This is a genomic window from Amycolatopsis sp. NPDC005003 (genome assembly GCF_053600695.1).
Genome location: NZ_JBSGAI010000064.1, coordinates 1 through 42,593, shown reverse-complemented (window position 1 = coordinate 42,593; position 42,593 = coordinate 1). Strand labels below are relative to the sequence as shown.

At 73.1% G+C, this 42,593-nt stretch carries 37 protein-coding genes and 2 tRNA genes; 15 read left to right on the top strand and 24 right to left on the bottom strand.

Annotated features, from left to right (window positions below; translation table 11 throughout):
* Positions 1–142 precede the first annotated feature (142 nt).
* Complete coding sequence (gene htpG / locus ACWED2_RS43730) at positions 143–2,038, bottom strand: molecular chaperone HtpG (RefSeq protein ID WP_449696409.1); 1,896 nt, start codon at positions 2,036–2,038, stop codon at positions 143–145.
* 155 nt (positions 2,039–2,193) lie between these two features.
* Here htpG and ACWED2_RS43725 point away from each other — a divergent pair, with 155 nt between their 5' ends.
* The 4 genes from ACWED2_RS43725 (at position 2,194) to ACWED2_RS43710 (ending at position 5,489) form a co-directional block, all read left to right on the top strand.
* Positions 2,194–3,120 (top strand): alpha/beta hydrolase family esterase, encoded by a 927-nt coding sequence (locus tag ACWED2_RS43725; protein ID WP_449696408.1) that lies wholly within the window; start codon positions 2,194–2,196, stop codon positions 3,118–3,120.
* A 93-nt stretch (positions 3,121–3,213) separates the two neighbouring features.
* On the top strand, positions 3,214–3,675 hold the full coding sequence (locus tag ACWED2_RS43720) for an HNH endonuclease (protein ID WP_013226091.1): 462 nt from the start codon (positions 3,214–3,216) through the stop codon (positions 3,673–3,675).
* Between the two features lie 96 nt (positions 3,676–3,771).
* Positions 3,772–5,136, top strand: a complete 1,365-nt coding sequence (locus tag ACWED2_RS43715; protein ID WP_449696407.1) for a protein kinase domain-containing protein — start codon at positions 3,772–3,774, stop codon at positions 5,134–5,136.
* 14 nt (positions 5,137–5,150) lie between these two features.
* On the top strand, positions 5,151–5,489 hold the full coding sequence (locus ACWED2_RS43710) for a hypothetical protein (RefSeq protein ID WP_449696406.1): 339 nt from the start codon (positions 5,151–5,153) through the stop codon (positions 5,487–5,489).
* Here ACWED2_RS43710 and ACWED2_RS43705 read toward each other — a convergent pair.
* Positions 5,443–6,372, bottom strand: coding sequence for a LysR family transcriptional regulator (locus ACWED2_RS43705; protein WP_449696405.1), 930 nt, complete (start codon positions 6,370–6,372; stop codon positions 5,443–5,445). The genes ACWED2_RS43710 and ACWED2_RS43705 overlap by 47 nt on opposite strands.
* 71 nt (positions 6,373–6,443) lie before the next feature.
* Between ACWED2_RS43705 and ACWED2_RS43700 the strand changes: the two genes are divergently transcribed.
* From ACWED2_RS43700 to ACWED2_RS43690, 3 genes are read left to right on the top strand one after another with little or no spacing between them, the layout of a single operon-like run.
* Entirely contained in the window at positions 6,444–7,367 is a 924-nt protein-coding gene (locus tag ACWED2_RS43700; RefSeq protein ID WP_449696404.1) for a DMT family transporter, read from the top strand.
* A 29-nt stretch (positions 7,368–7,396) separates the two neighbouring features.
* On the top strand, positions 7,397–9,529 hold the full coding sequence (locus ACWED2_RS43695) for a hypothetical protein (protein ID WP_449696403.1): 2,133 nt from the start codon (positions 7,397–7,399) through the stop codon (positions 9,527–9,529).
* Positions 9,530–9,543: 14 nt separating this feature from the next.
* Complete coding sequence (locus tag ACWED2_RS43690) at positions 9,544–10,686, top strand: S53 family peptidase (protein WP_449696402.1); 1,143 nt, start codon at positions 9,544–9,546, stop codon at positions 10,684–10,686.
* 52 nt (positions 10,687–10,738) lie between these two features.
* Here the strand turns inward: ACWED2_RS43690 and ACWED2_RS43685 are convergent, their stop codons facing one another.
* The 3 genes from ACWED2_RS43685 to ACWED2_RS43675 are packed head-to-tail and all read right to left on the bottom strand — an operon-like array spanning position 10,739 to position 13,020.
* On the bottom strand, positions 10,739–11,386 hold the full coding sequence (locus ACWED2_RS43685; RefSeq protein WP_449696401.1) for a LuxR C-terminal-related transcriptional regulator: 648 nt from the start codon (positions 11,384–11,386) through the stop codon (positions 10,739–10,741).
* Positions 11,387–11,390: 4 nt separating this feature from the next.
* Positions 11,391–11,780: a hypothetical protein gene (locus ACWED2_RS43680; RefSeq protein WP_449666334.1), complete on the bottom strand. Its 390-nt coding sequence runs from the start codon at positions 11,778–11,780 to the stop codon at positions 11,391–11,393.
* A gap of 31 nt (positions 11,781–11,811) precedes the next feature.
* Positions 11,812–13,020: a cytochrome P450 gene (locus ACWED2_RS43675; protein ID WP_449696400.1), complete on the bottom strand. Its 1,209-nt coding sequence runs from the start codon at positions 13,018–13,020 to the stop codon at positions 11,812–11,814.
* A gap of 216 nt (positions 13,021–13,236) precedes the next feature.
* Here ACWED2_RS43675 and ACWED2_RS43670 point away from each other — a divergent pair, with 216 nt between their 5' ends.
* A complete protein-coding gene (locus tag ACWED2_RS43670; RefSeq protein WP_449696399.1) occupies positions 13,237–13,689 on the top strand; it encodes a hypothetical protein in 453 nt (150 codons plus the stop codon).
* 207 nt (positions 13,690–13,896) lie between these two features.
* Entirely contained in the window at positions 13,897–15,540 is a 1,644-nt protein-coding gene (locus ACWED2_RS43665; RefSeq protein WP_449696398.1) for a beta-1,3-glucanase family protein, read from the top strand.
* A gap of 98 nt (positions 15,541–15,638) precedes the next feature.
* Here the strand turns inward: ACWED2_RS43665 and ACWED2_RS43660 are convergent, their stop codons facing one another.
* Positions 15,639–16,151: a lytic polysaccharide monooxygenase auxiliary activity family 9 protein gene (locus tag ACWED2_RS43660; protein ID WP_449696397.1), complete on the bottom strand. Its 513-nt coding sequence runs from the start codon at positions 16,149–16,151 to the stop codon at positions 15,639–15,641.
* Positions 16,152–16,426: 275 nt separating this feature from the next.
* On the opposite strand from ACWED2_RS43660, the gene lexA reads away from it, so the two are divergent.
* Positions 16,427–17,080, top strand: a complete 654-nt coding sequence (gene lexA / locus ACWED2_RS43655) for a transcriptional repressor LexA (protein WP_449696396.1) — start codon at positions 16,427–16,429, stop codon at positions 17,078–17,080.
* Between the two features lies 1 nt (position 17,081).
* On the opposite strand, the gene ACWED2_RS43650 is transcribed toward lexA, so the two are convergent.
* The gene (locus ACWED2_RS43650; RefSeq protein ID WP_449696395.1) at positions 17,082–18,284 is read right to left on the bottom strand and encodes a cytochrome P450; all 1,203 of its coding nucleotides are present in this window, start codon (positions 18,282–18,284) and stop codon (positions 17,082–17,084) included.
* Between the two features lie 106 nt (positions 18,285–18,390).
* Between ACWED2_RS43650 and ACWED2_RS43645 the strand changes: the two genes are divergently transcribed.
* On the top strand, positions 18,391–19,836 hold the full coding sequence (locus ACWED2_RS43645; RefSeq protein ID WP_449696394.1) for an MFS transporter: 1,446 nt from the start codon (positions 18,391–18,393) through the stop codon (positions 19,834–19,836).
* 116 nt (positions 19,837–19,952) lie between these two features.
* Here ACWED2_RS43645 and ACWED2_RS43640 read toward each other — a convergent pair whose 3' ends face one another.
* Entirely contained in the window at positions 19,953–20,705 is a 753-nt protein-coding gene (locus tag ACWED2_RS43640; RefSeq protein ID WP_449696410.1) for a class I SAM-dependent methyltransferase, read from the bottom strand.
* Between the two features lie 93 nt (positions 20,706–20,798).
* Between ACWED2_RS43640 and ACWED2_RS43635 the strand changes: the two genes are divergently transcribed.
* Positions 20,799–21,395 carry a TetR/AcrR family transcriptional regulator gene (locus ACWED2_RS43635; protein WP_449696393.1) on the top strand — a complete coding sequence of 199 codons (597 nt, stop codon included), beginning with the start codon at positions 20,799–20,801 and terminating at the stop codon, positions 21,393–21,395.
* Positions 21,396–21,468: 73 nt separating this feature from the next.
* Here ACWED2_RS43635 and ACWED2_RS43630 read toward each other — a convergent pair.
* Together ACWED2_RS43630 and ACWED2_RS43625 are read right to left on the bottom strand one after the other, a co-directional pair.
* Positions 21,469–21,540: transfer RNA gene (locus ACWED2_RS43630), tRNA-Val, on the bottom strand.
* A 37-nt stretch (positions 21,541–21,577) separates the two neighbouring features.
* Positions 21,578–21,652 (bottom strand) — tRNA-Val (locus ACWED2_RS43625).
* A 167-nt stretch (positions 21,653–21,819) separates the two neighbouring features.
* Here ACWED2_RS43625 and ACWED2_RS43620 point away from each other — a divergent pair.
* Positions 21,820–23,262: a DHA2 family efflux MFS transporter permease subunit gene (locus ACWED2_RS43620; RefSeq protein ID WP_449696392.1), complete on the top strand. Its 1,443-nt coding sequence runs from the start codon at positions 21,820–21,822 to the stop codon at positions 23,260–23,262.
* Positions 23,263–23,310: 48 nt separating this feature from the next.
* Here the strand turns inward: ACWED2_RS43620 and ACWED2_RS43615 are convergent, their stop codons facing one another.
* The 14 genes from ACWED2_RS43615 to ACWED2_RS43550 form a co-directional block, all read right to left on the bottom strand.
* On the bottom strand, positions 23,311–26,619 hold the full coding sequence (locus ACWED2_RS43615; protein WP_449696391.1) for a serine hydrolase: 3,309 nt from the start codon (positions 26,617–26,619) through the stop codon (positions 23,311–23,313).
* A complete protein-coding gene (locus ACWED2_RS43610) occupies positions 26,616–27,578 on the bottom strand; it encodes an ABC transporter ATP-binding protein (protein WP_449696390.1) in 963 nt (320 codons plus the stop codon). Before ACWED2_RS43610 ends, ACWED2_RS43615 begins: the two co-directional genes overlap by 4 nt.
* A complete protein-coding gene (locus ACWED2_RS43605) occupies positions 27,575–29,455 on the bottom strand; it encodes a dipeptide/oligopeptide/nickel ABC transporter permease/ATP-binding protein (protein ID WP_449696389.1) in 1,881 nt (626 codons plus the stop codon). The genes ACWED2_RS43610 and ACWED2_RS43605 overlap by 4 nt, the downstream gene beginning before the upstream one ends.
* 1 nt (position 29,456) lies before the next feature.
* Entirely contained in the window at positions 29,457–30,437 is a 981-nt protein-coding gene (locus tag ACWED2_RS43600; protein ID WP_449696388.1) for an ABC transporter permease, read from the bottom strand.
* Entirely contained in the window at positions 30,434–32,005 is a 1,572-nt protein-coding gene (locus tag ACWED2_RS43595) for an ABC transporter substrate-binding protein (RefSeq protein WP_449696387.1), read from the bottom strand. The genes ACWED2_RS43600 and ACWED2_RS43595 overlap by 4 nt, the downstream gene beginning before the upstream one ends.
* A 77-nt stretch (positions 32,006–32,082) precedes the next feature.
* Positions 32,083–32,973, bottom strand: a complete 891-nt coding sequence (locus ACWED2_RS43590; RefSeq protein WP_449696386.1) for a serine hydrolase — start codon at positions 32,971–32,973, stop codon at positions 32,083–32,085.
* Positions 32,970–34,355, bottom strand: coding sequence for a serine hydrolase domain-containing protein (locus tag ACWED2_RS43585; protein WP_449696385.1), 1,386 nt, complete (start codon positions 34,353–34,355; stop codon positions 32,970–32,972). Before ACWED2_RS43585 ends, ACWED2_RS43590 begins: the two co-directional genes overlap by 4 nt.
* A gap of 17 nt (positions 34,356–34,372) precedes the next feature.
* Positions 34,373–35,476 (bottom strand): o-succinylbenzoate synthase, encoded by a 1,104-nt coding sequence (gene menC / locus ACWED2_RS43580; protein ID WP_449696384.1) that lies wholly within the window; start codon positions 35,474–35,476, stop codon positions 34,373–34,375.
* Positions 35,473–36,366 (bottom strand): GNAT family N-acetyltransferase, encoded by an 894-nt coding sequence (locus tag ACWED2_RS43575; protein ID WP_449696383.1) that lies wholly within the window; start codon positions 36,364–36,366, stop codon positions 35,473–35,475. The genes menC and ACWED2_RS43575 overlap by 4 nt, the downstream gene beginning before the upstream one ends.
* 23 nt (positions 36,367–36,389) lie before the next feature.
* A complete protein-coding gene (locus ACWED2_RS43570; protein ID WP_449696382.1) occupies positions 36,390–37,520 on the bottom strand; it encodes a M20 family metallopeptidase in 1,131 nt (376 codons plus the stop codon).
* A complete protein-coding gene (locus tag ACWED2_RS43565; protein WP_449696381.1) occupies positions 37,517–38,986 on the bottom strand; it encodes an amidohydrolase family protein in 1,470 nt (489 codons plus the stop codon). The genes ACWED2_RS43570 and ACWED2_RS43565 overlap by 4 nt, the downstream gene beginning before the upstream one ends.
* A gap of 165 nt (positions 38,987–39,151) precedes the next feature.
* The gene (locus tag ACWED2_RS43560) at positions 39,152–39,793 is read right to left on the bottom strand and encodes a TetR/AcrR family transcriptional regulator (protein WP_449696380.1); all 642 of its coding nucleotides are present in this window, start codon (positions 39,791–39,793) and stop codon (positions 39,152–39,154) included.
* Positions 39,794–39,845: 52 nt separating this feature from the next.
* Positions 39,846–40,736 (bottom strand): alpha/beta hydrolase, encoded by an 891-nt coding sequence (locus ACWED2_RS43555; RefSeq protein ID WP_449696379.1) that lies wholly within the window; start codon positions 40,734–40,736, stop codon positions 39,846–39,848.
* On the bottom strand, positions 40,733–41,749 hold the full coding sequence (locus tag ACWED2_RS43550; RefSeq protein ID WP_449696378.1) for an SDR family NAD(P)-dependent oxidoreductase: 1,017 nt from the start codon (positions 41,747–41,749) through the stop codon (positions 40,733–40,735). The genes ACWED2_RS43555 and ACWED2_RS43550 overlap by 4 nt, the downstream gene beginning before the upstream one ends.
* 118 nt (positions 41,750–41,867) lie before the next feature.
* On the opposite strand from ACWED2_RS43550, the gene ACWED2_RS43545 reads away from it, so the two are divergent.
* On the top strand, positions 41,868–42,281 hold the full coding sequence (locus tag ACWED2_RS43545; RefSeq protein ID WP_449696377.1) for a DUF6010 family protein: 414 nt from the start codon (positions 41,868–41,870) through the stop codon (positions 42,279–42,281).
* A gap of 1 nt (position 42,282) precedes the next feature.
* Positions 42,283–42,483, top strand: coding sequence for a hypothetical protein (locus tag ACWED2_RS43540; protein ID WP_449696376.1), 201 nt, complete (start codon positions 42,283–42,285; stop codon positions 42,481–42,483).
* Positions 42,484–42,593 lie beyond the last annotated feature (110 nt).

Here is a 42,593-nt window from a genome sequence, read left to right as displayed (position 1 = left end):
CACCCTTATCCCCACCCCCCCCCCCTCCCTATCTCACCCCCGCCCCCTGCCCCTTATCACCGCCCCCCCCTTCCCTTTTGTTTTTTTTTATTTGGGTTTAGAACCCGAATTACCACTCACGACAAGCTGCGGCAGACCACCTTCAGAGGGTTTTCTCCAGGCGGCCGGCCAGGAGCTTGATGAACCGGGACGGGTCGGTGAGTTCGCCACCCTCCGCCAGCAGGGCCATGCCGTAGAGGAGCTCGGCCGTCTCGGCCAGGCCCTCGTCTTCCGGGCGCGCCGCATGTGCCTCGCGCAGCCCCGTGACCAGCGCGTGCTCCGGGTTGAGCTCGAGGATGCGCTTGATCGGCGGCAGCTCCTGCCCCATCGCGCGGTACATCTTCTCCAGCGTCGGGGTCAGGTCGTGGGTGTCGCCGACGATGCAGGCCGGCGACGTCGTCAGCCGCGACGACAGGCGGACCTCCTTGACCGTCTCGCCCAGCGCCGTGCCCATCCAGCTCAGCAGGCTCTCGAAGTCCTTCTTCTGCTGCTCGCGCGCGACCTCGGTGGCCTTCTTGTCCTCGTCCGACTCCAGGTCGACCTGGCCCTTGGCGATCGACTGGAACTGCAGCTCGCGAAAGCCCGGCACCGCGTCGACCCACATCTCGTCGATCGGGTCGGTCAGCACCAGCACCTCGTAGCCCTTGGCGCGGAACGCCTCCATGTGCGGCGAGTTCTCGATCGCGGACCGCGACTCGCCGGTCATGAAGTAGATGTGCTCCTGGCCCTCCTTCATCCGCGAGACGTAGTCGCGCAGCGAAGTCGGCTTCTCCGCGTCGTGCGTCGAGGCGAACGAGGAGATCTCGAGGATGGCTTCGCGGTTCTCGAAGTCGTCGAGCAGGCCCTCCTTGACCGCCCGGCCGAACTCGCGCCAGAACGTCGCGTACTTCTCGGCGTCGGCGGTCATCATCGTCTTGACCGTCGAGAGGACCTTCTTCACCAGCCGGCGGCGGATCAGCTGGATCTGCCGGTCCTGCTGCAGGATCTCCCGCGACACGTTGAGCGAAAGGTCCTGCGCGTCGACGACGCCCTTGACGAACCGCAGGTACTCGGGGACGAGCGATTCGCAGTCGTCCATGATGAAGACGCGCTTGACGTACAGCTGCACGCCGCGCTTGCGCTCGCGCAGGAACAGGTCCATCGGCGCGTGCGAGGGCAGGAACAGCAGCGCCTGGTACTCGAAGGTTCCCTCGGCCTGCAGCCGGATCGTCTCGAGGGGGTCCTGCCAGTCGTGGCTGACGTGCTTGTAGAACTCGTGGTACTCGTCCTCGGTGACCTCGCTCGACGAGCGCGCCCACAGCGCCTTCATCGAGTTGACGGTCTCGACCTCGGCGTCCTCGCCGTCACCCTTCATCCGGATGGGCCAGGTGATGAAGTCGGAGTACTTCTTCACGATCTCGCGGATCTTCGCCGCGGACGTGTAGTCGTAGAGGTGGTCCTCGGTGTCCTCGGGCTTGAGGTGCAGGGTGACCGCGGTGCCCTGGGGCGCGTCTTCGACCGGCTGGATCGTGTACGTGCCTTCGCCGGTCGACTCCCAGCGGACGCCCTCGGCGCTGCCCGCGCGGCGCGTCACGAGGGTGACCTTGTCCGCGACCATGAAGCTCGCGTAGAACCCGACGCCGAACTGCCCGATCAGGTCCTGCGAGGCCGCCGCGTCCTTCGCCTCCTTCAGCTTGGTCAGGAAGTCGGCGGTGCCGGACTTGGCGATCGTCCCGATCAGGGCGACGACCTCGTCGCGGGTCATACCGATGCCGTTGTCGCGCACCGTCAGGGTCCGCGCCTCCGGATCGGTATCGATCGCGATGTGCAGGTCGGCCGTGTCCGCCTCGAGGTCCTTGTCGCGGTACGACTCCAGCCGCAGCTTGTCGAGGGCGTCGGAGGCGTTGGACACGAGTTCCCGCAGGAACGTGTCCTTGTTCGAATAGATCGAATGGATCATCAGCTGGAGCAGCTGACGCGCTTCCGACTGGAACTCCAGCGTCTCGATCGGGGCAGTCACTTCCATTCCTTTCCGCATGTCCGGCGGCCGTTGTTGGGTCGATCCTACCGAGCGGGCCCGACAGTTCCGACCGCGCACTTTATGAACGCAATCTCGGTACCACCGGCTCCCGGTGTGATGCTGGCCACGCCCCGCTGTCGATCAAGGAGGATCGAGTGCCCGGACGCTTGCCCCGCTGGGCGGCCTCGTTCGCCGCCGCCGGTGCCCTGACCACCGCCTTCGCCGCGCCCGCCGCCGCGGCCGGCGTCGCCGACCACCCTGTCCCGACCACCGGCTGCGGGCGCGCGCCCGGGTTCCCGGCCGGGGTGACGACCACCCGGCACGTCACCTCCGGCGGCCTCGACCGCGAATACACCGTCCACCTGCCCGCGCACTACAACCCGCACCGGCCGTACCCGCTGGTGCTGTCCTTCCACGGGCACAAGCGCACGTCGCAGTACCAGGAAGAATTGTCCGGTTTCTCGGCGCTGGACGCGATCGCGGTCTACCCGCAGGGCCTGATCGGCACCGACGGCGAATCCGCCTGGACCGGGGCGCCCTATTCGGCCGCCGCGGACGACGTCCGGTTCACCGGCGACCTGCTGAACCAGCTGCAGCGCACGCTGTGCGTCGACAACCGGCGGATCTACGCGGCGGGCAAGTCCAACGGCGGCGGCTTCGTCGGCGTGCTGGCCTGCCGCCTGCCCGGCCGGATCGCGGCGTTCGCCCCGGTGTCCGGCGCGTTCTACCCGCAGGGCGGCGCCTGCCACCCGAGCCGGCCGGCGCCGGTCCTCGACTTCCACGGCAGTGCCGACACGACCATCCCCTACGACGGCAACCCGGCGAAGGGCCTCCCCGCGATCCCGGACTGGCTGGCCGCCTGGTCCACAAGGGACGGTTGCCGGCCCGATCCGGTGTCGTGGACGCCGGTGGCCGGCGTCGTCGCGCAGAAGTGGCTCGGCTGCGCCCTCGAGCACTACCGCGTCGAAGGCGCCGGGCACGTCTGGCCCAGCACCCGGCCCAACAACGACTCCGCGACGCCGACGGTGATCGACGCGACCCCGGTCATCTGGCGGTTCTTCCGCGCGCATCCGCTGCGGTGAAACACGATTGACGCAGGTCAGGCCACTCGGCGACGATGATTTCCCACAGGCGGGGACGCATCCCGCGTCCCCATCGTCGCATTGGAGTGCGCTGTGAAGGTACTCGTCCTGAACGCCGGCTACGAGCCGCTGCAGACCGTGTCGGTCCCGCACGCGATCCGCATGCTGGTGCGCCACGTCGCCGAGATCCACGAGGCCGAGGAGGGCCTCGCGTACGGGCTGTTCCCGCGCCCGAAGATCGTGCGGTTGCTGCGGTACGTCGTCATGAAGTGGCGATATACGCAGCCGCCGCGCTGGTCCCGGCGCGGCGTGCTGGTCCGTGACGGGCACCGCTGCGCCTACTGCGGGCAGCGCGCCACCACGATCGACCACGTGACGCCGCTGAGCCGCGGTGGCGCCCGGACCGACTGGCTCAACACGGTCGCCGCGTGCGGGGGCACCGCCCGCAGCTGCAACGCCCGCAAGGCGGACAAGCTGCCGGGCGAGGCCGGGATGAAGCTGCGGTTCACGCCGTACGTCCCGGCGTGGGACCAGCTGCACCGGCCCGGCGCCTGAGCCCGGCCTGTCCGTCGCACCTCGGCGGGCAGGCCGTTAGGCTCGAACCGATCGCCACCCGCATCCGTGTGCTCTGGGGAAAGCCGGGGAGGTCGCGTGACCGACGCAGGAGAGCTGATCGCCGGGCGCTACCGGCTGGCCGAACGGATCGGCCAGGGCTCGATGGGTGTGATCTGGCGCGCCCGCGACGAGCGGCTCGACCGGGTCGTCGCGGTCAAGCAGCTGGACTACGACGCCGCCCTCGGGCCGGCCGCGAGCGCCCAGGCGAGCGCGCGTGCCCTGCGCGAGGCGCGGCTGACCGCCCGCCTGCGCCACCCGCACGCGATCACGGTGCACGACGTCGTCGAGGCGCCCGGCGGCCCCTATCTGGTGATGGAGTACCTGCCCTCGCGCAGCCTGGCGGAGGTCCTGGCCGACCGCGAGACCCTCCCCGCCGAGGAGGTGGCGCGCATCGGCGCGCCGATCGCGTCCGCGCTGGCGGCTGCGCACGCCGAGGGGGTCGTGCACCGCGACGTCACCCCCGGCAACGTCCTGCTCGGCGAGTCCGGCGTCGCGAAGATCGCCGACTTCGGCATCTCCCGGGCCACCGGCGAAGGCACCGTGACGGGCGGCGGCTTCATCGCGGGCACCCCGGCCTACCTGGCCCCGGAAGTCGCCGGAGGCGGCGAAGCCGGCTTCCCGGCCGATGTCTTTTCCCTCGGGGCGACGCTCTACCGCGCGCTGGAGGGCACTCCCCCGTTCGGCAACGACGACAACGCGATCACGCTGTTGCTGCGCATCGCCAAGGAGGAGACCATCCCGCCGCGGCACCGCGGGCCGCTCGCCGAAGTGCTCACCCGCATGCTGCAGCGGGACCCCGAAGCGCGCCCGACCATGGCGGAGGTCCAGGAGCTGTTCGAAGCGGTCACCGGCGGCCGTCCCCTGCCGCCGCCGCGCCCGCGGCCCCGAGCCGGCACCCGGCTCCTGCGCGTCCGCCGCCGTCCGCGACGCCGGCTCGTCCTGGCGGGCGCCGCCGGGGCGGTCCTGCTGGCGCTCGGCGTGGTGATCGGCACGGTGATCGTGCCGGACGGCACGCCGGTGGCCGCCCCGGCCGGCCCCTCCGGTCCCGCGGCACCGGCGAGCTCGAGCCCGGCGCCGACGACACCGGCCGACCTGGGCTGCGCCGCGCGTTACCAGGTGACGAACTCCTGGCCCGGCGGCTACCAGGTGGAGGTGACGGTGCGCAACGACCGCACCGCGGGCCTGTCCGGCTGGAGCGTCCGCTGGCAGCTGCCCGCCGGTCACCGCATCAGCGGCTTGTGGAACGGCACCTTCTCGGTCGATGGTTCCACCGTGACGGTCGAAAACGCCGCCTGGAACGCGAAGCTCGACGCGGACAAGACCACGACGTTCGGCCTGATCGCCCTGACGCAGAACGGAAGTGCCGACGCCCGCCCGGCGCTCACCTGCCGGACGCTCTGACCACGGGAGGCACCGTGACGTCCCACCACGTCCGGGACCGCCGCCGCTCCATCCACTTCGACGGCCGGACTATCACGCTCAATGTCGCCACGAAGTACTGGGGATTCATGCCCAAGGACACCCCACACCGGTTCCAGGTCACGAAGCTCACCGACGTCAAGCACAAGGAGGCGACCAAGAGGGATCTCGGCGAAATCGTCTTCGTAGGCCCGGAAGGACATACGGAAGTCGTCGCGAACGTGCCGATGGGGTGCGACAAGCTCCCAGGCAACACCTTCTGCTACAGGCCCGACAAGCTCGCCAAGGTCAAGGAGTTCCTGGAAGCCGTCGAGCAGGCTCGGAAGAAGAAGTGACTTCGCGCGCGGCCCGCTTCAGCCGGTCCAGCACCGCACGGACGTCCGGCCGCCGCGCCAGTCCCGCCCGGGTCACCGCGAACACCCTGCGGGCCAACGGTTCCCGCAGCGGATGGAGGCTGACGCCGGGCGATCCGGCGGGCAGCGCCATGGCGGGCACCAGCGCGACGCCCGCCCCGGCGGCCGCGAGCGCGACGAGGACGGCGAAGTCCGCGGACTCCGCGGCGACCTCGGGCACGAAGCCGGCCGCGCCGCAGGCCCGCCGGATCATCGCGTGGCAGGAGAGGTCGGCCGCCGGCACCAGCCACGGCCGGCCGGCGAAGGCGGCCAGGTCCACCGGTTCGCCGTCGGCCGGGCCCGGCGAGGCCGGGTCGCGGGCCAGCAGGACCGGGTCGTCGAGCAGCGCCCGCTCGGCGAACCGCGGCGGGATTTCCCGCGGCAGCAGCGAATAGCTGTGCACGACCGCGACGTCGACGTCCTGCCGGCGCAGCGACTCGAGGGCGGCGTCGGGTTCCTGCTCGACCAGGCGCAGCGACACCGGTCCGGCCCAGGCGCGCGGCAGGAGCTGCCGGGCCGCGGAGGCGAAGGCCGCGACGCGGACCGTGCCGGTGCCGTCGTTCCCGGCCGCCGCGGCCAGCGCCGACTCCGCGGCGGCGAGGTCGTCGAGGATCACCTCGGCGTGTGAGAGCAGCAGCCGTCCGGCGGGGGTGAAGGCGAGCGTGCGGCCGCGCTTTTCCAGCAGCGGGACGCCGGCCTCGCGTTCGAGCGCGGCCAGGTGCTGCGAGACGGCGGGGCCGGTCAGGTGCAGGGCCGCGGCCGTCGCGGCCACGGTCCGGTGCTGGGCGAGCCCGTGCAGGACCCGCAGGCGGCGCAGCTCCAACATGAAGTCCGGCTTTCCTATTGGCCAAGAAAAGGTAACTGGTACTTCACCATCGTACCGCCGACGATGGGTTCGTGAAGTGCAAAGCGACCGCGGCACTGGCCGTCACCGTCGTCCTGTGGGCCTCGGCGTTCCCCGCGATCAAGGTGGGCCTGGACGGCTACGGCGTCGCCGGGTTGTCGTTCGCCCGGCTCGCGGTGGCGTCGGCGGTGCTGCTGCTCGCCGCCCCCGTGCTGGGCGTGCGCCGCCCGCGCCGCGCGGACCTGCCGGCGATCGCGGGGTGCGGGCTGGCCGGGATGAGCGCCTATCAGCTGCTGCTCAACTGGGGTGAGGTGCACGTGCCGGCGGGCACGGCGAGCCTGCTGGTCTCGGTGGCGCCGGTGTTCAGCGCGCTGCTCGCGGCCGCGTTCCTGGGCGAGCGGCTCACCGCGGCGAAGCTGCTGGGCAGCGCGGTCGCGCTCGGCGGCAGCGCGCTGATCGCCACCGGCGGCGGGCTGGGCTACTCGGGTGCGGCGTGGGCCGTGCTGGCCGCGGCCGCGGTCCAGGCGGTCTACCACCTCGGGAGCAAGCCGTTGCTGCGGCGCTACACCGGGCTCGAGGTCGCCTGCTACGCGATGTGGGCCGGAACGCTGTGCCTCGCGCCGCTCGCGCCCCAAGCCGTGCACGCCTTCGCGACCGCACCGCCGGAAGCGACGCTGGCCGTGGTGTTCCTCGGCGCGTTCCCGTCGGCGGCCGGGTTCGTCGCCTGGGGGTACGCGGTGGCCCGGCACTCGCTCACCGTCGCGACGGCCGCCCTCTACCTCGTTCCCGCGGTGGCGCTCGCGGTGGCGTTCGGCTGGCTCGGCGAGCGGCCGACCTGGGTGGATCTGGTGGGCGGGGCGCTCAGCGTCGCCGGGGTCGTCCTGATCGGCGCCACTTTCCGTCGTTGGGCCGGTCGGGGTAATTCGCAGAAGATCGACAATCCGGCTCAACGGCCGGGGCGGCCGGCCCGTCGGTAGTGGTGATCGATCACCACACGGAGGTGCCAGTGCGAAGAACATTTTCGGTGCTCGCGGTCCTGCTCGCCGGTTCGGCGGGCGTGGCCGGGCTCGCCCCGCCGGCCGCGACCGCCGCGGTCCCGTCCTCGACGGTCACGCTGCCCACCGGGGACCGGGTCACCGTCCGGACCGCCCCGGACGGCCGGGACACGTTCGAGGTCCGGCCCGCCGCGGAGAAGGGCATGGCACGGGCGCTGGTGCACCTGCGGCTCGGCGGCCGGGACTACGAGGTGCCCGGCACCGCGCTGCCCTACCTCGGGCGCGGGCTCGACCTGAGCCTGTTCGACGTCAAGGCGCTGCTGGCGGGCGCGAAGGCCCCCGTGGACACCGCGACCTTCGGCGCCGCGCTGGCCAAGCAGTTCAGGGAGGACACCGCCCGCGGCCGGTTCGGCGGCCAGGGGCTGTTCGCGAACGGGACCCGGTTCGCCCTCGCCGGGGCACCGAAGCGGCAGGCCGCGCAGCCGCGTTCGGTGATGCGGACGGTGTCGGTCGACGCCACCGACATCGCGGGCAAGCCCGCCGACACCGGCATCGCGTTCCTCTACAACACCGACGACGGCAACGCACTCGCCCCGGACGAGAACTTCAACTACTTCTTCGGCGGCACGGCCAAGTTCAGCGTGCCGGACGGCAACTACAGCGCCCTCGGCGTGTTCTGGACGACCGACGCCGACGGCAACCCGACCGAGCTGCGCTTCAGCGCCCAGCCGGAGTTCGCGGTGAAGGCGGACGGAAGTGTCCGCGTCGACGCGAAACGGGCGTCCAGCAAGCTGACCTGGGTGACCCCGCGCCCGGCGCTGCTCGACGACACCGGCTTCCTGTTCCGCCGGGCCGCCAAGACCGGGCCGGCGCTGCTGGTCGACTTCGACGCCGGACCCGGCGTACCGATTTCGGTGTCGCCCACGAGCACCCCGGTGCGCACCGGGGCGTTGCAGACCTACCCGTACAGCAGGCTCGTGTCCCCGCCCGGGCCGGGCACGCCGTACGAATACGTGCTGCAGAAGGCGAGCATCGGCGTGATTCCGCAGCAGCGGTACGTGATCACGGCGAAGGACGTCGCCACGGTGGATGCCACCTACTTCAGCGAGTACTCCTCGCTCGGCATGCGCCAGCGCAGCGGGATGTTCACGTTCGAGGACGTCAGCGGCCGGGCGGGGCACCCGATCCAGCTGCCGCGCAAGCAGACCGAGTACGTCTCGGCGGCGCCGGACCTGGGATGGTTCGGCGGGTTCGCGAAGTACACCCTGCCGGGGCCGTTCGTCGGCTGGGCGGGCGGCCAGGGCGAGCCGTTCCACACCTACCAGGGCGGCTCGTCGGTCACCGAGGACTGGAACCGCTTCCCGCTGCACCCGGCGGGCGAGGTGGCCCTGCTGCCGCTGACCGACGGCCGGGCGTACACCCTGCCCGGCGCGACGCGGGCGGGCGATCTGCTGCGGTTCTCGATCACGCCGTTCAGCGACACCCAGCCCGGCCACACCGGCTACGGCTTCTCCGGCGAGTCCCGGGACACCGTCACCGGGTCCTACCGCTTCACCCAGGACGGCACGACCCTCGCCGAAGGCAGCCCGCTGGGCGCCCGCGCGGCCGCGTTCGACAAGGAGGTCGCGCCCGGCCCGTCGACACTGGGGCTCACCATCGACGCCGGGCGGACCGGGCCGATGTACCGGCAGAGCACCGCGACCCACACCGAATGGACGTGGAAGTCGCGGCACGTCGAAGGCGTCACCCTGCCGCCGACGCTGTACTGCGCCCGCGGGGACGGCGGGCCGGACCGGAACTGCGCGGTCGAGCCGCTGCTGACGCTGGGGTACGCGGTCGGCGGGCTGCGGCCGGACGGGTCGACGGCGTCCGGTCCGCAGGGCCTGGACCTCACGGTCGGGCACCTGCAGCAGAGCACCGGTTCGCCGGTGACGGCCGCGACCGTGCAGTACTCGACCGACGGCACGACCTGGCAGGACGCGACCGTCACCGCCCGCGGCGACGGCGTCTTCCACGCGGGCTTCGCCGCGACCACGGAGACCTTCCGCGGCATCGACGTCTCCCTGCGCGTCACGGCGGCCGACGCCGCCGGGGCGACGATCGCCGAAACGATCACCGCCGCCTACCACGTCTACGCGTCATGAGGGGACTGTCCACAGTGAACAGGAGATGGCTGGGAGTGCTGGCCGCCGCGGTGGCGGCCGCCGGCGTGGTCGCGCCGGCCGCGAGCGCGGCGCCGGGGCCGCGCGCGGCGTGCCCCGAACGGCCGGGCGTGCTGCGCTGCCTCACCACCTACACGCCGGGCGCGGCGCGCGCGTTCGGCCCGGCCGGCTGGGGTGCCGACGACCTGGCCTCGGCCTACCGGCTGCCGGACCAGGCCGGGCCGGACACCGTCGTCGGCATCTCGATCGCCTTCGACGCCCCGAACCTGGAGGCCGACCTGGCCGCCTACCGGACGCAGTACGGCCTGCCGCCGTGCACGACGGCGAACGGCTGCTTCCGCAAGGTGAACCAGCAGGGCGCGGCGGCCCCGCTGCCGGAGGTGAACTTCGGCTGGGCCCTGGAGTCCACATTGGACGTCTCGATGGTGTCGGCGGCCTGCCCCTCCTGCCGGATCCTGGTCGTGGAGGGCAACTCGCCCGGGTTCGCCGACCTCGCGGAGACCGAGGACACCGCGGTGCGCCTGGGCGCGAAAGTGGTGTCGAACAGCTACGGCGCACGGGAAGGCGGGGCTCCGCTGGCGTACGCGAGCCACTACCGGCACGCGGGCGTGACGGTGGTGGCCTCCTCCGGCGACAGCGGTTTCACCGCGGCGAGCTACCCGGCGGTCCTGGCCTCGACGGTCGCGGTCGGCGGGACTTCGCTGGCCCGCGACCCGGACTCCCCGCGCGGCTGGGCGGAGCAGGCCTGGACCTACGGCGGCAGCGGCTGTTCTGCCTACGTCTCGAAACCGGCGTGGCAGAAGGACACCCACTGCGGCAAGCGAACCGTCGCGGACGTGGCGGCGGCGGCCGAGGACATCGCGATCCACTACGCCGAGGCGGGCGGCTGGCTCCTGGCCAGCGGCACGAGCGCGTCGGCGCCGTTCGTCGCGGGCCTGATCGGCCGTTCCGGGCACGCGGGCGCCGTTCAGCCGGCGGGCGTGTACGCGAAGGCGGGTTCGTTCGTCGACGTGACCACCGGCCACAACGACCCGGCGGGCGCGGGCAAGAAGTGCGGCGGCGACTACCTGTGCGTGGCGGGCCCCGGCTACGACGCCCCGACGGGGGTCGGCGTGCCGAACGGCCTGGCGGGCTTCTGAGCGCCTGACCCGAACGGCTCTTTCCCGGCCTCGGACGTCGGGAAAGAGCCGTTCACGGGCCGCCTGGACGGCACAGCCCGCGTTCGTAGGCCAGCAGTCCCGCGCCCGTCCGGTGCACGCACCCCAGCTTCCGTACCACCCTCGCCACGTACTCGCGCACGACCGGCTCCGGCAGGTCCAGCCGCCGGGCGATCTCCGCGTTCGTCAGCGCCGCGCCCACCGCCGCGAGCACCTCGGCCTCCCGGGCCGACAGCCGGTCCACCGCCGCCATCCGTTCGTCGCGGGGGCCGGACAGCCGGCTCGCCGCCGACACCAGCCTGCGGGAGGCGTCCGGGGACAGCACCAGGTGGCCGTCCGCGGCCAGGCGCACCACCTTGAGCACGTCCCGCGGGCGGGCCGAGCGCAGCAGGAACCCCGCCGCGCCGTCGCGGAGGGCGCGCAGGATGCCCGCGTCCGAGTCGAACGTCACCAGTGCCACCACCGCCGGACGGCGCGGGAACTCCTCCGGCGGGCTCAGGCGCAGGTCCAGCAGCAGCACGTCCGGCAGCCGGCGGCGGAGGGTGACCCTGGCCGCCGTCGCGTCCGCGGCCGCGCCGACGAGCTCGACGCCGTCGGCCTCGTCGAGGACCGTGCTCAGGCGGGCTCGCACCGCCGGGTCGCGTTCGGCCACCAGGACCCGGACCGGCGGCGGGGCGAGCACCGCGTCAGTCCTTCGGCCGCAGGCGGATCAGCGGCAGGTCGGTCTTCGACGCCCCGACCAGGTCCCGGCCGCCCGGGCCGCGCAGCCGCACCTCCCGGAACCGCACCGACGACAGCTGCGCGGCTTCGATCGGGTAGACGTCGCCGTAGCGCTTGATCTTGTCCACCAGCTCCTTGCCGAGCAGCTCGACGAGCCCGGCGTGCCGGGTCGCGCCGCCGCCCAGCGGCACGTCCAGCTGCTTGCGCACCTCGGGGAACCGCTGGTCCAGCTCGACGGCCAGCTGGTGGATCGTGACGTAGGCGCGGCCGAACTCCTCGGCGTCCGGACCGGGCGGGATCTCCTCCAGCACCTTGATGAGCTTGGCGTCCATCCCGAGCTTGTCCCACAACGTCACGTCTTTTCCTCCACTCACGACCGCCGTTGGTCTACCAGAGGACCGGCACGCGGTCCACTCCCCCGGTGACACGGTTGGCCCGGACCCGGAGTTCATCCACGCCGACGGCCAGGCGCAGCCCCGGGAACCGCCGGAACAGCGCCCCGAACACGATCCGCAGCTCGGTGCGCGCCAGGCTGGCACCGATGCAGAACCAGCCACCGTAGGCGAAGGCGATGTGCCCGTTCGGCTTGCGCTCGGGGTCGAACGTCTCCGCGTCGGGGAACACGGTTTCGTCCCGGTTGGCCGCGGCGGTCGACAGGACGAGCGCGTCGCCCTTGGCGATCCGCACCCCGCCGAGCTCGACGTCCTCGTGCGCGTACCGCAGCGCCCCGAGCCCGGTCGGGGCGGCCAGCCGCAGGATCTCCTCGACGACGCCGTGCACCCGGTTTTCGGGATCGGCGGCCAGCGCGTCCCGGCGGGCGAGGTCGGTGAGCAGGTAGAGCACGCCGAGGTCGATCCGGTTGGTCGTCGTCTCGTGGCCGGCGAACAGCAGGCCGGCGGCGAGCCGGGCGAGGTCGTCGTCGCCGAACGACGGATCGTCTGACTGCGCGCGCACCAGGTCCGAGACGACGTCCTGGCCGGGATCCCGCCGTTTGGCCGCGGCGAGCCTGGTCATGTAGGCGGTGAACTCGTCGAGCGCGGCGTCCGCGCCGCCGCCGATGTCCATCCGGCTCATCCGGTCCGACAGCACCCGGAAGGTTTCGCGGTCCTCGTACGGGACGCCGAGCAGCTCGCAGATCACCAGCACCGGCAACGGGAACGACAGGTGGTCGTGCAGGTTCACGGGGTCGTCACCGTGGCGCGCCCGTTCCATGGCGTCGAAGCAGCCGTCGGCGAGTTCCTGGATCCGCCCGGCGAGCCGGCGGATCCGGTTGGCGGAGAAGGCGGGCACGAGCATCCGCCGCATCCGCGCGTGCTCGGCGTGTTCGGTCTCGTGGTCGCCTTGCGGACCGCCCAGGATCGCGGCGTCGGAAACCGACGGCGCCTCCTCCGGAGCCGGGTGCGAGCGCCCGAACCGCGGATCGGTGAAGACGGCGCGCACCTGCTCGAACCCGGTGACCAGCCAGGCGGGATCCCCGGCGGGCGTGGTCACCGCCACCACCGGTCCCTGCCGGCGCAGCACCTCGAAGAGCGGGGCGATTTCCAGGACGTTCGGCCGGTCGAACGGCAGGCGCGGGGCATCCGTGCTGGCGGTCATGGGTTTCTCCTCCCGGGCGCGCGGCCGATTCGTACGCGGACGCCGGCGGGCCGGTCACCGGCCGCCTCCCGGTCCCCCACGATCCACGGTACTCACCGAACGGGGCCACCGGCCCGGGAACGGGCCCACCCCGCCCGATCGGCCGAGCGCTTCGCGTGCAACCGCGCAACCGGGTGATTCCGTCCGGGGAGCAACGGAACCGAAGGAGGCGTCCCCATGCGCAGGCTGTCCGCTGTCCCGGCCGTGGTCCTCGTCGCCCTGGCGGCGGTGGCCTGCGGCGCCAACGCCCGGTCCGGGTCGACGTCGGCGCTGTGCTCCGCCTCCTACGAACCCCGGGAACTCGTCATGAGCGGGCCGCGGTACTCTCCCCCGCCCACTGCTTCCGAAACCGCCCCGGCCGGCAGCCGTACCACCGACGTCGCCGCCATCAAGAAGATCGCCGCCACGGCGTGCGACCTGCCGGAACCGGAGCCGGACATCGCCTGCACCGCCGACATGGGGCCCAGCTTCGAACTCCGGTTCGTCGACGTCCAGGGCCGCACGACCACCCTCACCGCCGCCGCGTTCGGCTGCCAGTTCGTCGGAGGGCTGGGGACCCCGCGGGTCGGCGCGACGCCGCTCTGGGCCGCCCTCGCCGCCGCCGGGCTGCCCGCGCCGCGCGGCCGCTGAGCCCACCGTCCACATCGGACGCTCACCGGACCACCGCGGACAGTGGTCCGGGCTACGAAAGGGCAGCGTGGAGGGCCGTCCGTACCCGAGCGGGCCCGCCGGACATTGACCTCGCCGGAGGCGCGTACCTACCGTCCGGGCACCGTTTCCGGTGGACGCGGGGCCGCCCCCGGCCCCGCGGAAGCCGCCCGCTTTCGAGGAGGTGCCATGCTGTCGAGGCGTACCTTCGTCACCGCCGGCCTGGTCGCCGCCGCGGCGAGCACGCCGCTGTGGTCCGCCGTCACCGCGCCGCGAGCCCGCGCCGCGGCGGCACTGCCGTTGACCCTGAAGAACAATTCGGGCAGCGGCACCGTCTACGCCTACATCAGTGGCGCGGACACCGCGGGCCGTCCCGGGTTCGTCACCGCCGACGGCCGGTTCCGGCCGCTGGCCAACCCCTCCGCGCCGGTGACCCCGATCCCGGACTACGCGATCCCGCTCGGCGGCCCGGGTGCCCAGGTCACGGTGACGCTGACCGACTACCTCATCGGCGGCCGGGTGTGGTTCTCGGTCGACAAGAAGATCCAGTTCTTCGTCAACCCGGGGCCCGGCCTGGTGCAGCCCGGGTTCGCCAGTGCGGACCCGAACTGGCAGACGAACTGGACGTTCTGCGAGTTCACCTACAACAGCGCGAACCTCTACGCGAACATCAGCTACGTCGACATGGTGGCGCTGCCGGTGTCGATGGCCACCACCGGTGCGGCGGGCGCGCAGTCGGTCAGCCCGCTGCCCGACGGCGCCCTCGCCGGCATCGCGGACGGCCTGCGCGCGCAGCACAACGCCGACGGCGCGCCGTGGGACCGGCTGGTCGTCACCGACGCCTCCGGCAAGGTCGTGCGGGTGCTGGCGCCCGGCCACTCCCCCGTCGACTTCGGCGGCTACTGGACGAACTACCTCAACGCGGTCTGGGACCACTACCGCACGACGCCGCTGACCATCAACGGCCAGGGCGGCATCGGCTCCTACACCGGCACGGTCAGCGGGGACGCGATCGTGTTCGCCGGCCTGAACACCAACGGCGTGCCGTTCACCAAGCCGAGCGCGGCGGACATCTTCGGCTGCGCGAGCGGGCCCCTGTACAACTCCGGCAGCGACGCCCGCGGCGCGGTCGCCGCCCGGCTGGCCGCCGCGCTGAACCGCAGCAGCCTGCTGGTGGCCGGCGGGAACAACCAGCCCGACGGCGTCGCGCCCGCGCAGTACTACCGGGACGCCACCACCAACCACTACGCCCGCCTGGTGCACCAGTACGCGTCGATCGGCTACGCCTTCCCGTACGACGACGTGGGCCCGACCGGCGCCCAGCCCGTCGACGGCCACCTCCAGGACCCGGCCCCGACGTCGTGGACGGTTTCGCTCGGACCGGGCGCGGGCGGCGGCACGACCCCGCCCGGTTCCGGCGGCACGAGCGCGTACTCGACCATCCAGGCGGAGGCCTACAACGCCCAGAACGGCACCCAGAACGAGTCGTGCGCCGACACCGGCGGCGGCGTGGACGTCGGCTGGATCGCGGACGGCGACTGGCTGAAGTACGCCCGCGTCGACTTCGGGACGAGTTCGCCGAACCAGTTCGTCGCCCGCCTCGCCTCGGGCGCGGCCGCCGGGGTCAGCGGCGCCATCCGGGCCCGCCTGGACAGCGTCACGGGCCCGGTGATCGCCGAGATCGACTTCGCGAACAACGGCGGCTGGCAGCAGTGGCAGACCGTGCCGGCCAACATCGTCGGCCCGGCCACCGGCGTGCACGACCTCTACCTGACCTTCTCCGGCGGCTCGGCGGACTTCGTCAACATCAACTGGTTCACTTTCACCCGCTAGCCGGGACCGGTGTCATCGCGCAGCCCGCGCACCGCGGGCGGACCGCGCCGCCGAGGCGACGCGGTCCGCCCGGCTACAGTGGACAGTGCACCGCCGGTTCAGCTCACCTGCAGGTCGATGCAGGCGTAGAACGCGTTCGCCGTGTCGGCGATGTTCCACACCGCCAGGACCGTCTGGCGGCCCGTGCGGCTGCCCAGGTTCACCTGGTGCGAGACCGTCGACGGCGGCTGCTGGTCGTTGCCGCTCACCTCCGCGATCTTCTGGCTGCCGATGAAGTACTGGTAGTTCGACGTGCGGTGGCGGGCGGTGAAGGTCCAGTTGAAGGTCACCGTGCGGCCGACCTTCGCGGCGCGCCAGCCCTTGCCGTTGTCGTTGAGCTCGGCGAAGCGGGACACGCCGCCGTTGCAGGACCGCAGGCCCTTGGGCCCTTCGACGCTCTGGGGTTCGTACTGGATCGCCCCGCACGACACGACGTGCTGGGCGCACTGCGCCTGCCGGCTGGCCGGCGAGCTGACGTAGCCGTGCGCGCTCGCGATCCCGGCGGGGTTGAGCACCACCAGCACCGGGGCCAGGAGGGTGCCCACGGCGGCCGCGACCAGTTTGCGGTTCATACCAGCTCCTTCGGGGACGGGCTCGCCTCCCCGCCGCCGGGCACGGCGGAGCCGCGGCCCCGGCCTCGCTGGGAGGTCCGCCGCGACGGGAAGGGTTACGAGCGAAGGAAAATTGTGGTCTAGACCATACGTCTCTTCGTTACCCGGGTCAACGGTTGGCAAAGTCTCGATCAGGGTTGGTAAGACGCCAACTGTCACCCGGTGTTCCGTTGAGCGGGACCACGACGACCGGACCGGCGGCGGGGCGCGGGGCGCGTGCCTCTAGGATCACGCCGGTGACCACCTACGACGACACGTTCGAGCACCTCGACCCCTCGGCCCTGCCGGAGCGGCAGCAGCGGATCCTGGTCGCGATCCGGGACTGGGTGGTCCGGCACGGCTACTCCCCCAGCACGCGCGAGATCGGCGAGGCCGTCGGCCTGCAGTCGACGTCGTCGGTCTCGAAGCACCTGGCGAGCCTCGAAGACAAGGGGTTCCTGCGCCGCGGCGCGACCGTTTCGCGCCCGATCGACGTGCGCGCGTTCCTCAACGGCACGGCCGCCGCCGAGGACGGCGATTCGGTGCCGGTGCCGGTGGTCGGCGACATCGCGGCCGGCACGCCGATCTCGGCGGTCGAGCACACCGACGACGTCCTCAAGCTGCCCCGCGACCTCACCGGCCGCGGCACGGTGTTCGGCCTGCGCGTCCGCGGCGACTCGATGATCGACGCGGCCATCTGCGACGGCGACATCGTCGTGGTCAAACAGCAGTCCGAGGCCCACTCGGGCCAGATCGTCGCGGCGATGATCGACGAAGAGGCGACGGTCAAGGTCTACCGCCGCCGCGACGGCCACGTGTACCTCGAGCCCCGCAACCCGGCCTACGACGTCATCGACGGCGACCGCGCGGTGATCCTCGGCGCGGTCGTGTCGGTGCTGCGCAGCGTCTGACTCACCAGGTGACCGGCAGCTCATACACGCCGTACACCGAACCGTCGTGCTTGAACGGGATCTTCCCGAGCTCGACGGCCGGCGCCAGCGTCGGGATCCGCCGGTACAGCGTGCTGTAGACGACCTGCAGCTCCAGCCGGGCCAGCGGCTGCCCGAGGCACTGGTGGACGCCGAAGCCGAAGGCCACGTGCCGGTGCGCGTCGCGGGTCAGGTCCAGCCGGTCGCCGTCCGGGAAGGCCTCCGGGTCGCGGTTGCCGATGTCGCTCGCCATGATCAGGCCCTCGCCCGCGCGGATCGTCTCCCCGGCGATTTCGATGTCCTCCAGCGCGACGCGCCGGCGCCCGTTGTGGGTGATGTTCAAGTAGCGCAACAGCTCCTCGACCGCCGACGCGACCAGCGCCGGATCGTCGCCCTCGCGCAACAGCGCCAGCTGGTCCGGGTGCTCCAGCAGGGCCAGGGTGCCGAGCGCGATCATGTTCGCCGTCGTCTCGTGGCCGGCGACGAGCAGCAGCAGGCCCATTTGCGCCGCTTCGACCCGGGTCAGCTCGCCCGCCGCGACCCGGGCGGCGACCCCGGAAAGCAGGTCGTCGGCGGGATTCTCGAGCTTCGCCCCCACCAGCCGGTCGAGGTAGCCGATCAGCGCCTGGTGCCCGGCCGCCCGCTCCTCGGGCGTCACGTCGCGGCGGACGATGACCTTGCTGTTCTCCTGGAAGAAGCCGTGGTCGGCGTACGGGACGCCGAGCAGCTCGCAGATCACCAGTGACGGCACCGGCAGCGCGAACGCCTCGACGAGGTCCACCGGCTTCGAGCCGGCCAGCAGCTCGTCGATCAGGTCGTCGACGATCCGCTGCACGGCCGGGCGCATCGCGGCGACCCGGCGGATCGTGAACGGCGCCGTCACCATCTTGCGCAGCCGCGCGTGCTCCGGGTCGTCCATCAGGATGAAGCCGAACCCGGTGCCGCCCTTCGGCAGCGGCGCGGGGCTCGGGTACCCGGGCCGGGTGATGTCGGCGCTGACCCGGCGATCCACCAGCAGCGCCCGCTGGTCGGCGTAGCGGGTCACCAGCCACGGCGTGCTGCCGTCCCACAGCCGCACGCGGGCGAGCCGGGCCTCCTCCTGCAGCGCGCGGGCGGCGGGCGGCGGGTCGAACGGACAGCCCGCGGCCCGGGTCATCGGGTACTCGGGAATCTCGGTGGTCGTCATCGTTCCTCCGCGGTGGCCGTCGGTTCGTCAGCAGTCAACCGAAGACTGCTACGCTAAGTCAAGCGACTGATTTAATTACGCTGAACCACACTTCGGAGGACCGCTCGTGCCCGATCCAGCCAGAGCCGCCGAGGAGGTCTCGCCGCGCGCGAACCTCGTCGTCGCGGTCCTCGCCCTCGCCGGCATCACCGTATCGCTGATGCAGACGCTGGTGATCCCGCTGATCCCGGCCCTGCCGGGGCTCCTGCACGCCTCCGCGGCCGATGCCACCTGGGCGATCACCGCCACCCTGCTCGCGGGCGCGGTCGCGACGCCGACCATGGGCCGGCTCGGCGACATGTACGGGAAACGGCGGATCCTGCTCATCAGCCTCGGCGCGCTGGTCGCGGGCTCGACGATCGGCGCGCTCTCCGACAGCCTCGTGCCAATGGTCGCCGGGCGGGCCCTGCAGGGCCTCGCCGCCGGCGTGATCCCGCTCGGGATCAGCATCATGCGCGACGAGCTGCCCGCCGAACGGCTCGGCTCCGCCACGGCGCTGATGAGCGCGTCGCTCGGCGTCGGCGGCGCGCTGGGCCTGCCCGCGGCGGCGTTGCTGGCCGAGAACGCCGACTGGCACGCGCTCTTCTGGACCGCGGCCGGGCTCGGCGTGGTCGTCACGGCGCTGGTCGTCGTGCTCGTGCCGGAGTCGCCGGTCCGCACCGGCGGCCGGTTCGACGTGCCGGGTGCGGCGGGCCTGTCGATCGCGCTGGTGTGCCTGCTGCTGGCCATTTCGAAGGGCGCCGACTGGGGCTGGGGCAGCGCGGCGACGCTGGGCCTGTTCACGGCCGCCGCCGTCGTCCTGCTGCTGTGGGGCCGCTGGGAGCTGCGGACCGCGCGGCCGCTGGTGGACCTGCGGACGACCGCCCGGCGCCAGGTGCTGCTGACCAACATCGCCTCCGCGGTGTTCGGCTTCGCGATGTTCGCGATGTCGCTGGTCCTGCCGCAGCTGCTGCAGCTGCCGGCCGCCACCGGGTACAGCCTCGGGAAGTCGATGCTGGCGGTGGGCCTGGTGATGGCGCCGTCCGGGCTGGTGATGATGGCACTGGCCCCGGTGTCCGCGCGCATCTCGGCCACCCGCGGCCCGAAGACGACGCTGATGCTCGGCGCGGTGGTCGTCGCCGCCGGGTACGCGCTCGGCATCGTCCTGATGAGCGCGACCTGGCACCTGGTGCTGATTTCGTGTGTCATCGGCGCCGGGATCGGGCTGGCGTACGGCGCGATGCCGGCCCTCGTCATGGGTGCCGTGCCGGTGTCGGAAACGGCGGCCGCCAACAGCCTCAACACGCTGATGCGGTCGATCGGCACGTCGGTCTCCAGCGCCACCGCGGGACTGGTCCTCGCCCGGCTGACGATCTCGTTCGGCCCGGCGACGCTGCCGTCGCAGAACGGGTTCCGGCTGGTGCTGGGCATGGGCTCGGCCGCGGCGCTGATCGCGCTGGCCGTCGCCGCGTTCCTGCCCCGCCACTCCCCGGTGCCGACGCATCCGGAACCCGCCGTCACAGCCGCCCACTGACCGACACCGACCTCCGGGGTTACACGGTCGTTCCCCGGCCCGCTCACACCCGCCCGGGCCCCTGGGAAACGTGCCGAAGCAGGCTTCGCGCACGACTGATGTTCGCCGGGACTTTGTCAGGGCCGGTGCGCGACCACCGCCAAGGTCGTGTACGGCAGCGCGAAACTTCCGCCGAGGGCGTCGATCGCCGCACCGACTTCGGAGAGGATCTCCTCCAGGGCCGCCGGCGGCAGGCGCGTCAGCCCGCCCGTCGTGGGCAGGAAGTCGAGCCACTCTTCGCGCGTGTACCTCCGCTCCCACTCGAAGGTCCAGCGGTCCGGGGCGGCCAGGCCGTCCGCCGCGGCGATGGCGTCGGCGAATCCGGTGAACATCACGTCGTAGATCTCCGCGGCCGTGCGCGTCTCGGCCGCGAACGGCAGGTCCGGCAGCACCCGGCGGCACGCCTCCGCGAACGCCTCCGCCACCTCGGCCGGCGGCTGGAACACGTGCGCGAACACCGCGAGCAGGCCGCCGGGGCGCAGGACCCGCGCCGCCTTGGACGGGCCGGCCTGCGGGTCCACCCAGTGCCAGGCCTGCCCGGCGACCACCGCGTCGAACGTGCGGCCGGCCGGTTCCCAGTCCTCGAACTTCGCCACCTCGACGTCGATTCCGCCGCGGCGGGCGAATCCGGCCATCCGCGCGTCGGGGTCGATGCCGAGGACCCGGCAGCCCGCCGCGCGGAACTGCCGCGCTTCGATCCCCGTTCCGCAGCCGACGTCGAGGATGTCGGTGCCGGGACTCTCGGCGATGATCCGGGTCACCAGATCGGCTGGATACGGCGGCCGCGCGCGGTCGTAGCGTTCGGCGTCGGTTCCGAAGGACTCCGCCATCGAGCGGGCTTCGTGGGGTTGAGTGGGCATGCGCCCACTCTAATGGGCGCTCGCCCACTAGGACAACCACCGGGCGTACCGGAGAATGGCTCCATGCCGACCGGGGTCCACCTGCGCGACGTGCGCAAGCAGCTGTTCGACGCGGCCGAGCGGGTCCTCCTCCGCGACGGCCCGAGCGCGCTGACCAGCCGGGCGGTGACGACGGAGGCCGACGTCGCCAAGGGCGTCCTGCACCGCCACTTCGCCGACTTCGACGACTTCCTGGCCGAGCTCGTCCGCGACCGCCTCGCCCGCCTGGCCGACCAGGCCGCCCTCCTGCACGCCGCGGCGGGCACCCGGACCGTCGGGGACAACCTCGTCGACGCACTGGTCGAGCTGTTCGACCCGGTCACCCTGGCCCTGACGAGCTTGCTCTTCTTCCGCGACGAGCTCCGCACCCGCCTGCGCAGACAGAGCAGCCTCCCCATCCTGACGGAGGCACACGACATGCTGGCGGGCTACTTGTCGGCGGAGCGAGAACAGGGCCGCATCGCCGCGGACGCGGAAGTCGACGCCCTGGCCCTGTCGTTGATCGGCGGTGGTCACCTGCTCTTCGCGGGCCGCCGCCGGGAAACCTTGCCCGGCAACGAAGAAGCCGAGAAAATGGTCCACACGGTCATCGCCGACGTGGTTCAGCGCCGCCTGCTGTAGGGACGGTCCGAAGGGGATCAACCGCGGAAACCGAAAGGCCCCGTCCGTGGACGGGGCCTTTCGGGTAATCGGGTGGGCGATACTGGGATCGAACCAGTGACCTCTTCGGTGTGAACGAAGCGCTCTCCCCCTGAGCTAATCGCCCGTGGTACGAACTTCCACGAAATCCGGGGGTGGACTCGTGGTGCGCGATACTGGGATTGAACCAGTGACCTCTTCCGTGTCAGGGAAGCGCTCTCCCGCTGAGCTAATCGCGCGCTGCGGAACTTCGTACTGGCGGAAGCATATCGGATGCCTCGACCGGCTTCGCAGGGGGTCCGGTGTAACGAAAACCGCCTGACAGGAGCGGTCCGAAACGGGCACACTGCGATGGACGTCCGTGTTCGGCACGGCCGTCCCGGCCGACCAGGAGAGTCCCATCCCGATGACCGAAACCGTGTCCACCCCGCCCGCCGACGTGAACCGCGCCCCGGCGCGTTCGGGACTCCTCATCGGGGTTCTCGTGCTTTCCGCGTTCGTGATGATCCTCAACGAGACGATCCTGAGTGTCGCGTTGCGCGACCTGACCGTCGACCTCCACGTGCCGACCACCACCGTGCAGTGGTTGACCAGCGGGTTCCTGCTGACGATGGCCGTCGTCATTCCCACCACCGGGTTCATGCTGGAGCGGTTCTCGCCGCGGCAGGTGTTCCTGTTCTCGCTGTCGGCGTTCAGCCTGGGCACGCTGCTGAGCGCGCTCGCGCCCGGGTTCGGGCTGCTGATGGCCGGCCGGGTGGTGCAGGCGTGCGGGACGGCGGTGATGCTGCCGCTGCTGATGACGACGGTGATGCGGCTGGTGCCGCCGGAGCGGCGCGGCGCGACGATGGGCACGATCACGATCGTCATCGCGGTCGCGCCCGCGATCGGGCCGACCATCGGCGGTGCGGTGCTGTCGCTCGGCTGGCGCTGGATGTTCTGGATCGTGCTGCCGCTGGCGATCGCCGCGCTGGTGGCCGGTGGGCTGCTGCTGCGCATCGACAGCGAACGCCGCAAGGTGCCGCTGGACGTGCCTTCGGTGCTGCTGTCGGCGATCGGGTTCGGCGGGGTGCTGTACGGCCTGTCGTCGAGCGGCGAGCAGGCCGGGGCCGAGCCGGCGGTACCGGGCTGGGTGCCGATCGTCGTCGGGGTCGTGGCGCTGGTGGTGTTCACCTGGCGGCAGCTGCGGCTGCAGCGCCGCGACCGCGCGCTGCTCGACCTGCGGCCGTTCACCCACCGCAGCTTCGTCGTCGCGCTGGTGCTGACGGCGTTGCTGTTCGTGTGCCTGATCGGCGCCGCGGCCATCCTGCTGCCGCTCTACCTGCAGACGGTGCTGCACACCAGCACGTTCGTCAGCGGGCTGGCCGTGCTGCCCGGCGGGCTGGTGCTGGGCCTGCTGGGCCGCCCGGTCGGCGCGCTGTTCGACAAGGTCGGCGGGCGCCCGCTGGTCATCCCGGGCGCGGCGGCGATGGCCGCTTCGCTGTGGCTGTTCGCGGCGCTGGGGCCGGGTTCGCCGCTCATCGCGGTGATCGGGATCCACGTGCTGATGATGGCCGGGCTGGGGCTGATGATGACGCCGCTGTTCACCGAGTCGCTCGGCGTGCTGCCCGAACACCTGTATTCGCACGGCAGCGCGATCCTCTCGACGCTGCAGCAGGTGGCGGGCGCGCTCGGCACGGCGATGTTCGTCAGCGTGGCGACGCTGGGCAGCCACGACACGGCAGCGACCGGCCCGGACGCCGCCGGCCTCCGGGCGGCGTTCATCGTCGCGGGCATCATCGGCGTGATCGCCTTCGCGGGCAGCTGGCTGATCCGGCGCGGGCCGGCCCCGCAGGCCGCGTCGCACCACTGAGGAAACTCCCGCTTCCGCTCGTCGGGCGGAAGCGGGAGTTCACTGCGGCTACCCGGCTTTCGGCGTCGCGCGGACGCCGCTGTGCAGGTACCGCTCCCCCGTCGGCAGCGTGTAGAACGTCGCCGAGATCCACGAGCGGGCGCCCGGCTCGCGGAAGACGAACTGCGACCCTCCCAGCGGGATCAGGTCGTGTTCCGTCGTCGGGTCCGGGACCAGTGCCGCGATCGGGCCGGTGACCGTCTGCCGCATGCGCAGGCCCTTCTCCCCTTCGAACACCTCGATCCGCATCGACGCCCGCTCGTAGGTCCCGGTGAACTCCGCGAAGTCGACCGACGGCGGCTCCGCGGCCGGCGCGATCGGACTCGGCAGGGCGACTCCGGCCAGCGAAGCGAAGATCTCGCGGTACAGCTCCTCGTACAGGTCGCGCGTGTTGCCGCCGTTGGCGAGCAGGGTGACGGCGAGGCCGTGCGAGGGCAGCAGCCGCAGGAACGCCGACTGCCCGATCGTGTTGCCGTCGTGGCCGATCACCCGGTGGCCGTCCCAATCGAAGCGGATCCAGCCGAGGCCCCAGGAGTCGCCCAGCGTGTGCTTGTCCGGCAGGTCCGCCTGCCACTCGGTCATCGCCGCCGCCGACGCCTCGGACAGCACGTCACCCCCGCCGGCCAGGTGCATCCGGGCGAACGCCAGGACGTCGGCCGCCGACGCCGTGATCAACCCCGCCGGGCCCGCCGAACGCGGCAGGCCCCACGCCGGAGCCGGTGACAGCGGGCCGTCACCGGCCGCGACGTGCCCCATCGCCGCTCGGTGCAGCAGCGCCTCTTCCGGCAACGTCCCCGTGTGGGTGAGACCCAGTGGGGTGAACAGCCGCTCGCGCAGGGCCGCGTCCCACGTCTGCCCGGTCAGCTTTTCGATCACCCGGCCCAGCAGCACGAACCCGGAGTTGCAGTAGGACAGCGTCGCCCCGAGCGGGTGATTCTGCGCGACTTCCTCCAGCAGGCCCACGAACTTTTCGAGGCAGTCGTCGCCGCGGCCGGTGTCGGTGAAGACGTCGCCGTCGATTCCACTCGTGTGGGTGAGCAGGTGCCGCAACGTCACCTGCTTGGTGACGTCGGGGTCGGCCAGCCGCAGCTCGGGCAGCACGTCGGCGATCGGCGCGTCCAGCTTCAGCAGGCCCTCGTCGACCAGCTGCATCGCCACCGTCGCCGTCCACACCTTGGTGATCGAGCCGATCTGGAACACCGAGTCGTCGGTGACCGCCACCCCGGTCGCGGTGTTCAGCACGCCGTGGCTCGCCAGCACCCGGTCGTCGCCGCGCTGGATGCCCAGCGCCGCCCCGGGCACCCGGTGCTTGCGCGCGAGCGCGGCCAGGCGCCGCCGCCAGTGCGCCGCGTCCAGTGGCACCCGCGCCGGCTGGCCCGGCTCGCCCGCGTACTGCGCAACCCAGTCGACGATCCGCCGGTTGAAGTCCAGCCGGTGCGAGGGCTTCCCGTCCAGGATGAACAGGTGCGACGCGTCGGGGTACAGCACCAGGCGCGCGGGCACGCCGTGCTCGCGCAGCGCGGTGAACCACTGCTCGGCCTGCCCGGCCGGGCACCGCTCGTCGGCGGCGCCCTGCACCACCAGGGTCGGCGTGCGCACCTTTTCCACCTGGGCCAGCGGGGAAAGCGCCGCGTAGTGGGCCCGGTTCTCCGACGGGATCGCGCCGAGTTCGGCGACGCCGAGGTAGTGGCCGGCGTCGGACGTGCCGGCCATGCTGACCACGTCGCTGACGACCCCGCCCGCGACAGCCGCGGCGAAGCGGTCGTCCCGGCTGGTGAGGTAGCAGGTCATGAAGCCGCCGTAGCTGTACCCGGTCACGGCGAGCCGCCGCGGGTCGGCCACGCCCTCGGCGACGAGGGCGTCCAGCGGCTCGAGGAAGTCCCGGGCATCGGCCACGCCCCAGGCGCCGACCGCCGCGGTGTAGAACGCTTCGCCGTAGCCGTCGCTGCCGCGCGGGTTGAGCAGCAGCACCGCCCAGCCGCGCGCGACGAGTTCCTGGTGGTAGAGGTGCACGGCGTCGGCGGTGCCGTTCCACGCGTTGTGCGGGCCGCCGTGGATGTCGAGCAACAGCGGGAGCGGCCCGGTGCGGGCGGGGTCGCGCAGCAGCCGGCCGGCCACGACCGTGCCGTCGGAGACGGTGAACTGCCGCTCGTCGGACACGAACGGCTCGAGGTCGGCGGGGCCGTGCGCAGTGCGCACCTCGACCTCGCCGCCCGTGAGGCCGACCGTCGCGATCTGACCGTAGGACGTCGGCGTGGCCAGCACGATCGCCGCCGTGTCCCCGGCGACGGACATCGCCACCACGGCGGTCCCGGTGCCGCCGGCGACGAGCCGTGGCTCGCCTCCGCCGAGATCGACCGCGTAGAGGTGGGTGTAGCCGCGGTCGCGCGCGCAGAACAGCACGGTGTCGCCGGTGAGCTGCGGGAGCGCGCCGGGGTAACCGGGTGCCCCCGGCATGACGTTCCGGTCGAGCGGCGCCGCCAGGTCGGTGGTTTCGCCGCCGTCGAGGGGAATCCGCAGCAGCCCGAGGTGCCCGGGCGCGGTGTCTCGGCGGCCGACGACCAGCAGCGCGGTGCCGTCGGCGGTCCAGGTGACCGTGCCGCACACGCCGTCGCCGGAACCGACCAGGCGGGGCTCGCCGCCGGGTTCGACGACGTACGCGCCGGAGCGGAACGTCAGGTCGGCGTCCGCGTCCGGGCCCGCGGGGAAAGCCAGGAGCGAGCCGTCGGGTGACCACGCCGGGTCTCCCGCGTGCCAGTCCCCCGCCGTCACCTGCCGGACCTCGCCGGTGGCGACGTCGAGCACGTGGACGTGCTTGCGCAGCGTCCGCAGCAATCCGGCGCCGTCGGCCTTGAAGTCGAGCCGGTCGGCGACCACCGGGGCGCCCGCGCGGCGGGCCCGGGCGGCGTCGTCCTCACCCTCGTCCGCGGCGAGGTCGACCGGCGCGGCGAAGGCGATCTCGGCGCCGTCCGGCCGCCAGACCGGGGTGCCCGCGCCGAGCGGGAGGGTGGTGACCTGTTCGGGCTCGCCGCCGTCCGCGGGGAGCAGCCACAGCTGGGCCGGGCCGTCCTGGGCGCGCAGGAACGCCAGGCGCGTGCCGTCCGGCGACCACGCCGGTTCCAGGTCGGCCGGGCCGCGGGTGAGCCGGCGCGCCTCGCCGCCGGCGGTGGGGACGAGCCAGAGCGAACGGACGTCGGTGTCCTTCTCACGGTCGGTGGTGCGCAGCACGTACGCGATCCGGCTGCCGTCGGGCGAAATCGCCGGGTGCTCGGGGAACTCGAAGGCAGCGAGGTCGTCGATGCCGGGACGTCGGGTCATGCGGAACTCCTCGTGGGACGGGTCGCGGCGAAGTGGCACGCCGCGGAGTGGGGCCGGCCCGCGGCGTCGCCGGCCGGGTCGGCGGTGACGCAGACGGTGCGGTCGGGGTGCACGAGCGGCCCGATCGGGCAGCGCGGGTGGTAGCGGCAGCCGGACGGCGGGTGGTGCGGGTCGGCGGGTTCGGTGTCGGCGAGCGCGGCAGCGCCGGTTTCGGTGTCTTCGAGCAGGCCCCGGTGCGCCGACGGCGCGGCGCCCAGCAGGTCCCGCGTGTAGGGGTGCTGCGGATCGGTGAGGACCTGCTCCGCGGGCCCGGCTTCGACGATCCGGCCGAGGTACAGCACCGCGACGACGTCGCTGACGTACCGCACCACGGCGAGGTTGTGCGAGATGAACAGCATCGACAGCGCCAGCCGCCGCTGCACGTCCCGGACCAGGTTCAGCACGGCGCCCTGCACCGAGACGTCGAGGGCCGAGGTGATCTCGTCGGCGATCAGCACCTTCGGCCGCCCGGCCAGCGCCCTGGCGAGCGCGACGCGCTGCCGTTGCCCGCCGGAGAGCCGCCCGGGCAGCGCCGTCGCGCGGTCCGGGTCGAGGTGCACCAGTTCGAGCAGCCGGGCGACCTCGGCCCGGCGTTCCGCGCGGGAGGTCCCCGGCGGCATCGCCTCGGTGATCGACTCGCCGATCGCCATCCGCGGGTCCAGTGACGAATACGGGTCCTGGAACACCATCTGCAACGGGCGGCGCCGCGGCAGCCGCCGCACGTCGACGCCGTCGAGCAGGACCCGGCCCGCGCTGACCGGCGCGAGCCCGGCGGCCGCCCGGGCGAGCGTCGACTTGCCGGAGCCGGACTCGCCGACCAGGCCGACGACCTGTCCGGAAGGGACGGTCAGGCTGACGCCGTCGACCGCGGTCAGCTTGCCGTAGCGGACGCTGACGCCGTCGAACTCCAGAGCACTCACGCGGCGCCCTCCTCGTGCGACCGTCCGGAAAGGACGGTGACCTGCGGATGCCAGCAGGCGACCAGGTGGCCGCGGCGATCCGTGGCTTCGAGCACCGGGTCTTCGGCGCGGCAGCGCTCCGAGGCCAGCGGGCACCGGGCCGCGAAGGCGCACCCCTCGGGCACCTGGTCGGGTTCCGGCGGGCGGCCGGGGATCACGTCCAGGGGCCGGTCGCGGTCGGTCTCGAGGTCGACCGTCGTGGCCAGCAGCGCTCGCGTGTAGGGATGCTGGGCCGGGTTCCCGGGCGGCAGGTCTTCGACGATCCGGCCGGCGTACATCACCAGCATCCGTTCGCACGTCTGGGAAACCACGGCGATGTCGTGGCTGATCAGCAGGATCGCCGCACCCTCGGCTTCGCGCGTGCGGGCCAGCAGGCGCAGCACCTGCCGCTGCACGGTGACGTCGAGCGCGGTCGTCGGCTCGTCGGCGACGATCAGCTTCGGCCGGCCCATCAGGCCCATGCCGATCATCGCCCGCTGCCGCATGCCGCCGGAGAACTCGTGCGGGTACTGCCGGGCGCGCTGCCCGGCGGCCGGGACGCGCACCGCGGCCAGCCGGTCCACCGCGCGGGCGAACGCCTCGCGCCGGGACAGGCCGTGGTGCTGCTCGGACACCTCGGCCAGCTGCCCGCCGACGCGGCGGGCGGGGTTGAACGACGTCATCGGGTCCTGGAACACCATGGCCAGCGCGGTGCCGAGTTCCCGGTCCGGCGCCTCCGCCAACGGCGTCCCGGCGAACTCGAGCCGGTCGGCGGTGACCACGCCCGGCGCTTCGACCAAGCGGGACACGGCCAGCGCGGTCAGGCTCTTGCCCGAGCCGGATTCGCCGACCACGCCGATCGCTTCCCCGGCGCGGACGCTGAAGCTGACTCCGCGCACCGGAACCGTCCAGCCGTCCGGGCCGGGGAACGCCACCCGGAGGTTCTCCACCACGAGCACGGCGTCCGCGGGCGGCTCGCCGAGCGCGGGCCGCGCCGGCGGCAGCGGGGGCGCGGCACGCCGGGTCACCCGCGTCCGGACCGCGACCACCGAAGCGACCGTCTCGCCGGCCAGGTTGAACGCCAGCCCGGCGAGCACCACCGCCGCGGCCGGGCCGAGCGCGGCCGCGGGGTTGACGTAAATGCCGTCCAGACCCTCGCGCAGGAGCCGCCCCCAGTCGTAGTCCGGCGCCTGCACGCCGATCCCGAGGAACGACAGCCCGGCGAAGGCCAGCAACGCCGAGCCCGCCCCGATGGCCGCGTTGACGACCAGCGGCTCGCCGATGTTCGGCAGCACGTGCCGGGCCAGCAGGCGGACCCGGCCGACGCCGGCGATCCGGGCCGCGGCCACGTAGTCGCGGCCGCTCACCGACGCCGACAGCGTCTGCACGAGCCGGGCGAATCCCGGCGCGGTCGCGAACCCGATGGCCAGCACCGCGCCGTGCGTGCCGACGCCGAAGATCACCGCCAGGAACAGCGCCAGCAGCAGCCCGGGGAACGCGACGGCGATGTCGACGACCGCCGTGAGCAGCCGGCCCACGCGGCGCGGCAGCACCGACGGCAGTGTCCCGAGCACGACGCCGGTGCCGACGCCGATCGCGGTCGCGAGCACGGCCAGCCCGACCGAGAGCCGGGTCGCCACCAGGGTGCGCAGCAGCAGGTCGCGGCCGAGCGAGTCGGTGCCGAACGGGTGCGCCCCGGACGGGCCCTGCCCGATCGCGTCGGTGTCGATCGCGGCCGCGCCGTCGCGCAGGAGGACCGGGGCCAGCGCCGCCAGCGCGACGACCAGGGCCAGCAGCACCGCCGAGCAGGCACCCACCGGCGTGCGCAGGGCCGCCGTCCACGTTCCGCGTCGCGCCATCTCACGCCTCCCGAATGGCCGAGCGCGGGTCGAGCAGCCCGAGCACGACGTCGACCAGCAGGTTCACCAGCAGCACGCCGATGCCGTAGACCAGCACGATCCCCTGCACCAGCGGGTAGTCCTTCTGCATGATCGACTGGACGATCGTCGAGCCGAGGCCGGGCCAGGCGAAGACGTTCTCCACCAGCACCGTGCCCGCGACCATCCCGGTCAGCATCAGCCCGCCCAGCGTCAGCGTCGCGGTCAGCGCGTTCGGCAGCGCGTGCCGGACGTAGACCAGCCGCGCCGGCAGCCGCTTCGCCCGGGCGGTCCGGACGAAGTCCGCGCCCAGCACCGAAAGCAGCTCCACCCGGACGATCCGGGCGAGCACCGCCGACGGCGCGGCGGCCAGTGCCGCGACCGGCAGCACGTACGCGCTCGCGTCGTCGCCGCCGGCCACCGGGAACCAGCCGAGACCGACCGCGAGCAGCGCCACCAGCGCGACCGCCACCAGGAATTCCGGGACGGCGGCGAGGAAGGCGCTCACCGACGTGAAGGCCAGCTCGCCGCCGCGGCGGCGGCCGCCGCGGGTCAGCACCGCGAAAGTCACGCCGGCCGGGATCGCGACGGCGACGACGACCGCGAAGGCGAGAACCGCCAGCTGCAGGGTCGCCGGCAGCCGGTCGCCGATCACCTGCGCGACCGGCTGGCCGCTCGCCATCGACGTCCCGAAGTCGCCGGTGACCAGGCCGCGCAGGTAGTGCCCGTACTGCACCCACAGCGGGTCGTCGAGGCCGAGTTCCAGCCGCTTCGCCCGCACCAGGTCGGCCGGGGCGGTCATGCCGAGCGCGGCGCGCACGGGATCGCCCGGGACCAGGTGGATCATCAGGAAGGCCGCGGTGACCAGCGCCCACAACGAGACGGCGAATCGGGTCAGCCGCCGCGCGGCGAACGCCGGCCACCCTCCGCCGCGCAGCCGCGCGGGCGCCACCGCCGTGGTCATCGCGCGTACATCCGGATCGACGACGGCGTGACGCTGCCCTGGCTGACGTCGAACCGCGTCCCGCTCGCGTAGATCGGCACGACGGAGTCGACGTAGGGCACCACGTCGACGCGCTTGATCAGCGCCGTCTCGGCGGCTTCCCAGGCCGGGCAGCTGGCCGGGCCGGCCAGCGCGGCCGCCTGCTTGACGCCCTGGTCGTACTCGGGATTCGCGATGTGGCCGAAGTTGGTCCCGTCCGGCGCGGCCGGGCCGGACACGAACGGCACGAGCTGGCTGGGCAGGGTCAGCCCGAGCGGCCCGAGCGAGACCTCCCACTCGCCGGTGCCGAACAGCACCTGGGACAGCCCGGGACTGTCGACGGCCTTGAGCGTGACCTCGGCGCCGAGCGACTTCCACGTCTGCTGGGCCAGTTCGGCCGTGGGCGCCATCGTCGGGCCGAGCTGGGTGCCGTAGAGGACGGTGAGCGCCAGCCGCTTGCCGCCCTTGACGCGCACGCCGTCGGCGCCCGCCTTCCAGCCCGCGGAGTCCAATGTGGACGCGGCCGCCGCCGGGTCGTGGGTGGGCAGGTGGCCGGTGACGGTGTCGCCCGAGCACGCCTTCGGGTCGGCGGTGACCAGGCCCTGCGACGGCTTGCCGGTGCCGTTGGTCAGCACCTTGCCGAGCTGGGCGAGGTCGAGGGCCTGGGTGAGCGCGCGCCGCACGGCCTCGTCCTGGCCGGGGCGCCCGGCGGCCTGGTTGTAGAAGATCTCGCCGAGCGGGGCGAGGAAGTCCGCGTGGAAGAGCTTGCGCGCTTCCAGCCGCTGGCGGTCCGGCCCGTTGATCGGCGAGGCGCTGAGTTCGCCGGACAGCAGCAGGTTCGCCGCCGTGGCGGTGTTCGGGATGACCCGGATGACGACCTTGTCCGGCAGGCCGGGCTGCTGGGCTTTCCAGTCCCCCGGTCCCCACGTGTAGTCCTTGCGGCGGGTCAACGCGTAGTGGTCGTTCGGCACGATCTCGGAGACGGCGAACATGCCGGTGCCGCTGCCGCCCTTGGCCAGCAGGTTCCGGTCGGCCAGGCCGGTGCCGCAGACGATCGGCAGGGCGCCGACGTTGCGGAGCAGGAACGCGTCGGGCGCGCCGCTGGTGACGGTGACGGTCCGGGTGGCTTCGTCGGCGGTGGCCTTGGTGCCGGGCGTGATCGTCAGGCCGGCGTAGGGCGACTTGTTCGCCGGGTCGCCGACGAACCCGATGTTCGCGGCGACGTCGGCGGCGGTCAGCGGCGCGCCGTCCGCGCAGGTGATGCCGGGCCGTAGGGTGAACGTCGCGGTGGTCGTCGTGGCGTCCCACTTCTCCGCGAGCGCCGGCAGCGGCTTGCCGTCGGGAGCGAGTTCGAGCAGCGGGTCGTAGAGGAACCGGTCGACCTGGCCGGTCACCGACAGCACCGACATGTGCGGGTCGAGGTTCCCCGGGTCGGAGCCGAGCCCGAGGGTGAACGTCTTGCCGTCGGCCAGTGCGCCACCGGCCGCGTCGGCGCCGCCCGGTCCCCCGCAGGCCGTGGCCACGAGGGCGAGCGCACCGAGCAGGACCACCGCCGCTGTATCAAACCGGGGCTTCGCCCCGGGCCGGGGGCTCCGCCACCCGGACCCCCGCAAGGAATGGGTGTGGGTCATGTTGTTTCCTTCCGGAGGTGGTCCACGGCGAGGCGGCCGGCCTTGCCGATCGCCGCGTCGACGGCGGGTTGCCGTTCGGACAGGGAGTTCGCGCGGGTGAAGACCGCGACGGCGAAGCGACGGCCGTCCGGGTAGGACACGACGCCCGCTTCGTTGCGGACCGCCGGCAACGTGCCCGTCTTGGCCGCGACCGTGACCTCCGCGGGGAATCCGGAGGACAGGCGGTGCGGCCAGATCTGCCGGGCCAGCATCGAGCGGACCCGCTCGCACGCCGCCGGGTCGCCGGCCCGGTCGGTCCACACCGCGTCGAGCAGCTCGGTGATCTCCCGCGGCGTGGACGACGTCGTGCGCCCGGGGTCCAGCACCGCCAGCTTCCAGGTCTCTTCCGCCGTCGCGCCGGCGAACACCGCGTCGATGTCGGCGCCTTCGGCCGCCCCGAGATCGGCGAGAACGGAGGCGAACAGGTCCTCGCAGCAGCCGATCACCCGCGTCCGCCGCAGGCCGAGGTCGGCCGCCACGCGGTCGACGGCCGCCGCCCCGATCCGGTGGTAGACGACGTCGGTGGCGGCGTTGTCACTCATCGTCAGCATGAACAGCGCGAGGTCGCGCCAGCTCATCTCGACGTCGTCGGCGCAGCCCGCGGTCCCGATCCCGCCGATGCGGTAGCGCGGCCCGACGCGGGTCCGGGCCGTCTCGTCGAGCCGTCCCGCCGCCACCTCCCGGGCGTAGGCGACGGCGACCGGGATCTTGAACACCGACGCCAGCACCACCGGGTCGTCCGCGCCGACGGCCACCTCTCCCCCGCCGCCGATCTCCCGCGCGTGCAGGAAACCCCGCACGCCCGCTTCGGCGAAGACGGCGGCGATCGCCGCCTCGACGGTGCTCACGCGGTCACCCGCCGGTCGGCGCGGCCGGTGTGCAGGTACAGCGCGCGGCCGGTGCCGTCGTCGCCGACGAAGGCGTGCGGCACGTACATGCCCTGCATCGGCTCGGCCAGGATGAGCGTGTCGCCATTCATCGCGACCAGCTCGGTCTTCTCCGGCTTGGCCAGCTCCGCGAAGATCCCCTTCGGGACGCGCTCGACCCAGACGCGGCCGTCGTCGTCCTGGCTGACCACGATGTCCGCCACCGACGAGGAGTACTCGCCGACGTACCGCGAGGCGTCGACGCGCGGCGCGGCCGGGTCGGGCACCGGCGGCACCGGCAGCTCGATGCCGGCCAGCTCGCGCAGGACGTGCCCGAACACCTCGGTGTAGACGGCGATCGGGTCGCCGCCGTTGGTCAGCAGGGCCACCGCGACACCGTGCTCCGGGGCCACGCGCAGGAACGCCGACTGGCCGATCGTGCTGCCGTCGTGGCCGACGACCGCCCCGCCGGGCGCGTCGAACAGCGACCAGCCGAGGCCCCACGCGTCGCCGAACAGGCCGAGGTCGGGCAGTTCCACCAGGCGGTCCCGCATCGCGCGGGCGCTCTCCGCGCTCAGCACGCGGGTGCCGTCGGGGCCTTCGCCGTCCCGCAGGTGCATCGCGGCGAACGTGACGAGGTCCCGCGGGCGCATGGCGAGCATCGAGCCGGCCGGGGCGTTGGACGCTGCCAGCGCCCAGATGCCCGCGGGTTCCGGGTCGGCGCCGGGCGACGACGTCAGGTGCCCGAGCGCGGCGCGGAACCGGATCGCTTCGTACGGGCTGGGTGCCGCGTGCGTCAGGCCGAGCGGCGTGAACAGGTGGTCCTGGAGGCATTCGTCGTAGGTCTTGCCGCGCAGCACTTCCACGAGCCGGCCGAGCACGCAGAACGCGGCGTTGTTGTAGGAGAACATCTCCCCCGGGGCGAAGAGCTGAGGCACGTCCCCCAAGGTGGCGACGTACTTTTCGATGCAGTCGGCGCCGCGGCCGGTGTCGGTGAAGATGTCGCCTTCGAAGCCGGCGGTGTGGCACATCAGCTGCCGGACGGTGATCCGCGCGGCCGCGTCTTCGTCGCCGAGCACGAACTCCGGCAGGTACTTCCGGACCGGCTGGTCGAGGTCGAGCCGGCCGTCGTCGACGAGCTGCATGGCCAGGGTGGCCGTCCAGACCTTGGTGATCGAGCCGATCTGGAACAGCGAATCGACGTCCGCCTCGACGCCGGTGCCGGTGTTGAGCACCCCGGCGGCGTGGTCGGCGATCTCGCCGCCGGCGTACACGGCGACGGCCGCGCCGGGCACGTGGTGCTCGGCCAGCAGGGCGGGGAGGCGGTGTTCGAGCCAGGCGGAGACTTCGGGGAGTTTCGGCATGGGGACCTCTCGTTTCGCTAGGCGAGCCAGGACTTCGCGGTGGTCACCTCGGCCAGCCGCTCGGGGATCGGGGTGACGCCGAGCCCGGGCCCGGACGGCACCGGCAGCCGTCCGGCGTCGAGCACGAACGGCTCGGTGATGTCCGTGCGGTAGAAGCGGTCCGACGCCGAGGTGTCGCCGGGCAGCGTGAACCCGGGCAGCGACGCGAGCGCGACGTTCGCGGCCCGGCCCAGCCCGGTTTCGAGCATCCCGCCGCACCAGACGGGGATGCCGTGCGCGGCGCAGACGTCGTGCACCCGCCGCGCCTCCAGGTAGCCGCCGACCCGGCTGGGCTTGATGTTGACGATCCGGCAGGCGCCGAGCCTGATCGCGTCGGCGGCCGACCGCGCCGACACGACGGTTTCGTCCAGGCAGATCGGCGTCCGGAGGTGCTTGGCCAGTTCGGCGTGGCCGAGCACGTCCTCTTCTTCCAGGGGCTGCTCGATCAGGAGCAGCCCGAACGGGTCGAGGCGTTGCAACTGCGGGACGTCCGAGAGCGTGTACGCCGTGTTCGCGTCGACCTGCAGCAGGATGTCGTCGCCGAAGCGCTCGCGGACCGCGCGCACCGGCTCGACGTCCCAGCCGGGCTCGATCTTCAGCTTGATGCGGAGGTACCCGGCGTCGAGGTAGCCGCCGACGACGTCCAGCAGCTGCGGGATCGTGTCCATGATCCCGACGGACACCCCGCACGGCACGGTGTCCGAAGCAGACCCCAGCGCGGTGCCGAACGACAGGCCGTGTGCCCGCAGCTCGGCGTCGAGCACGGCCATTTCCAGCGCGGCCTTGGCCATCCGGTGGCCCTTGAACTTCGCCAGCAGCGGCGTGACGCGGTGCGCCGTGAGGTCGCCGGCCGCCAGCAATGCGGGGACGAGGAAGGCCTGGAGCACGTGCTCCACCCCGTCGATGTACTCCGAGGAGTAGAGCGGGCCGGCCATCGCCCCGCACTCGCCCCAGCCTTCGCCGTCGGACGTCACCACGCGCAGGAGCAGCAGTTCGCGTTCGGCCTGCGTGCCGAACGACGTCCGGAACGGCGCCACCAGCGGCATCCGCACGCGGAGGAGTTCCACCCCGGTGAGTTTCACGACGAGTGCTCCCTTGCGATGACGTAGAAACCGGTCCGGTCGAACCCGGTGACCGAGGCCCCCTCGGCGAGCAGGCCGCCGAGCACGTCCCGCAGCGCGACCCGCCAGGCCCGGCCCCGCTCCGGGTCGGCACGCCGGAGCGCCTCGATGTCCGGCGGGACGGCGACCAGCACCACCGGCGCGTCCGCGGAGCCGGTGACCGGCCGGGCGTCGGGGCCGGCCGCCAGCGCGACCGCGGCGCCCGCGGCCCGCAGCGCCGCCGCGTCGACCCGGTCCGGACGGCCGGCGGCGGCCGCCCGGACCGGCGGGCTCGCCAGGTCCCAGGCGACCATCAGGCGGTCGGTGTCGCCGGTGCCGTTGATCCCGTCGCGCATCGGGCCGTAGAAGTCCGGCAGGTAGCGCGCCGGGCGGGCGGCGAGCTTGGTCAGGTTGAAGTGGGCGTTGCGGCGCACCAGCGGGTCGAACGTCCAGGAGATCACCGCCACGCCCTGGCGCAGTGCCCACGCGCGCTGGTGCAGCTTGAGCGCGAAGCCGATGCCGCGGCCGTGGCCGGCCGTCGCCACCCCGGCGATGTGGCTGTGCAGCCCGCCCTTCGCGGGCTCGCCGAAGAACCCGAAGCAGGCGCCGAGCAGTTCGGGCCCGTCGAACGCGCCGGCGACGTAGTTGCCCGCCGACACCATGGCCCGCAGCAGCTCGGCCGTCACGAGCGGGTTTCCGGGCGGGGGCCGCCAGATCGACTCGAAGAGCCGGGACACCGCGGTCAGGTCGGCGACCTCGGCCAGGGTCCGGATCCGGACGCCCGAGGCGAGGGCGGCGCGGGCCGCCGCGGCGGTGGCCTCGTCCCGCAGCGGCGGGGCTGTGTTCGTCACGACTTCTGTCACGCCCACCATCCTTTCCGGACGTTCGCCGCCGGTCACCGTTGTCCCGCACGGGATTCCGTGGCCGTGTTCGTCGGCGTGGACGAACTCCGCCGCGCCAGCACGGTTTCGGTGAGCGCGGCGAGCAGCGCGGTCCGCCGGGGCAGCTCCGCGACGACGACGTGCTCGTCGTCGGCGTGCGCTCCCCCGCCGACCGCGCCGAGGCCGTCGAGCGTCGGAACGCCCAGCCCCGCGGTGAAATTGCCGTCCGACGCACCGCCGACCGCGGCCTGGGTGAGTGTCCCGCCCGCGAGTTCGTTCGCGAGCACGAACAGCTCCGAAGACGCTCCCGCGTCCAGCGGTGCGCGGTTGATGCCGCCGGCGATGTGGATCCGGGCCTCTTCGTGCACCGGTGCGAGGCTTCTGATGGCGCGGTCGACGCGGTCTTGTTCGGCCGCGTCCCACACCCGCACGTCGACGGCGACGCTCGCCTTGGCGGGCACGGTGTTCGTCGTGGTCCCGGCCGTCAGCGCGGTCGGCACGACGGTGGTGCCCAGGTCCGCGTCGGCGAGCGCGGCGATCGTGAGGATCTGGTGGGCGACTTCGATCCCCGCGTTGACGCCCTTTTCCGGTTCGAGGCCGGCGTGCGCGGCGCGGCCTTCGACCTCGACGCGGTACAGGGAAACGCCTTTGCGGCGCGTCTTCAGCGCGCCGCCGTCGGCCGAGGCTTCGAGCACGAAGACCGCGTCGCAGCTCTTGGCTTCCGCTTCGATCAAGGGGCGGGACCGCGGCGAGCCGATTTCTTCGTCGCCGGTGACGAGGATCGAGAGGCCGTCGCGATCGGGCAGCGCAGCGGCGGCGTGCAGGGCCATCACGACCCCGGCCTTCATGTCGAAGCAGCCGGGCCCGCGCAGGATCCCGTCGCGGGCTTCGAAGGGGTGCGTGCGCAGGGAGCCCAGTGGCCACACGGTGTCGTGGTGGCCGAGCAGCAGCACGCGCGGCGGGCCGTCGCCGAACCGCCAGCGCAGGTGCGTGCAGCCGTCGGTGAGGATCCGTTCGGGCTCGACGCCGAGCAGGCGGCGGCCGATGGCGGCGACGACCTCGGCGCTGCGCGCGACGGCTTCGTGGTCGGCCGAAGGCGACTCGCACCGGACGAGCGTCGCGATGTCGTCGATCAGTTCGCTCACTTCGGCTCACCCCGCAGCGGCTTGCCGGGCAGCGCGTTCCGGTCCAGTTTTCCGTCGGCGACCACCGGGACCCCGGCGACGTAGAGGTGCCGCACGCCGTGAGAGGGCCGGGTGGGGTCGGCGTAGGTGGCGGCGTCGGTGATGCGGTCCGGATCGAGGACGACGACGTCGGCGTCGGCTCCGGCGCCCAGGCGGCCCTTGCGGCGGGCCGCGGGCGCGACCTCGTCGAGGAGCCGGGAGGGCAGGTAGGAGCAGCGCCGGAACGCCTCGAGCCAGCTCCAGGCGCCGGCCTCGCGGACCATCAGGCGCAGGGTCTTGGCGAAGGTGCCCGCGGTGCGCGGGTGCGTCCGGCCACCGGGCGGCAGCGGCCACTCGGTGCTTTCGGAGCGGCCGTCCGGCCAGGACACGGGCATCGCGTCACTGGCGACAACGGCGTCGGGGAAGGTCAGGGCCCGGTGCAGCAGCGCGCGTTCGCCGGGGTTCTCCTCGTCGAGGAACTCCAGCAGGCAGGGCGCGCCCGGGTCGTCCCGCCGGAGCTGACGCAGGCGGGCCTCGTCGCGGACGCGTTCCCCGGTTTCCAGGATGACCACACTGGACGGCCGGAGTCCCTTGAGCCGCAGGCGGTCCGGGTCGATGAAGGCGGCGCCGACCGCGGTGCTGCCCGCACCGTAGGGATAGGCCTCGACGGTGACGCGGGAGCCGGCGCGGCGGGCGTCGTCGAGGGTGGCGAGGACGCGGTCGATGTGGTGGCCGGAGGTGCTGTTGACGTGGCAGTGGTGCATCGCGGCGCCGGTCTCCCCCGCGGCGGCGGCGATCTCGCCCGAGCCGTCGACCGGGATCGCGGGGTCGACCTCGACCAGCTCGCGGACATGGGTGTAGGTGGGCACCCCGGCCGTCGCGGCGAGGTGGGCGACGGCGAGGAACTCCCCCGGCGCGGTCTGCGGCGCGTACCCCATGAGGACGCCGATGCCCAGGGCACCGGCCGCCAGTTCGGTGTCCAAAAGGGACAGCCAGGCGGCCAGCTCGGTCGGTGTGGAGGACCGTTGCCAGGCGGGGTTGCCCAGGACGGCCAGGCCGCTGTCGATGTTCGCGTCGGGCTCGATCCCGGCCAGGACCTGCGCGCGAGCCGCGCCCCAGGAGGCGGAGAAGCCGTAGTGCAGCGGCCGCCCGGCCGCGGCGGCTTCGGCGTAGGCCCGCTCGACGGGCATCAGGCCGGCCTCGAGGTCGAGCGCGGTGGTGACGCCGTCCATCGCCTGCAGCCGCTGCCCGGCGACGGAGTGCACGTGGCTGTGCAGGTCGACGAACCCGGGCCCGACGACGAGGCCGCTGACGTCGACCTCGGTGGCTTCGCCGGTCAGCCCGGCGCCCACGGCCTCGATCCCGCCCTCGGACAGGAGCACGTCGGCGACGCCGTCGAACCCGGTCCCCGGATCGACGACCCGGCCGCCCCGCAACAGTGTCCGCACCCGCCGCCTCCTCGTCACCGCCCGATCGAGGTGACGTTAGGAGGATTTCGCCCACCACCGTTCGTCCGCGACGACGAACTCCGGCGGTGAGATCCATCCGCGCGGACGAACCGACCACCCGGGTACGCGAGTCGTCCGGTCAGGTACGCGAGTCGTCCGTGTGGGTCAGGAAGCCGGGGTCACCGGGGCCAGCAACAGGCCGGTGATCGCGTCGATCAACCCGGTCCCCGCGTCGTTCCAGCTCGCCCGTGGGGTGGGGGTGCCCTCGGCCAGCGCGCGCTCGCGCTCGGCCGTCATGTGGATCATCAGCTGGCGGGCCATGTCGGCGCGCTCGGCGCGGACGTCCGGTGGGAGGCCGTCCAGGCAGCGGTTCAGCCCCTCGACCGCGCGGGCCAGCGCCGGCGAGGACAGCGACTCCTCGGCGATGATCGCCCGCAGTGCCGGGTCGGTCATCACCTGGGCGCTGAACCGCGCGAACCACGTCGGCGACCCCAGCTCGTGCAGGTAGCTCGTCGACGGGCGGACCAGGCAGGCCACCCAGTCGCGCAGGTCGCCGTCGCCGTCGATGGCCTCGACGAGCTCCTCGCGCAGCCGCTCGATCCGGACGGAGTGCTTGCGGGCGATCGCGCGGACCAGGTCCACTTTGGTGCCGAAGTGGTAGTTGACCGCGGCGTTGTTGCCCTGCCCGGCCGCCTCGCTGATGTGCCGGTTGGACACCGCGTGCACCCCGTGCTCGGCGAACAACCGCTCCGCCGTCACGAGGATGCTCTCCCGCGTGGCACTCGCGCGATCCGCCTTGACGTTCATCCACCCACCCGGTCACCCAGCCGCTCTGCCGGACCCCACCTTACGGATGCGGTCACCGGAGCTGTCCCAGCCACGCCCGGGCCGCGGCCAGGTAGCGGCGGCTGAACTCGCTCGACGGGGCCCAGGCCTCGAACCCGTGGGGCCCGCCGGCCACGACGTGCAGCGTCGTGTCGACGCCGGCCGCCCGCAGACGGCGGGCGTATTCGGCGGCTTCGTCGTGGAACAGGTCGATGTCCCCGACGCCGATCCAGGTGTCCGGCAGCCCGGCGACGTCGTCGCGGCGCGCCGGCACCGCGTAGAGCGGCACGACCGGGGCACCCGGTTCGGTCCCGAGGTAGGCGCGCCAGCCGAACCGGTTGAGGCGGTTGTCCCAGACCCGGTGGCCGGCGGCGTCGAGGCCGCGCCGGGCCGCCGTGCGGTCGTCGAGCATCGGGCAGAACAGCCACTGCGCCCGCGGCCGCTCGCCCTCGTCGTGCAGGCGCTGCACGAGGGCCGCGGCGAGCCCGCCGCCGGCGCTCTGCCCGCCGACGACCACCCGCTCCGCGGCGACGCGGCCCCGCAGCCACGTCCAGGCGGTGTGGCAGTCCTCGAGCGCCGCCGGGTAGGGGTGCTCCGGGGCGAGGCGGTATTCGGCCGACACCACGGTGATGCCGAGTTCGCTCGCCGTCCCGGCGCAGAACCGGTCGTCCTGCGCCGCGCCGCCGATGACCAGGCCGCCGCCGTGGATCCACAGCAGCGTGACGTCGGACTGGGGCGTCCGCGGCCGGTACACCCGCAGGCCGGGGTGCAGTTCGACGGTGACGCCCGGCAGCGACGGCGGCCGCATCCGCGCGCCTGCCGTGCGCAGCAGGCGCCGCACCCAGGCCCGCTCCAGCGGCAGGCGCGGCATCCGCCGGACCCGGCCGCGCAGTTCCGGCGCCACCGCCGACAGCGGCACGGTCACTGCACCGACCAGCCGCCGTCGGAGGGCAGCAGGGCGCCGTTGACGTTCACGCCGTCGTCGCCGAGCAGGAAGGTGATCGACGCCGCCAGCTGCTCGGCCGTGGCAATCGGCGGGATCAGCCCGAGGAACTCCCCGATCCGGCCCTGCCCGAACGCCGACGGTTCCGCGTGCATCCCCATCCCGGTGGCGACGCCGCCCGGCGCGACGGCGTTGACGCGGATGCCGTGCGGCCCGTACATGAAGGCACAGCTGCGGGTGATCCCGACGACCGCGTGTTTCGAAGCGGTGTAGGCGATCCCGGCGGCGGAGCCGCGCAGCGCCGCCTCGGAAGCGACGTTCACGATGGCCCCGGAACCCGCTTCGAGCATCGCCGGGACGACCGCGCGGATGAGCCGGAACGTCCCGTCGACGTTCACGGCGAAGACGCGCCGCCACAGCTCGTCGCTCACCTCGTGGGCCGGGGAGAAGTCGTCGACGACCCCGGCCACGTTGGCGAGCCCGTCGATGCGCGGCCCCGCGGCGGCGAGGATCCGCGCCACGCCGTCTTCGCCGGTGATGTCGGCCGGCACGGCGACGAGCTTCGCCGAGCCGAGGCTTGCGGCGAAGTCCGCCAGCCGGTCCGCCGAGACGTCGACCGCGACGACCCGGCCACCCTCGCGGGCGATCCGGGACGCGGTGGCCCGGCCGATCCCGGAGGCGGCGCCGGTCACGACGACCGTCCGGCCCTCGAAGCGGCCGGGCACGATCCGCTCGCGCCACCCCGCGCGCCCGGCTCCCGGCGCCGGGACCACGCCGTGGTTGGCCCGGGCCACCAGGTCGTCGACGACGTCCTGGGCGAGCCGTCCCTGGCTGAGGACGACCAGCTGCCGCAGCGGCAGCAGGCGGACCGGCGCGAGGGCGGTCTCGTCGACCCCGGCTTCGGCGAGCAGGGCCCGGATGAGCGGGCCGCCGTCGGGGTGGGCGACCCACTCCCCGATCGGGCTGTCCGCCGTGAGCGGTTCGGTGGTGGTCATGGCGGCAGCGTACCCCAATTTAAGTCAAGTGCTTGAGTTAAATGGGTGGCGAGATCCCGGCGCCTCCTGACCATCGAGCCACTGGCCGCCCGGGCGGGCGGTTCCTACCGTCGGACTCGTGATCGAGATCCTGGCGCCGATCCTCATCGGCCTCGCGTATGTCCTGCTCAACTCCCTGATCCCGGAGCGGCACCGGCAGCGGTTCAACGCCGTGATGGTCGGCGGCGCGGGCGCGGCCTACCTCTCCGGCGGGGCGCTCGGGCCGTGGGAGCTGGCGTTCTGCGCGGTGCTGACCTACGTCGCGTTCCGCGGGCTGGACTCCTGGACGTTCATCGGCATCGGCTGGCTGCTGCACACCGGCTGGGACGTCGTCCACCACCTCAAGGGCCAGCCGATCCTGCCGTTCGCGCACGACTCGTCGTTCGGCTGCGCGATCTGCGACCCGGTCATCGCGATCTGGTGCTTCACCGGGGGCCGGTCGGTCTTCGCGTGGCGGCGGGTTGGCGCCCGTGTCACCCGGGTACCCGGGTGACATGAGCGCCGACGTCGAACGCGCCGCGCACGCCTACTGCCCCCGGTGCCACCCGGACCCGCGCCCCGGGGACGTGCTCAAGGCCCTGTGCGGCGCCCGCCACCCGTACTACGGCCGCCGCGACCGGCCGGTCAACACCTGCCCGGCCTGCGCGCGGCTGGCTTCGGCGAACGTCTACGCCTGCGGCCACCCCGGCGCCTGAAGGCCGCCCCGGACCGGGCGGATTCCAGGGGTCGTTGCAACACGTGTGATCAACTGGCTTTGGCCAGGAGTGTAGCCAAGCGCTCGGCTGGGGTGTCCCAGCCGAGCGTT

Excerpts from the sequence above, each read along its gene's own strand:
- ACWED2_RS43705 (WP_449696405.1), bottom strand. The coding sequence starts at position 6,372 with ATGTTGGAGCTGCGCCGCCTGCGGGTCCTGCACGGGCTCGCCCAGCAC.
- ACWED2_RS43675 (WP_449696400.1), bottom strand. The coding sequence starts at position 13,020 with ATGACCGCCAGCACGGATGCCCCGCGCCTGCCGTTCGACCGGCCGAAC.
- ACWED2_RS43670 (WP_449696399.1), top strand. The coding sequence starts at position 13,237 with ATGCGCAGGCTGTCCGCTGTCCCGGCCGTGGTCCTCGTCGCCCTGGCG.
- ACWED2_RS43665 (WP_449696398.1), top strand. The coding sequence starts at position 13,897 with ATGCTGTCGAGGCGTACCTTCGTCACCGCCGGCCTGGTCGCCGCCGCG.
- ACWED2_RS43660 (WP_449696397.1), bottom strand. The coding sequence starts at position 16,151 with ATGAACCGCAAACTGGTCGCGGCCGCCGTGGGCACCCTCCTGGCCCCG.
- ACWED2_RS43650 (WP_449696395.1), bottom strand. The coding sequence starts at position 18,284 with ATGACGACCACCGAGATTCCCGAGTACCCGATGACCCGGGCCGCGGGC.
- ACWED2_RS43640 (WP_449696410.1), bottom strand. The coding sequence starts at position 20,705 with ATGGCGGAGTCCTTCGGAACCGACGCCGAACGCTACGACCGCGCGCGG.
- ACWED2_RS43635 (WP_449696393.1), top strand. The coding sequence starts at position 20,799 with ATGCCGACCGGGGTCCACCTGCGCGACGTGCGCAAGCAGCTGTTCGAC.
- ACWED2_RS43620 (WP_449696392.1), top strand. The coding sequence starts at position 21,820 with ATGACCGAAACCGTGTCCACCCCGCCCGCCGACGTGAACCGCGCCCCG.
- ACWED2_RS43615 (WP_449696391.1), bottom strand. The coding sequence starts at position 26,619 with ATGACCCGACGTCCCGGCATCGACGACCTCGCTGCCTTCGAGTTCCCC.
- ACWED2_RS43605 (WP_449696389.1), bottom strand. The coding sequence starts at position 29,455 with ATGGCGCGACGCGGAACGTGGACGGCGGCCCTGCGCACGCCGGTGGGT.
- ACWED2_RS43600 (WP_449696388.1), bottom strand. The coding sequence starts at position 30,437 with ATGACCACGGCGGTGGCGCCCGCGCGGCTGCGCGGCGGAGGGTGGCCG.
- ACWED2_RS43585 (WP_449696385.1), bottom strand. The coding sequence starts at position 34,355 with ATGCCGAAACTCCCCGAAGTCTCCGCCTGGCTCGAACACCGCCTCCCC.
- ACWED2_RS43575 (WP_449696383.1), bottom strand. The coding sequence starts at position 36,366 with ATGGTGGGCGTGACAGAAGTCGTGACGAACACAGCCCCGCCGCTGCGG.
- ACWED2_RS43560 (WP_449696380.1), bottom strand. The coding sequence starts at position 39,793 with ATGAACGTCAAGGCGGATCGCGCGAGTGCCACGCGGGAGAGCATCCTC.
- ACWED2_RS43550 (WP_449696378.1), bottom strand. The coding sequence starts at position 41,749 with ATGACCACCACCGAACCGCTCACGGCGGACAGCCCGATCGGGGAGTGG.
- ACWED2_RS43540 (WP_449696376.1), top strand. The coding sequence starts at position 42,283 with ATGAGCGCCGACGTCGAACGCGCCGCGCACGCCTACTGCCCCCGGTGC.